Raw genomic sequence first — 55,086 nt, forward strand, 5'->3', positions numbered from 1 at the left:
GGGTCTCACCGTCAAAGTTCGTTGGTTCGCTGTCCTTGTATACGCCGGGCGCGGTGATCTTCACGCCGCCCGCCATAAAGCTGCCCTGATCCTCGATCGTGACAGGATGCGTCATGGCAAGAGCAGAGCCGAAACCGGAACTCAGTCCGAGGATGACGGCTGCCGTTAAAATCTTCGTTTTCCACATCATGATGAAATCTCTCCTTTGCCGTTGGTGTCTTCCCTCGATACTTTTGCGAATCGTTGCGGGACGGCTGTCCAATGTGAGTGTGCGATCCGCGTCGTGATAGACGCCCATCTTCGTAGCGATGATCACTTTGTCGCGCAGCCCTTTGAGCGCTGCACCGACAAGCTCTTCGTTGTAGGAGATGCTGCCATCGGCAAACGAGCCGAGATAGCATTCTGCCGTGTCGAAGAAATCATAGCCGTATTCGTTCGCAGCGTTCGTACAGCCTCGTCACGTTCTACGGGTATTCCCATCGCATGACTGAAACCCATGCAGCCAAGACCGATCGGACACACAAAAATACCGCTGTTTCCAAGTTCTTTCTTTTCTATGTATGAGACACTCCTTTCTGTAGGGGCAATTCTGTAATGGTCATGTTGCGCTCCTTGTTTCACGCCGCTCTTTGTTGTACAATGCTATCATAACAGGCGGTAGTAACTACCGCACAAGTTTTTTTTGAAATTTTTTGGAGGACGATCATGTATACAATGAAGGACGCCTGTGAAGCGACCAGTATGAACTATGAAACGTTGAAATTCTACTGCAATCAGGGACTTTTGCCGAACGTCAAGCGGGATCGAAACAATCACCGTATATTTGACGATCATGATGTTGCATGGCTGAAAAGCCTCACTTGTCTCAAGAACTGCGGCATGAGCCTTGCCGAAATGAAAGCATACCTCGCGCTTTGTCTCGGTGGCATCCCCACCATCCCGGAGCGCAAGATTATGCTTGAGGGGAAGCGTAAGGAATTGCTTGAAAAAATGAAGGCTCTGCAGGAAGCCGTCGATTACATCGACTGGAAGCAAGGATTCTATGACGATGTGCTCGCGGGACGCACGCCTTACATCAGCAATTTCCTGCCGAATGAAGCGGATGCAGAATCAACGAAAGAGATAAATTCGCAGAGCCTTATTCCATAATGAAACTGCTGAATTTATTAGAGTTACCCTAATCTCGAAACATCTACACGCTCACTTCCGACCCATCCCGAAACACCACCGTCATATCCTTATCCGCACGCACGGTCACGCACTCTACCATACTCGCCCACAGTTGGCTGTCGAACTCTGCCACAGGCGCACTCTGTTCCTTGATGCACTTGATGAACAATGCCAATCGCTCGGACTGTGCCTCCTTGGCAGAGATAGCTTCCGTCACCTCGTCAAACCGAGCCTTTGCGGCATCGTACCTCACCACAAGTCCCTCGTAGTGCTGCAGATACTCCTCTTGATTCTGTGCAATGCGGGCGTTCTCTCGGATGCATTTTTCCGTCATCTCAACCAATACCGCCAGTTCCTGCTGCAGCTTGGCTTTCTCCTCCGCAAGTGCCGTCGTGTCGCAAAGTGTCTGCCTAACGAGCCGTGCATTTGTGATAATCTCATTCCGCTCCGTCACCAGCCGATTGAATGCCTTGACGAAGGCTGCCTTGATTTCATCCTCCGTCACATGCGACGTTTGGCATTTCTGCCCGTCATACTTGTTGTTGCAACGGTAGATGACGCGTCTGTACTTGTCTGTTGAGTGCCAGACTTTAGTGCCAAAATAGCCGCCGCACTCGCCGCATCGGATTTTTCCCGAGAAAATGCTCACGCCGCTGTATCTCCCGCCTTCCCGTGTGCGTCGCTCCCTCTCCCGCTGCACCATCTCGAACACGGCAGGGTCGATGATCGCAGGATGGCTCTGTTCCACGAAGTAGCTTGGCACTTGCCCGCAGTTCTTGACGGCTTTCTTGGTGAGGAAGTCCGGCGTGAAGGTCTTTTGAATCCTCGCACAGCCCGTGTATTTCTCGTTGGCGAGGACTCCCCGAATGGTCTTAGCGTTCCATTTCTCCTTGCCCGTGACCGTCAAGATATGCCGTGCGGCCAGTTCCTTGGCAATTCGGCAAGCCGTCATCCCCTCAAGGAAAAGCCGGAAGATGAGCCGCACGATCTTGGCCTGCTCCTCGTTGATGGCAAGATTTCCATCCTCGCCCTTGTCGTAGCCGAGAAAGCGCGAGTAGCCGACGGAGAACTTGCCGTCTGCGAACCTCTTCCGCAAGCCCCATGTGACGTTCTCGGAAATGCTCCTCGCTTATGCCCCTGTTGATCCTGCCAATCGTTCAACTTCTTCCTGGGACAACTGTGTTGCTTCAGCAATCTGGGAAAATGTGAGTTTCCCCAAAGCAATTAAAGCCATCGCCGTCTGACGAGCCGATTCGACACGTCCTTCAAGACGTCCCTCTTCCAATTTTCTCTCACCGAATTTTTCTATCAGCTCGCACATGGTATGTACCCCCTCTGTGTCCAGTTTTAGTTTACCACTTCAAACCATCAAGGGCTGTCAAACGGTTTGTCACCACATCATGCCTTATCGGAAACTGCCCATCCCTGTGCAATCGTCGAGATTCCTGCCTTCCGTGCTCGTCAAAAAATAGGCGTCGCTGACGAGCACGCGGCGGATGCGGCAGCGCTTGAGGCCTTCCTGCGTCTTTTCCCAGCAGCCGCTCAAGGAATGTATGACATACGTCTTGCCATCGACCGAGCCGAGCGTGAGCATCACATGGCCGGGGCGAAAGAGAAGGCTCGCGGGCGGTGCGGCGAGAAGCGCTTCGGTTCGCTCCTCGGGCGTAAGATCGTCGAGCGGCGTGAAAAAGATGTGCGGCGCGGCATCTTCCGTGCCGCGCCGACGCCCCCCGAATGCCGCAGCCTTTCCCCGCGCACCGTGCGCCGCATTCTGTGCATCGCCCACATGGGCACTCGCCCGCAGAAACGCCTCCTCCTGCTCATCGGCGTCGCGCGGCAGCTCGATGCCGACCGTGCGGTAGACGTCGGCGACGAACGAGGAGCAGTCGACGCTCTCATCCTGCCCGCCCCAGCCATAGACGTCGCCGAGGCACGCAAAAGCCGCGCGGCGCAGATTGTTCGCCGTATAGGGCAGGCTGCCGCGATGGAGCGCGGCGGCTTCCATGTCGCCAGCGTCCTCCACAGCAAGGCTCGCTCTCTCGCTGTACGGAAGCGCCAAAAGCACCTCTTGGAGACTGCCGTCCGCCGCACGCTGCGGCAGACGCGCGAGATGCGCCCCGCCCTGCGCTGCGAGCGGAATGCGGCTGCCGAGCTGATAGAGCTGCCCGCCTGCCTCCTCGGGCGCTTCGTAGCGATTTTGCGTCACGACGAGGAAATCTTCGGGCTGCACATAGGCGAGCCAGTTCTCGCGCCGCGTGAAAGCGACCGCCGACTTCGCCAACCAGCCGCGATAATAGCGCATGGAAACGAAGAGGAACTTGCCGTCTGCGCTCTCGCTCCAAACGGCAAGCGGCTCGGCGGGATCGACGGCAGTCGCCTGCAGGATGTCGTAATGCACATCGTCGGGCGCGTCGAGCCAAGCCTCCTCGGTCGGTAAACAGCGCAAGTCGGCGCGGCGCACGCAGATTCCATAGCGCAGAGGATTGCGGAGCGGCAGCTTGTCCGACGCGCAGTTTTCCTGCACCGCCCGATACGCTGCGTCCGAAAGCGGCTCTGTCGGTGCGTACCAGTCTTCACGCTCAGGCGCGGCTTCTTCCATCCAGTGTCGGAGCTGCCGCCTCGATACGGCACGCGGCAATTCCGCCAGAGAAACGAGACTCGGCTGATTCGCGTGCAGCTCCTCATTGAGACGCGCCACGTCCTCTGCCGTGCCGAGGAGGCGATCACCTGCCGCATCGCACCAGAAGCCGGCGTCATCGTAGGGAGCGCCGAGCGCCACGCCGTAGTCGGGCGATGCATCTTCCTCCGTCTGCGCCCGCACATCGTCCGCCAGCTCCGCCTTCAATACAGGCTGAGCGGAAACTGCCGCCGCATCTGTCACGGACAACACCGCCGCGGCAGACGTTCCCGCTTCCGCAGCCGTCAAATCCGTCCCGCCGAGAAACACGCCGACCGCAGCCAAAAAGCACGCAGCATGCTTCCCGATATTTCTCGAAACTTTCATTTTCGCACACATACCTCTCAACGCTCCAAAATCACGGCACCCGCTGCCTTTTCCTCGCGAAAGGAACGCGCCGCCCCCCAAAGCTGGCGGAAGGAAAGCAGTACGGCGGCCGCATCTGCCGCAGGAACGGCGAGCCATGCACCGTCAAGGCCGAAAAAGCGCGGCAGGAGCAGCAGGAACGCCACGATGCCGACGAGATTGCGCACAAAGGACAGGATTGCCGACATCCTGCCGTCCGACAACGCCGTGAAAAAGGTCGAGGAGAAAAGGTTGAAACCGCAGAGCAAAAAACTCCACGAGAACAGTCCGAAGCCGCCGAGAGCCAGCGCATAGGCACGTCCTCCATCCGGCAGAAACAGCGTCATCAGCGGTACGGCGAATATATTTGCCGCCGCAAAGGACAGAATCCCGAAGAGAAAGATAATGCCAAGCGACAGCCGCAGAAGGCGCAGAAGCTCGACATATCCTTTCGCGCCGAATTGGTAAGAAAATACAGGTGCGACGCCATTGGCAAACCCCATGAGTATTGCCGTCAATAGCATTTCCGCATAGAGAATGACACTGATCGCCGCGACGCCGTCCGCCCCCGCATAGGAGAATGTCACGAGGTTAAAGAGATACGTCGTAATGCCGACGGAAAGCTGCGTGACCATCTCGGAAGAGCCGTTGTAAAGTGCCTGGAAAAGCGGACGCACGGCGAAGGAAAACCGCTCGAACGCGAGCGTGCGGCTGTAGCGCGAAAAGTAAACGAGACCCAAGAGCGCCGCGACGACATCCGACAGCCCCGTAGCAAGCCCCGCGCCGAAGAGACCCATGCCGAAATGCGCGAGAAACACATAGTCGAGTCCCGCATTGACAAGTCCCGCTGTCAATGATACGAGAAATCCCTGCACTGGGCGACCATCCGCGATATAAAAAGCGTTGAATATGATCATCAAAACGACAAATGGCGCGAAGAACATATTCGCCGAGAGATAGGCGCGGCAGTCGGCATAAAGCTCGGGGGAAGCGCCGAGAAGCGCCAAAATAGACTCCATGAAAAGGAACACCGTGCCTGCGAGCAATATGCCGAGCGCTGCACCAACAACGACGAGCAGCGTGAAGCGGCTTCTCGCCAATGCCGCATCGCCCTCGCCCAGCGTCTTGGCAACGAGCGCCGAGCCGCCCGAAGAAAGCATGATGGAAAGCCCAAATACGAGATTCAACGCAGGATAGACGATATTCGATGCAGCGAGCGCGAGGCTTCCCGCATAGCGCCCGATGAAGATGCCGTCCGTCACCGTATAGATAGAAATGACGAGCATCATGCCGACGGCGGGCGCAGCGAAGCGCAAAAGTCCGCCGAGACTGAAATGCTTTGCCAATGTGTTCATGAAATTCTCCTTTTGCAGCTTGACCAGAAGAGCCAATCAGTCTGCGCACTTCGGGCTTGACTTCTTGGACTTTCATTGTAAGCTTAACGCACAAACGTCCACTTCGTGGACATGGTGCGCACGCCCTTACATGAAAGAGCCAATCAGTCTGCGCCCTTCGGGCTTGACTTCTTGGACTTTCATTGTAATCTATATAGTAGGGGTGTTGTCAAGTTTTGGGCAAGAATGAAGCGCCTTAGCCCCCTGACCAAGTTCGCATGAAACAAGACTGCACAAGGAAGCACGGCTTTTCTCCATGCTTCCTCAAAAGGAGACGATTACCATGTTCAGAGAAATGCGCCGCAAGAATCAACAGATGAGCGATGAAGAAGCCCGCGACATCCTCGCGGCAGCGACCTCGGGCGTGCTCGCGCTCGCGGGCGAAAACGGCTATCCCTACGCCGTGCCCATGAGCTTCGCCTACGACGAGGAAAAGGACTGCCTGCTCTTTCACACGGCACGCGTCGGTCACAAGATGACGGCGATTGAGCGATGCGACAAGGCGTCGTTCTGCATCATTGCCGAGGACAAGGTCGTGCCGCACCGCTTCCTGACGCAATACCGCAGCGTCATCGCCTTCGGCAAACTGCGCGTCCTCAAGAGCGACGAAGAAAAACGAGAAACGGCGGAATTTCTCGGCGAGGCCTACTATCCCGGCCATCCCGAAGCCTGTGATGAAGAGATAAAAAAGCATTGGCCAGCCTTCAACATGGTCGAGCTGAAGATCGAACACCTGACGGGCAAGAAGGGGAGGGATCTCGTATAGAAAAAAGAAGGACGGCCCTGCACCATCCTCGGGATGATGCAAGGCCGTCCTTTTCTCATCATATCATCATATAAGCGCCGCATCAAAGGGCTTTCGCAGGCGCGGCGGCCACGGGCGACGCCTCGAACTCCTCCATCTTCAGCGACGTATAGCCGCCTTCGATGACTTCCGCATCGTAGCCTTCCTGCATGAGAATGCGCGCCGCATTATAAGCGCGCTGCCCGACCTTGCAGAGCACTGCCCAGCGCACCGTGCGGTCAAGCTCGGAGAAGCGCTCGCGCAGCTCATCGAGCGGAATCTGCGCGTCAGATGCGGCGGGCGCACTCTGCAGCTCGATCGCCGTGCGCACGTCGAGCACGCGCACGCCCGCTTCCCTCGCCGCCTTGAGACGGTCTGCGGGCAAGAAGCGCACGAGACCCGCCAGATCGTTTTCCGCCATGTATCCCGCCATGTTCACAGGATCCTTCGCCGCGCCGAAGGGCGGCGCGTAGGAAAGCTCCAAGCTCGTGAGGAAATCCACGTCCGCTCCCATGGCGATCGCCGTCGCCAGCACATCGATGCGCGCCTTCACGCCGCCCGCACCGATGATTTGCGCGCCGAGGATCTTGCCGACAGACCCGCGCACGCGGTAGATGAGCTTCAGCGTCATCGTCTGCGCGCCCGGATAATAGCCGACATGTGCGAGCGGATGAAGCTTTACCGCGCGGTAATCCTCGCCATAGGAGAGCCCCTCGCGCATCAATGTGCGCTCGTTCTTGCCGACGGATGCCGCCGTCAGGCCGAACACCTTGAGAATCGACGTGCCGACGAAACCGTCATAGACACGACGCCTGCCCGCCATATTATCGGCGGCGAGACGGCCCTGCCGATTAGCCGGCCCTGCAAGGGGCAGCGCGCCCGCCTGTTTCGTCTGACGGTCGAGCGTCAGCACGGCGTCGCCCACGGCATAGACGTCGGGCACGTTCGTCTCCATGCGCTCGTTCACGAGGATGTGTCCGCGCTCGCCGAGCGCGATGCCGCTCGCCTTCAAGAATCCCGTGTCGGGGCTCACGCCGATGGCGAGTACGACGAAATCCGCCGCCAGCTCGCGCCCGCCCGCAAGGCGCACGAGGATGCCTTGCGCCTCCTCCTTGAACTCCTTCACACCGTCGCCGAGAATCAATCCGACGCCGTTGTCGTTCATCTCCTTTTCCGCAATCTTCGCCATGTCCGTATCAAACGGCGCGAGCACATGCGGCGCCGCCTCGACGAGCGTGACGGCAAGGCCGCGCGCACGAAGATTTTCCGCCATTTCGACGCCGATGAAGCCGCCGCCCACGACGACGGCGCGCCCCGTCGCTGCATACTGATCCGCCAGACGGCGCAGAGCCTCGGCATCGGGCACGTTGCGAAGAGCGAGGACGCGCGGGCTCTCGATGCCCGGAATCGGCGGACGCAAGGGCTTCGCACCGGGCGACAGAAGGAGTGCGTCGTATGGTTCTTCGTATTCCTCTCCTCCCGCCGTTTTCACATGAACGCGGCGATTCTCTGTATCGACATGCGTGACCTCGCTCTTCGTGCGCACGTCGATGGCGAAGCGCTCGCGAAACAGTTCGGGCGTCATGAGCAGCAGGCTCTCGCTCTCCTTGATCTCATCGCCCACATAGTATGGCAGGCCGCAGTTCGCGAAGGAGATGTGCTCGCCACGCTCAAAGAGCACGATCTTCGCATCTTTGTCCAAGCGCCTGAGCCGCGCCGCCGCCGTCGCCCCGCCCGCCACGCCGCCGACGATCACATAGCGCTTTGCCTTTTCCTTTTCCTTTTTCATTTCCATACGGATATGCCTCCTTCTGTGTCGCCGCGCTTCGCTTGTCGAAAGAGCGAAATCAGCCCATATCGTGATAATTCTTCTCCTTGCAGAAAAGCCCTTCGAGCAGCTGCTCCACTGCCCGGCTCTTGAGGCGATAGACGACTTCCAGCCCGTTGCGCTCGCCCTCGATGATGCCGACGGCGCGCATCTTCGCGAGATGCTGCGAAATCGTCGACTGCGGCGCTTCGAGGCACTGCTGCATGTGCGCCACATTGCAGCCGCCGCTCTGCCAAAGCCCGCGCGCGATGCAGAGGCGCACGGGATGAGAGAGCGCCTTGAGCATCTCGGCCGCGCGTGCAAGCTCTTGATCTTCTGCCATAGAATCAACTCCAAAATCGTTATATTCATATATTACGATATAGCGATTTATATGTCAAGAAAAACTCCCCCCTCATCGAGCGATTTCAGCAAATACGAAAAATCCGTCCGTCCAGCAAGCAACGCATTTAATCGAGTTGTCAACATACCGGCTACTCCCAGTCGATATCATCATGCGATACGGTTTTTCCACACATATATTCCTGCATAGCGATGTGATGCGCCTCCCTGTCGTCCTCTGACGCAAAATCCTCCATCTCTTTCGGCAAGAATCGCCTCACGACCTCCAGAAGAATCGGCAATTCGCGGTCCGGAATGAACTCTATCATCTCCACAATCTGAGCTTTTACCGTCATAGCAGGAAACCTCCCTTGTAGACATCGCCTCGCGGCGCAATTTTTTCAATCAAGAGTGTATCCTTTGCAGGATATGAAAATACGATTCGCCAACCTCCAACGCGCAGCCGATAGAGTTCGTCACTCCCCTTGAGTCGTTTCACATCGCCTTGCGGCAGACCTTCAATTGCCTGTTTGATGCGCTGTTTCGTCGGCCTGTCCATCGTCTCAATGCTCTTTACCGCAAGTTTTGCATATTGTATCTTCATGGATAGATTCCTCTTCTCAGCAAAGCCGCAAACATCAAGTCGCAAGATCCTTTCCGCTAAGGAAATTATAGCAAAAAGAGATGGCGGATGCCATCTCTTTTTGCTGTATTCACCGACCCTTGCCGTGATCCTTCAAGGCGCGCTCGATGTCGCGCTTGGCGGCCTTTGCCGCGAGGTCGCGGCGTTTGTCATAATTGTGCTTGCCGCTTGCAAGTGCGAGTTCGAGCTTCGCCCTGCCCTTCGAGAAGTAGAGCTTCAGCGGCACGAGCGTGAAGCCCTTCTCGCGCGTCTTGGAGAAGAGTTTGACGATCTCCGCCTTGTGCATGAGGAGCTTTCGCTTCCTGAGCGGCTCGTGGTTGAAGATGTTGCCCTGCTCGTAGGGGCTGATGTGCATGTTCTCCACGAAAATCTCGCCGTTCTTGATCGAGGCGAAGCTGTCCTTGAGGTTCACTCTTCCCGCACGCAGGGATTTGACCTCCGTGCCCTGCAGCACGAGTCCCGTCTCAAAGGTTTCGTGTATGAAATAGTCGTGACGCGCCTTGCGGTTTTCCGCGACGATCTTCACGCCGTCGTTCTTGCGTCCCATCGCTTCCCCCCTGCTTCCTTATGCGGCAATCGCCGCTTCCTGCAGCATCCCTGCATCAATCGCTGTTCGCCGTCGCGCGCTGCGTCTTGTTGTGCGGGCGGCGCTTCTTTTCCGGCTTGGGCGCAGACTTCTTGCCCTTCTTGCGCAAGTCCTTCGGCGGCTTCATCCAGAACGCCTTGGGGCGGCTGCTGCTCGACTCGTCGGCGAGAGCGCCCTGCCTTTCCGCCTGGAATCTTTCCGGCCGCTTCGCGCCGCGCCCTTTGTCGTGCGGCTTCGCACCCTTATGTCCCTTGCCGTGCGGCTTGCGTTCACCCGGTTCCGCAGGGGCGGATGTCTTCTCCGGACGCTTGTCGCCCTTCACATCGGCGATGATCTCATCCGTACGCTTTTCTTTCGCCGCCTTCCGACCTCTGCCCTTTTTCGAGCGTGCATCCTTCTTCGCGCCCTTTTCTTTCAAAAATTCGCCGCGCTTTACGCCGCCTTCCTCGGGCTTCTTCTTCGCAGCGACAAAAACGCCGTTGTCCTCCAAGATGAAGTCGAGGTTGCGCTCGGCAATATTGGCACGCACGAGCACGACGCGCACAGGCTCGCCGAGGCGGTAGGAGACGTGCGTCGCGCCGCCGACGAGCGCGTAGAGGTCTTCGCGGTACTCGTAGTAGTCGTTGACCATGCTCGATACGTGCACGAGTCCTTCGACGCCGTTTTCCAGCTCGCAGAAGATGCCGAACGCCGTGACGCCGCTGATGACGGCGTCGAAAGCGTCGCCGACAAACTGCGCCATGTACTCGATCTTCTTCATGTCCTGCGTCTCGCGCTCCGCCTCGATGGCGATGCGCTCACGCGCCGAGGTGTGCTCGGCGATCTCGGGCAAGAGGCTCCTCAGGCGCTCCTGCCGCTCGGCCGCGATCGTGCCCGTCGCAAACGTTTCGCGCAGCAGACGATGCACGATGAGGTCGGGATAGCGGCGGATCGGCGACGTGAAGTGCGTGTAGTGACGCGCGGCGAGTCCGTAGTGACCGAGCGGCGCATCGGCATAACGCGCCTGCTGCATCGAACGCAGCGAGACGGCGCTGACGATGCGCTCCTCAGGCCTTCCCTTGACCTTTTCCAAGACCTGCTGCACGTCCTTCGGCGCTACCTCGCCCGCCTCGTTCGGCACGAGGTGCAGCGAGAACGTCGCCAGAAGGTTGTTCAGGCGCTCGATCTTCTCGTCCGACGGCTGCTCGTGCACGCGGTAAAGGAACGGCTGCTCCTTCTTCTCCATGTGCTCCGCGACGGTCTCGTTCGCCGCGAGCATGCACTGCTCGATCATCGACTCCGCGAGCGACCCCGTGCGCTTGATAAGCGCGACGGGCTTGCCGCTCTCGTCGAGCTTCACCTTGATCTCGGGCACGTCGAAGCCGATGGAACCGCGCTCATGCCGCGCCTTTTCCATCGCATCATGCACCTCGCGAAGAGGTGTGAGAAGCGGCAGGAGGTCGGCGTTCTCCGTGCGCACCGCCTCCGCTCCCTCGGCGAAGATCTCGTTGACGAGCGTATAGGTCAGGCGGCGATAGACGTGAATGACGACGGGCAGGATCTCGTAGCTCTTGACGAGTCCGTCCGCGCCGATCTCCATCTCGCACGCCATCGCCAGGCGGTCTTCGCCCGCGTTCAGGCTGCATATACCGTTCGACAGCTTCTTCGGCAGCATGGGAATCACGCGGTCGACGAGGTAGACGCTCGTGCCGCGTGCACGCGCCTCGCGGTCGAGCGGCGAATTCTCGCGCACATACCAGCTGACGTCGGCGATGTAGACGCCGAGGAAGAAGCTGCCGTCCGCACGCCGTTCGGCGTAAACGCCGTCGTCCAAGTCCTTCGCGTCCTCGCCGTCGATCGTCACGATGCGAAAACCGCGGCGGTCGCGCCTGCCGCTGAATTCTTCTGGCGAGACGGCGTCCTCGATCGCTGCCGCCTCTGCCGCCACATCGGCGGGAAACTCCTCCGAAAGCCCGTATTGGCTCATGACGGAGAGCACGTCGACGCCCGGCTCGCCCGCGCGGCCGAGGATTTCCTCCACCTCGCCCTCGGCGTTCCTCCTGCCCGCCGGCCACTTCGTGATGCGCACGACGACCTTCATGCCCGCCTTTGCGCCATGCACGGCGCCCTTAGGGATAAAGATGTCTTGCCCGATCTTCTTGTCATCGGGCGTCACGAAGCCGAAGTGACGGCTCTCCTCGAACGTGCCGACAATCTGCTCGTTGGCTCGCTCGACGATGCGGATGATCTCGCCCTCGCGCGAGCGTCCGGCAATCTCCGACGGCGAAATCCTCGCGACGACGCGGTCACCGTTCATCGCACCGCCGAGACTCACGCCCGGCACGAAGATGTCGCTGTCCGTCTCCTTCTCGCGCACCTCGGGGATGATGAAGCCGAACCCCTTCACCGACATCGAGAGCCTGCCGACGACGAGATTCATGCGCTCGGGCACGCCGAAGCGTTCGTGGCGCGTCTTGATGACAGCCGCAGTCTTCTCCAGCTCTTCCAAAGCCGTCCAGAAGAGCGCGAGTTCTTCTTGCGCGAGATTCATGGCGGCGGCGAGATCGTCCGCCGTCAGCGGCTTGTACGCCGCCGTGCGCATGTAGTTTACGATGCGCTCCTGCAATTCATTTTGTTCCATTCATTTCTCCTACCAGCGCCATCTTCGCCGTCGCTTCCGCAAGCACGGTGCCATCAGCGAGCGAAAGTTTGGCGCGCATGTTCACGAACCCCTTGCGGCGGCTCTCCTCCCATCCCTCGATCAAAAGCTCCTCGCCGACGGGCGCAGGATTTCGATAGCGCACGGCCAGACGCGCCGTCACAGCCCGCTCGCCGAGTCCGTCGTAGAGATAGCCGCCCATCGCCTCATCGAGCAGCGTCGTGACGATGCCGCCGTGCACGATGCCGCTGTATCCCTGGTACTCGGGCGCAAGCGTCTTGCGCGCCCGGAATTTCCCGTCCGCCAGCTGAAACTCCAGATGAAGCCCGATGGGATTCTTCGGTCCGCAGGCAAAGCAGTAGTCCTCACCCTGCCCGATCTTTTCGTATGGCATAAATCGTTTCCTTCCCCATTCTCTCAAACGCTCCCCATCTCGCGCAAAAACGATGCCGTGCGCCGGAAGACCGCCCGTCGCTCAGCGTCGAGCATCACGAGATGACCCGAGCGCACGAGCCAAAGAACTTCCTTATGGGCCGCCCCCACATGGTCATAGATATAGCGGAGGCTTCTCCTGTGCGCCGTGCGGTCGTGCAGCGAGTGCACGAGGAGGAGCGGTGCGTGTACCTTTGGCAGCAGCGCCTTGACATGCTCGATGAAGCCGACGAGTTCGTGGATGGCGACGAGCGGCATCCTGTCATACGTCACATTGCAGAACTCGGGCACGTCGCGCAGAGACTTGCGCAGTTTCGGATGAAACCTGCCGATGCACGCGCTGCGCGGCGGCAGGTGCTTCATGCCGCGCCCCTCGTCAATGAAGATCGGTGCTGCGAGCGTCACGACGCCCGTGACGCGCTTTTGCGCCGCGAGACGGAGCGCCAGCAAAGCCCCCATCGAATGTCCGACGACAGAAATGCGCGGCACGAGCCCTGAAAGAATCGCATAGCCGTCGAGAGCCGAATCGTACCAGTCCTCAGCGTCCGTATGTGCCAAATCCTCGGGACTCGTGCCGTGCCCGGCGAGGCGCGGGCAAAGCACCGTATGACCTGCACGATGAAGGGCTTCGGCGAGAAGCCGCATCTCGGGCGGCATGCCCGTGAAGCCGTGCAGGAGCAGCACGCCGTGCGGGCCGCCCGACAAAAGGAAAGGCTCCGCTCCCTCGATGATCATCGCTGCACCCCTCCCTCGACGGCCGAAGGGAAAAGCCCCACAAGCCGCGCCCCTCCAATAGAAAGAAACGCCCGGCCTTTTGCCGAGCGTCCGCCGCAAACAGCTGCCAAGAAAGCGCAGAACCCCTCTGCGCTCTATGGCCGCCCTACATCGTCATCTTGGCAATCACGAGCGTAATCGCACCGAAAAGCACCGCCAGAACGACCGTCACACGCGCCAAAAGCGCATCCATGCCGCGCGCCTTCGCGCTGAACACGGTATCGCCGCCGCCTCCATCGAAGCCGCCCATGCCCGCAGACTTAGGCTCCTGCCCCAAGACGGCAACAATCAGGAGTATGGCGACAAGCGCATCAAGCACCATCAATAACGTAAGCAAAAGTGAACCTCCTCCAGATTAGAGAGTCTCTCCTCTCCTCCTTATTATACTATTCTATCATGAAAGCCCGAGAAGTCAAGAAAAAGGCGCGGCCATCAAGCGCCGCGCCTTTTTCTTATGAAGCCTCAAGAGGTCAAGCCGAAAGTGCAGACCGATTGGCTTTCTCATGCAAACTACATGCGATGATTCAAGTTTTTCCGCTCCATATTCGCAATCCCTGTTAAAATCTCAATATTTTTCCTTCTCCAGTCATCGCATTCATCAAAAAAGCACACATCCTTTCGCTTCTTAAAAATACGGAATGCCTGCGCCTCCGAATTGTCGTAAATATGGCAAATGTCACTCACCGCTACGACCGCAGGAACAAGAGCCATAGCACGATCATAGCGCGTATAGATTTTCTCTTCTGGAACATCGTGCCCTCCTGAAGCTACGCGCATCTTCACACGGTATACATTGATTCGTGGATCTGCAGTCAAAACATAATAGCAACGAATAAAATAGCCCGCATCCCTTGCCCGCTCAAGCAAATACAGATTGCGTGATGTGGAGAGCACTGTTTCGAAGCAAAAATCGCGCAGCTTGCTTAGACATTCTTCGCGCTGATGTTCTGCGATCTGCGCAGCCTTGATGTCGCTGCATTTAAGATTCTTCTTGATTTCATCGGCATTGATATAGTCCATAATGGGACGCAGAACCTCTGTAAACGTACTCTTGCCCGATCCATTAGGGCCGGCGAAAAGGACAATTTCAGGTTTCTTCCGCGTGCTGCTCACCATAACGCCCCTTCCGCGCACGCTCCGCCACGGGGACGCGCGTGCCATCACTTCTCAGTTCATAGATTTTCTGCGTCTTGCGATCATAGACGATGCTTGGCACCCCCATAGCCTTGTTCTTCTCAAGCGCAATACGCACCGCCGCATCAACACGTCGCACGACCATTTCATCCGTGATTGCATCTGTTGCCATCATGCCGCCTCCTTCAAAAATCTTCCCCTAACTGCCACTATATCACATTTCCCTTTCCGTTTTCAACGAAAAGGGACTGTTGCACAGCAATGCATGTGCGACAGCCCCTCCCATCAATATTTTCTTTCCTGTATCGCCATCGGGGCGATTTCTGCCGGATAGACACTGTCCTTGACGAAGACCGTGCGCTCGACCTTCTCGCCGGCTAAGACCTTCTTCGCCATCTCCATCAAGAGGGGACCCTGCAGCGGGTTGCCTTCGACGGTGCAGTTGCTCTTGCCGTCGATCATCGCCTGGAAGATCGCACGCGTGCCGTCGCACGAGACAATCACGATGTCCTGTCCGGGCTTCAATCCTGCCGCCTCGATCGCCTCGATCGCACCGAGCGCCATATCGTCGTTCTGCGCGAAGAGAATGTCGATCTTGTCCTTGTAGTTCTTGAGCATCTCCGTCATGACCTGCTTGCCGCCGTCCTTCTGGAACGTCGAGTTCTGTGCGACGAGAATCTCATAAGCGTCCTTGTTCGGCGATGCCGTCATCTCATCGCGAAAGCCCGTGTCGCGTCGCTCGACAACGGACGAACCTGCAGGGCCTTTGATCTCGGCAATGTTGAACTTCGCACCGCCGTCGCGCGGCTTCTTGCCCTGCGCCTGCATGTAGCCGTCGAGCCAGCGGAACGCCTCGCGCCCTTCGCGCACGGAATCCGTGCCGATGCGCATGACGTAGAGGCTATCGTCGTTCGTCTGCAGGTCGCGATCGACGATGATCACGGGAATCTTCGCCGCCTTCGCTTCCTTCAGCACCTCATCCCAACCCGTCGCCACGATGGGCGAGAAGGCGATGATGTCGACCTTCTGCGCGATGAACGAGCGGATCGCCCGAATCTGATTCTCCTGCTTGAGTTCCGCGTTGGAGAACTGCAGTTCGATGCCCGCATCCTCCGCCGCCTGCTTGATCGACGCCGTATGCGCGGCGCGCCATGTGGACTGGGCGCCGATCTGCGAGTAGCCCATCGTGATCTTGCGGTTTCCGGAACCCGGTTCTGCGCTGCCGACCTTGCTCGCGTCCTGCCCATTCGTCGTACACCCCGCAGCTGCAATCGCCACGAATGCAGCAAGCAGCAAGGCAAAGATTTTCCTCATATCGCTCTCTCCTTTTCGCACTCCTTGATACAGGCATAAACCTCCACTATCCAAGGCATAACTTAATACTATCTTAAATCTAGCATCGAACACCGTTTTTGTCAATCCATACAATGATAATTTCAGTTGACTTATAGACCTTTAGGCCTTAAAATTCAGCTATGAGCAATGTTTTTTTCAGAGATAAAGGATGTGTTCCATGCTACTGCACGAAATCTTGCAAAACGGGCGCGGCGAAGACATCGCCGTCATCGACCGCGGTCGCCGCATCACTTACGACGAACTGCGCGAAGCCCTGAGAGCCTCGCGTGACCGCTTCTACGCCGCCGGAATCCGTGCGCACGACCACGTCGCGCTCTTTTCCCATAACCGCGTCGAACTCCTCATCGCCTACCTCGCTGTGAACTCGCTCGGCGCTGTCGCCGTCCCGCTCAACTACCAGCTCAGCGTGCGCGAAGTCGCCTACATCATCAAGGACGCGGGCGTGCGTCACCTCGTGACGGAAAAGGAGCTTCCCCTCGAATCCCACCTCGGACAGCAGGGATACGGCGGTGAGCTTCATCAGCTGCCCCTCCTCGACGTCATGAAGCCCGCAAGCGCCATGCCCGCGCCGAAGCTTTCGAACATCTTCTCAGAGGAAAATCCCTGCGTCATCATCTACACCTCGGGCACGACAGGCGCCCCCAAGGGCGCCGTACTCAGTCATCGAAACCAGTGCACGAACGCGCATCAGGTCATGGAGCATCACGCCATCACGCCGAACGACAAGGTTCTCTGCGTGCTGCCGATGTACCACTGCTTCGCCTGGACGTGCTCCGTCCTTGCGACGCTCACAGCCGGCGGCACGATCGTCATCGTCAACGGCTTCATGCCCAAGGAGACGATCCGCGCCATCCGCGACGAGAAGGTCACTATCATGTACGCCGTGCCTTCCGTCTGCGCCATCCTCACGCGTCAGGCAGATGCGGAAGACCTCAAGAGCCTTCGCCTGACGGGCATCGGCGGCACGGCGCTGCCGCAGGAAATCGCTGCGGCCTACCGCGAAAAGTTCGGCCTCACGATCTACGAGGTCTATGGACTCTCCGAGGCCTCTCCCGTCGTCACGATGGACTCGCCGCGTCACTACCGCCCCGGCTCTATCGGCGTGCCCATGAAGGGGCTTGAGGTCATCATCGCCAACACCGACGGCACGGAACTCGCACGAGGCATGGCGGGCGAGCTGCTCGTCAAAGGGCCAACCGTCATGAAGGGCTACTGGCATCAGGACGAGGCGACGGCTCGTGCACTCAAGGACGGCTGGCTGCATACGGGCGACATCGCGCGCATGGACGAGGACGGCTTCGTCTACATCGTCGACCGCATCAAGGACATGATCATCAGCATGGGCGAGAACGTCTACCCGCGCGAGATTGAAGAGCTCGTCTACTCCTTCCCCGGCATCGAGGACGCCGCCGTCATCGCCATTCCCGATCCTCTGCGCGGGCAGGCGGGCGCCTGCTACTACACGGTCAAGAAGAACGAAGAGGTCGACATGCGCACCTTGAAGAAGTTCTTGCAGAAGAATCTCGCCGTCTACAAGGTGCCGCGCGAGTTCTGCCAAATTCCCGAAATGCCGCGCACCTCGACCGGAAAGATTGCCAAGCGCGAGATCGCACGCCTCTATCGCGAGGATAAGTGAGGCCCACACAAAAAGAAAATGCCGCGCAGGGCGGCAAGCGAGGAAGGGGCGGGGCTTTCCCGTCCCTTCTTTCTATTTACGGTTCTGCACAAACAAAAAAAGGCGCCGCAGGGCGCGGCGCAAATGAAGAGATGAGGTCTTGGATGGGACGTCCTCCCCACGGGTACCAAGAGCGGCTTGATCCGCGCCGTGTGCATCGTGCTTCTCCTGTAAGGGAGACGCGGGCTACTGAAAGCCATCGATTTGTACGAATGTACTGCACGCTGTGCGAGGTCAGTTCCAATCCTCGGCTCCACCCGATTGTTGTCCCCTATGGCGGAGGACATCCCTTGGGCTTCCGTCGTATCCCGCTTTTCCGGAAGTCCGACGGAGCTTCTGTTCTTGTTTTTAATTATACTCTAGGACAATGGTTTAGTCAAGGGATAAAGCCAACGATTTCTAATTTTTTTCAATCCGACGACCCTCGAACTGGAAAACCCTGTTCCCTCTGTATTTTAATGGAATATCTGCTAGAAAGAAGTGTACTTATGAAAACGACAAAACGCCGTCGCATAAGCCTGACTATTTTTCTAGGCATAATGTCGGCTATGGCGCCGCTGGCGACCGACATGTACCTGCCTGCTCTGCCCGAGCTTTCAGCAGAATTTTCCGCCTCAACCTCGGCGACGCAGCTGACTTTGACGATGACGCTGCTCGGCATGGCCATCGGGCAGATCTTCCTCGGGCCTTTGAGCGATATGTACGGGCGCAAACGGCCGCTCTTTGCGGGCATGGTCGCCTTCGCTCTCGTCTCGGCGGGCTGCTTCTACGCAAGCTCCATCGAACCTTTTCTCGCACTGCGCTTTCTGCAGGGATTTGCGGGCGCGAGCGGCATCGTCATCGCGCGTGCCATCGCGCGTGACGTAGCCGAGGGTGTCGAGCTCACGCGCTTCTTGTCCATCCTCATGCTCGTGAACGGACTCGCGCCGATCCTCGCTCCCGTCGCCGGCGGACAGCTCCTCGTCTTCTCCTCGTGGCGCATCGTCTTCGCCGTGCTCGCCGCTATCGGCGTCCTCCTCGCCGTCTGGACGCTCAAGACGCGTGAGACGCTGGCCGAAGGGAAGCGCCAAAAGAGCATGACGGCGAGTTTCCATGCCTTTCCCACTCTCCTTCGCGACCGCTACTTTCTTGGGCACTGCCTCGTGCAGTGCTTCGTCTTCGGCGCGTTCTTCTCCTACATCGCCGGCTCTTCCTTCGTCTTTCAGAACATCTACGGCGTCTCGGCGCAAGGCTACAGCCTGATCTTCGGCGGCATCGGCACGGGACTCTTCCTCGCAGGGCTTCTGCCCGCACGCCTCGCCGGACGCATCAAGGACATCTCCATGCTCAAGGCCTCACTCCTCGTGCCTCTCGTCTCCAGTGCGCTCCTCCTTGCCTCCCTCCTTGCGGGATTCGTCCCGCTCGCGCTCACCATCGTCCTGCTCTTCATCACCGTCGTGCCGCTCTCCGTCATGGGAACGGCGAGCTTCTCGCTCGCGCTCTCACGCCAGGGCAGGAACGCGGGTGCAGCGTCGGCTCTCATCGGCTTCTTCTCCATGGTGCTCGGCGGCGTCATGATGCCCCTCGTCGGCATCGCAGGAGACCATACGGCGATTCCCATGGCAGTTCTCATGCTCACTGGCTACGCGCTCGGCGCAATCGTCTTCTACAGCAATGTCAAAAACGGCTGAAGGCGCCTTCGTGCTTCCTTCAAATTTCCGCTGGGTGTACATCTTCGTCGTCGAGCGTTCCTTCGAGATCGTGATCCGTCATGGCGCAGACGGCGGCATCGGACCAGACGTTCTCCGCCGTCTCGATCATGTCGATGATCGTGTAGATGGGGAGAATCACGCCCATAAGCCCCAAGGGCGCACCGAGCGAGGACATCAAGGAGAGCGTCAGGAAGTAGCAGCCCATGGGCACGCCCGCATTACCGACGGCGGCGAGGACGGCGACGAAGAGCCACGTGACCATCGTGCCGAGCGTAATCTCAAAGCCCGCATTCTGCATGACGAAGAGCGAGGTCACGAGGATGAAGGCCGCGCAGCCGTTCATGTTGATCGTCGTGCAGATCGGCAGGACGAAGCGCGAGACAGTCGGATTCACCTTGAGATTCTTTTCCGCCGAAGCCAACGTCACGGGCAAAGTGCCCGCCGAGCTCTTCGTGAAGAGCGCCACAGCGACGGCCGGCGCCATCTTGCGGAAGACATGGAGCGGATTGAGGCCGCGCACGAGGAGGAAGAGCGGCAGGATGATGAAAAACTGGATGAGATTGCCGCCGAGGACGACAGCCGTGTACTTGCCGAGCGCACCGACGATGACACCAGCTTCGATCTGTGCCGATAGCTGCGCGGCAAATGCGAGGATGCCGACGGGCAGAACGTAGAGCAGTGCACGGATCAGTGTGAAGAGAAGCTCCTGTGCGCCATGGAGCGCCTTCAACAGCACGGCACGATTTTCCGTCTTTGGCATGAAGGCGAGCGCCAGCCCGACAGATGCCGCAATCAACATGACCGAGAGCACGTTGCCCGAGAGGAACGGCTGCAGCAAATTGTTCGGAATGACCGAAAGGATGTGGTCATAGTAGGAAAGCGTCCCAAGCTTCTGCGGCACATCGGCCGTACCTGCTCCGATGATCTCAGCGGGCAAGTTGCCCGGCGCTATCCACACATAGAGTGCAAGTCCGACAGTCGCCGCCGAAATGGTCGTCAACAGTGTATAAGTGACAGCATGGGCAAAGATGCGTCCCGTATCCTTCTTCGCGCCAAGCGCCGCAAGCGTCGTGATGACAGCGAGAGCGATGGTCGGCACGGCGATGAACTGAAAGAGGCGCGTGAACACCGTCGCAACGAAATCAAACAGTTCGTTCAAAGGCCCGACGTTCAGCCAGCCAAGCCCGGCGCCGACAATGAGCGCGAGAAACCACAGGATGAACTGCTTGCCCTGTCCGTTTTGGCGGCTCTTTGCGATCGCCGCCTGCGCCGTCTCCTCGACGGCCGCATGATTCTTTTCTTCCGACATGATACCCCTTCTTTCTGCATGGCAGGAAGCCTCCCGCCACGTCGACGAACCAATCACCGCTTCCTCAGAAGCAAGCGGTTGATAATTCATATAAAATCAGTATGGTTTATATTATACGAATCTCCGCCTGCACTGTCAAGGGGCACGACAAGAAATCTTACAAAATCCTCGAAAGCGCAGAAAAGACGGGCTATCATACGAAGCTTTTTCCGCTCCGTATGACAGCCCGTCTTTTCAAATGTATATTCTCGTACACTGCGTCTCATACCCCGTCCATACACACAGTGACAAGCCCCTCCGCCCCTCACCTCACATAATGCACTCGCTCCGCTTCAAACCTGTCTGCGTGCAGCTTTCTCTCGTTCGGATAGCCGAGGGCGAATAGGGAGAACGCCTTGAGGTTCGCGGGCATTTCGAGGATTTCTTCCACCTTTTTCATGTTCTCCTCGTAGGGAGCAATGCCGAACCAGACGCCGCCGAGGCCGAGATACGTCGCTTCGAGCCAGATGTTCTGCTGCGCCGCCGCCATGTCGATGTGCGAGAAGCGAGGCACGGTCAAGCCTTCCGTACGGTAGGCGAGCGCTAAGAGGAGCGGCGCTCCTGCCGCGCAGCCCGTATAGGGCGTGACCTTGGCGAGCGCGGCGATCTTTTCGCGGTTCTCGACGACGAAGAACTCCCACGGCCGCTGATTGCAGGCGGACGGCGCCTGCATCCCGGCACGCAGGATGCGCTCGACCTTCTCCGGCTCGACCGGCCTCTCCTGATACTTCCTTATGCTGCGGCGCTGAAACACGACATCATTCTCCATCGAAAAGCACTCCTTCCAACCGTTTCTCGATCTCCTCCTGCGCGAGCATGTCGACGAGCGTCAGCACACCTGCCCGCTCTCGCCAAACCGCTTCTTCATACCGTTCAATTCGCATCTCAACGCTGGCATGTCGTCAGAGACAATCTCCCAGATAAGCCGCAGATTCACGCCTTCGTAGTCATGAACGATGCGATTCCGCAAGCCATAGATCTGAGCCCATGCCACCTGCGGATTGTCCTTCTTGAAATCCTCACCCAGCTTCTTGGTCAATTCCCCGATTTGGCCGAGATTGAACACGCACGCCTCGACGAGCATATCATTGGCACGAAAATCCTCATAGGAGACGCCCTTACAATATTCGCACACCTTGTCAGCATAGCGAATCATCTTATCAAGAATGATCTTATCGCGCATAAATCTCGATCCCCGTCTGCTTAATTTCCTCGGCAATCCGAGACTTCGGCTCGATATGAGCGACATCGAACACATCCATATCCTTATCATCCAAAGCTTCGCGCAACTCCTCCACGAAGCCCATGAATTTCAGTCCGCGCAAATCGCTGTCCACCAATAAATCCACATCGCTTTTTTGCGTTGCCGTCCCCTTGCCGTAAGAACCAAAAAGAATCGCCTGACGAATCCGATGGCTAGTAAAAATTGGCTGCAATCGCCGTTTTATTTCGTCGAACGTAAAAATCCCCTCCGGCATATCAATCCCTCCGATTCTCGTATCGCGGGAAAAGCGCTCCTTCCAACCGTTTCTCGATCTCCTCCTGCGCGAGCATGTCGACGAGCGTCAGCGAGGAAATCTCGTTGAGGCTGCCGAGGAGCGCCTGCAGATGCTCGCGCTTGACCTTCCTCCCACTGCGCTCGAAGCGCTCCAAGAGCGCGAGCACGGCGAAGCGCGTCTCCCTGCGGCTCATGAGGCTGCTTGAAGCGAGGAGCACGAGCTGCGAGGCGAACGCTTCTTGCGCGAGCACGGGCAGAAGCTCGAACGGATCGCGGCGGCGCTCATCGAAGACCATGTGCCCCGCCCACCACAGGCGGGCGATCGGATTCACGAAGAGCGAGCGACGTCGCCCCTGCGCGAAGAAGAAATCGCTTCGAAGCACGGCGGCCTTTCCCTCGCCGAAATCCTTTTCCTTGCGGTAATGGATGTAGCGCCAGAAGAGCGTGTGCGAAAGCCCCGCCCAGAAGCGCTCATCCGCCGCCGTATAGGGCGCGAGCGTGCGCCATGCGCCGTAAATGCGCCGCACGTTCTCCACGTCCGTCGAGGCAAAGTCGCCCTCTGTCAGAAGCTCGACGGGCGAAAGTGCGGCAAGCTCCGTCTTTTCGAGATAGCCGTGCGCCGAAAGATGCGCGAGCATCGCCGCATTGTCCGCGCTCTGATACATCGCGGCATATTCTTCGACATGCGTCTTCATATCGTCGATGCCCGCCTGCGTCATGAAGCTCAGTTCCATGCGCCCACCTCCTCGCGCTGCGCCAGATCCTCCAACTCCTGCACGGCGCGGTTCAGCGGATCGCGCAGGAGGCGCTGGGCGACGGCGAGAGGCTCTGCGTCCTTCGCCGCGACATCAAGCTTCTCTTCTTCCAAGAGGTGCACGAGCACCCTCTGCCAGCGCGTCCTCGGCTCTTCCCCCGCACGCAGGCCGCTCTGCAGCTTTTCGAGCGCCGCAGTGAGAGCCGGCTGGACGACGCACGAGAGGAACGTCGCGCTGTAGACTCCCTTCGCGTAGCGGCGATAAGCGTCGTACATGCCTTGCGGCAGGCGGGTGACGATGTAATCCGAGCCGCAGTCGACGCGAAGCGCCGCCTCGCCCGCCTCGCGTCCCAAAGGCTCGACGCGCACGATGGAAGGAAGCGTCTCGCGTTCGTCATGCGCCTGCAGCAGGAATTCCGTCGTCTGATCGACGGCGAGGATATGTCCGCGTGCGAAGGAAAAGACCTGCCCTTCGTAGGCTTCATGAAAATCATCGCTCGCGTATCCCTCGATCGCCGCCTTCGCGACGACGAACGGCGTGACCTGCAGAGAGACGCGCACCTCGTCCGCCGCCAGCGTCAAATGAAACGGCGCATCGTTGAACTCGAAGAGGCGGCGATACGACGTGACGGGCGACTCGACGTGCAGCGCATAGCCAGCAAGCCCTGCACGCACGAGGTTCCTGAGCGAAGTACAGCGAAGCACGGCGCGAAACTCAAGGCGCAGTTCTCCTCCCGACGCCTTCAGCTCGGCGATACCGTCGAACGACGACTTGCGGTAGCTGTCATTCGTCTTCGCCAGCAGCGGATACGGCGCCAGATGCCCCCGGATCTTCAACGTACTTCACCTCCATCAGGCAGTAGTCACGATAATCCATCGTATAGTCGACAAAGAGTTTCGCGCCCTTCGCGACACTCTGCAGCTCGATGACGTTCTTCTCGAACTTCACCAATTTCGCCCTGGCTCTGCCCGAAAGCGAGGCCGCAAGCAGCTTGACGGGAACATCCGTCTGCTCGCCTGCGAGAAAAAGCTCCAGGCGCACGCGCTCGACCTTTCGCGGCGCGATGAGGCTCAGGCGATAGCGTCCCTTCTCGCGCTCGACGCAAAAAGAGCGCATGTGAAGCGGCGAGAGGCGCGATGCCGCCGCCTTCTTCTTGCGGATCTTCTCGACACCGCTTTGAAGCTCCTCTTTGCGCCCGCCCTTTCGTGCAGCAAGGGCGCGACGCACGGCCGCGTCTTCCAAGTCAGGCAGGAAATCGCCCGCGCCGAAGGCGTCGACGCCGCGCTCCTCCTCCGCCATCAGCCGCTCGCGTACCTTTTCCTTCAGGTAGCGCTTGAGCCCCAGATACATCTCCTTCGCCTGCTTCTCCTCTGCCGCGTCCTGCACGACGCCCGGCTCCCACGCGTCGTGCGACGGCACCTCGATGCGGCGGAACGCCTGTCCCATCGCATTCTCCTTGATGAGGAAGATGCCCGTAAAGTCGATGCCGCTCGGAAACCCCTTCTGATCGAAGAGCTTCATGCCGATGTGACGCGACATGAGGATGCGTCGGTTCAGCCCCTCGCCGCGCGTCAAAAAGAGCGTTGCCGCGCCGTCGGGAAAGCCGTACTTCGCACCGTATTCTGCGGCACGAAGCTCGATCCTCTGCGTCGCCTCATCCTCGCCTAGAAGCATGCGCGCGTAGCGCTGGATCATGCGGTTCTCCTCATAGTATTCCTTGTGATGCGGACTGCCAGCCGTCTTTTCAACGGGAAGTGAATCCGCGTAAAGGCCGAGGCTCGTCTTCGTGATGCGGTGATCGCCGATCTCCACCTCCAGGTTGCCCAGCCATATCGCGAGAAGGAAATTGTCGAGAACGGCGCGGATCATCTCCTGCTCCAAGCCCTCGATGGGCACGAGTCCCATGATGAAGATGTCCGTGCCGCTCGTGCGCCGCCGAAAAGCGGGATCGAGCGTGAAGATGTCCAAGAGCGCCTTCTTGTTCTCGTCGCTGTAATAGACCGTGCCCGTCGTCCAGCGATCCTTCTCGTCCCTGTAAGAGACGAGCTTCGCGACGCCCGTATACGATTCCACGCCGTCTTTGTCCAACGAGGCGAAGAACGCCGTGCGAAGCTCCGAGCAGCTATAGACGACCGCCTTGCCGATGCCGAAGCTGCCGCCCGCGTTCTCCTCCTTCTGCACGGAAAAACCCTGCTCCTTGACGAGTCCGCTCCAAAGCGAACCCTTCTCGCCTGCAAGCGCCCCTTCAAGCCCGCGCGTGCGAAAATCGCTGATGCGAAGGACAGCGATGCGCTCCGCCTTGAGGACATCCGCCGCACGCTCGAACGCCTCGCGGCACTTCTTGTCGTCCCGATTGCTGAGGAAGCAGCGCTCCAGGATATTCTGAAAATCCTCGCGCCCCGGAAACCTCTCGCGCGGGATGTCAAACGATTGAAAGGAAACGAGGACGGCGCCCTCAGCGTCATCTCTTCGCGCGTCGAGCGAGTTCTGGATCGTCTCGCGCACGAGGTAGTGCACCGTGCGTATGCCGAAAGAAACGCGCGCGAGGTCGTTGTAGCCGACAAGCTCGCCGCTGTCGTTCACCGGCGCACGCCAGCTGCCCTTCTTCCTGTCCATGAAAGGAAACAATTTTTCCACCTCATTCCTGTACGTTTCCTAGTATAGCAAAGAGACCGCCCAGTGACAATGCGTGAGGTGCAGCCAAAAATTAACAAAAGCTAAATATTGCAAAAATTTACCTGCGCCCTCTTGCATATACGAGCCAATATGCTATAATAAAGGTGCGGCAGGTGGACTAAGCGTCATCCCGCCTTTAGTGCCGTACCTTACTAACCACCAGAAGGAATCATCGCGTATGGTTCCTCCTGGTGGCAATATAATCGAATCCCGCCAGGGGTTCAGGCTGCAAGGCCAACAAGAAAAGAACAGGCAGCGAGCCTAGGCTCGCTGCCTGTTTTCTTTCGCTTTCTTTCCTTTTCCAGTATTCTCAATTTCTGGTATTTTCCCGCAACTTTTTTGCACCTGTGCGGGAATTGTGCTATAATGAGGCTCGTGCGGCAGACCGCACGGCTTCATACATTTCATCATTTCTCAGATGCGGCATATCTTCTCACAACGTGCCGCACAAAACGAAAGGAGTCTTTTCCATGCCAACAGCAGCAAAATCGAGCGGCGCAAGAAAGACCGCCGTCCCAAAGAAAAGCAGTACCCCCTCGCGCACGCGCAGGGCTTCGAACGTCGCCTACATCTTCTTCAACTGCGACGCCGAAAAATCCCACGACTCGATGAATATCTTCTACAACCACGAGATCTACCGCGACACACAGGCCTCGCGCAAGGCTCTTTGGCAGAAGGTCAAGGAGGAGCAGGATGCCTCGCGCATCGAAATCGCCGAAGACGATCTGACGAGCGTGCGCACGGCAATTCTTGAGAACGACCCCGCCGAAGCGAGCCGCTACATCCGCTTCGGCGCGATCGAGACCTTCGTCTGCCACTGATTCGTCCGCGATTCCCATACGGCCAAACGAGAAAAGCCCAAGAGCCGTCCCTAACGGTCGTCCTTGGGCTTTTCTTTTTCAGGAATGTCAAGCTCCTCGGCTTTCGTCTGCGTCGTCGGCACGCCCTCGGGCGTGAGGCTCGGCGCATAGCGCCAGCTCTCCTTGATCCTCTTTTCCAGACGCTCTTCGAGAAGTCGGCGCTCCCTCTCGTCGGTGATTTCCGGCTCGAACTGCCACGCTTGGACGCCCGTCACGCGGCCTTCCGGCGAGATGTCCGCAAAGAACTGCACATGCCCTCGGTACGCAGTCTCCTTCTCGGTCAGGCCGCGCTTCGTCTCCTCACGCAGCACGGCGGGCTTGTTCGGCTTACGCATCGCAGGATAGTCGCGCTTCTTCGGCGGCTTCGCTTTTTGACCCTCGACTGGTCTTTTCTTTGCCTCACTCGGCGACTTCAGCGCTTCTTGTGAAGGCGGCTTCCAAGACTCGGGAACGCTCTCCTCTTCCGTCGCCAACGTCTCATTCTCCACCCGCGGCTTCTCCTCCGCCAGTAGCTTCTCCTCCGCAGAAGGCGAAACTTTCGCGGCAGCCTCATCCGAGTCCGGCACATCGAGCCAGGTGATTTCCTGCGCCGTGTCCCAAAACGACTCCTCATGCGGCAAAAGAAGCCCCGCGATGCCAAACGCGAACATATGCAGAAAAACGGCAAGAAGCACGACAGTCCCCCAGCGTTGGCGTACGATCACAATCATCCCTCCCCACACGTTTCGTCCTTTCATTATAGCACACGAACACCAATCACACGGCAAAAACTATTGCACTTTATTCAGTATTCGCGGACGAGATTCTTCCCTTTTGGAGCAAAATATAGTATCATGAAGATGAGTGGATATTTCTCCTTTATATTTTAGGATAAAAAACTCAAAATTATTCGTCGAATATAAAACGATGCTCGAAACACTGCATCAAGTAAGATGATAGGCGGGTAAAATGATTCATATACCTATAAAAAAACTAAAAAACGGCATGATCACGGCGCAGAGCATATACAATCCGCTCGGCGCCAGCTACCTGACGAAGGGCATGGAACTCAGTCCGACATACATCGAGCGTCTGGAGAAAGCGGGATTTGACGGCGTGACCGTCACCTCCCTGGATCCCAAGCTCAAGCTCGCGCCGCCCGATGATATCGTGCAGGAAAAAACGCGCATCTCCGCCATACAAAACGTGGCGACGGCTTTCCATAGCGTCGAGGAGAACGGCACCTTCGACCCGGCGCCGCTGCAGGGCATTTCGGAGAACATCCTGCAGGACATCATCGCACAGCAGAAGAACCTCGTGCAGCTCACGGACATCCGCCTGCACGACACTTATACCTTCGCCCATTCGGTCAACGTGGCCATCCTCTCGTCTCTCCTCGGCGTGCTTCTGAAGCTTTCCAGGGAGGAGCAACTAAAGCTCACGCTCGGCGGTCTCCTGCATGACATCGGCAAGATCACCGTACCCTATGAGATTCTCACGAAGGCCGGCCATCTCACAGACGACGAGTGGAGCGTGATGCAGGGACATCCGGAAGCCGGCAGGCAGCGTCTGAAGAAGATGTTTCCCAACGACACGCTGCTCTCCACCATCGCCCTGCAGCACCACGAGCACATCGACGGCTCGGGCTATCCCAACCATCTGAAAGGCGAGCAGATCCACCGCTACGGACGCATCGTCGCCATCGCCGACGTCTACGACGCCCTGACGAGCGTGCGCCCGTACAAGAGAGCCTATACGCCATCCGTCGCACATCGCCTCATGGCTACATGTTCGCCCGGGCATTTCGATCTCGATCTCTTGAAGCTTTTCTTCGACAACGTCGCGATTTACCCCGTCGGCACGATCCTCAAGACACAGGATGGCTACGCCATCGTGAAGAAGGTCGAATTCGGCTATACGCTGACGCCCGTCGTCTGCGTCTTTGCCAACCGTGAGGGCAAACTTCTCAATGCCCCCAGCGACCTCGATCTGAAAGAAGCGCCAAAAGGGATGCTTGATGGTGTGATTTCCGACAGCGAGCTGTACCATTTCATCCACAACATCAACGTCGATCCGGCCATCTTCCTCCAAGAAAACACAGAGAAAGAAGACGCGTCACAAGAAAATACTGAATGAACTACGGCGCATTTCAAGGTGTTCCGCCACTGAAACCGGGGTGTTTTCTCCATGATACGCTTGAAATCGAATCAGCTCAAAACCGGCATGGTGACGGCGCAAAGCATCTTCAATGAGAAGGGTGCCGCCTTTCTCGTACGTGGCACGCCGCTGACTGATCGCTACATCTATCGGCTTCGTCAGCTCAGCGTGCCCGAACTTCACGTCACATCGCTTTCTTCTAATTTTCAGCTGCAACCGCCCCCTGACATCATCAAGGAGCACACGCGCGTGCAGGCCGTCGAAAACGTCGCGGAGACCTTCCGCCAGGCGGAAAAGTATGGCCAGTTCAACATGAGCCTCATGGAGCGATGTGCCGATCTCCTCGTATGCGACATCATGTCGAAAAAGAAGAATCTCGTGCAAATCACAGACATTCGTCTGCACGACTCCTACACGTTTTCCCATTCAGTCAACGTCGCCGTCCTCGCGACGATGCTCGGCAATCTCTGCGGCTACTCCAAGAGCAAGCTGCAGGTCATCACGCTCGGAGGACTCCTACACGACATCGGCAAGCTCGCCGTGCCCACATCCATCCTCAACAAGTCTGGCGCCCTGACGGCGGACGAATTCAAGATCATCCGTCGGCATCCAAGTGAAGGGCGCAGACTCCTCAAGGAATTGAAGTCGCCGCTCGCCTCGATCCTCGCCATCATTGCAGTCCAGCACCACGAGCACCTTGACGGCTCAGGCTATCCCTACCATGTGCGCGGCAAGTCCATCCATCCGTACAGCCGCATCACCGCCATCGCCGACGTCTACGACGCGCTGACGAGCGTGCGTCCTTACAAGAGGGCATACAAGCCGAACGTCGTCTATCAGATGATGATGAAGAACTCCCCCGGTCACTTTGACATGGATCGCCTGCGCCTCTTCTTCGACAATGTCGCCATTTACCCCGTTGGTACAGTCATGAAAACACAGCTCGGCTACGCCATCGTCAAGAAGGTCGTCTTCGGCCACACGCTCGCCCCCATCGTCATCGTCTTTGCAGACAAGAACGGTAAGCTTCTCCCAAAACCCTTCGGCGTAAACCTCGCCCACTGCCGCCGCGATGCCATACATTACGTCATGGACGACGTGGAACTCTTGAACTTCATCCGTCATACAGGCATCGACCCCGCCGTATTCCTTGACGACGATCTTCGCGCGATGAAGGACTATCCGCGCATGGGGAAGCATGAAATCTGAGTTGATAAAGGCATACAAAAAGACCCTGCCGCCCGGCAGGGTCTTTTTGTATGCTCTTATGCCTCGCGCAATTCTGCGCGGGCAAGCTTGTACTCCGTCTTGTCGAGAACTGCATGAAGCTCCTCGTCGGAGATCATGCGCTCCATCTTGAGGACAGCGATGTTCTTTCCGAGATCGACCTCGGCGACCGCGCCGTCGATGCCGTTGAGCATACGCTCGACGGCGTTCTTGCAGTTGTCACAGTGCATGCCCTCGATATGCAGCACCTTCTCGCCGATGACGTCGTGATAGAGCTTCTTCTTCGGGCCGCCCTCGATGCTGCCACCCCCGCCGCAGCACGCACCGCCGCCGCCGAAGTGGCGCACCATGCCGCGCACAGCGAAGAAAAGCGCCGCCAAGAGAACCGCTCCCAAAATATACGTTGCCATGATTTCTCCTTCTTTCCTTACCAAAGGGCATTGCCCTTATATACCATGCTATCGCTCTATTTTACCCGCGCTTTATCGACTTGTCAATAGTGATTCTTAGTGTTGGCAATATGCTTTGAGACGAAAACAGCCTCCCCGTCGGGGAGGCTGTAAATCTTGAGAATCACTGAAACTTTCCGTTCAAATTCACGGCAGAGGCACGTTGAAGGCATTCTTGCCCGCGAAGACGGCGTTCTTGCCCAGCTCTTCCTCGATGCGCAGAAGCTGGTTGTACTTCGCGACGCGCTCGCTGCGGTTCGGTGCGCCCGTCTTGATCTGCCCGGCGTTCAGCGCGACGACGAGGTCGGCGATCGTCGTATCTTCCGTCTCGCCCGAGCGATGCGATACGACGGCCTTGAAGCCCGCGTTGTGCGCCATGGCAACGGCGGCGAGCGTCTCGCTCAGCGTGCCGATCTGATTGACCTTGATGAGAATGGCGTTCGCGGCCTTCATGTCGATGCCCTTCTTGAGGCGCTTCGTATTCGTCACAAAGAGATCGTCGCCGACGATCTGCAGGCGGTCGCCAAGCTCCTTCGTGATGAGCTGCCAGCCCTCCCAATCCTCTTCATCAAGCGGATCCTCGAGAGAGATGATCGGATACTTATCGACGAGCTTCTTCCAATGCTCGACGAGCTCTGCCGTCGTGAAGACCTGACCGGACTTGGGCTGCTTGTACTCGCCCTTCTTCGATCCCTTCCATTCGCTAGCGGCCGCGTCCATCGCGAGCACGAAATCCTTGCCGGGCTTGTGGCCTGCCTTCTCAATGGCACGCATGATGTAGTCGATCGCCTCGTCGTCCGACTTGAGGTTCGGTGCGAAGCCGCCCTCGTCGCCGACGCCCGTCGCATGGCCGTCCGCCTTCAAGAGGCTCTGCAGTGCATGGAAGACTTCCGACGACCACTGGATGCACGTGCGGAAATCGGGAGCGCCGACCGGCATGATCATGAATTCCTGCACGTCGATGCTGTTCGCCGCATGGGCGCCGCCGTTCAGGATGTTCATCATCGGCACGGGCAAAAGGCCGCCCTGGCTGCCGCCCAAGAAGCGATAGAGCGGCGTTTCCTCGCTCGCAGCGGCCGCCTTCGCCGCCGCCATGGAAACGGCGAGGATGGCGTTCGCGCCGAGCTTCGACTTGTCTTCCGTGCCGTCCGCTTCGAGCATCGTGCGGTCGACGAGAGCCGTATCCGCAGCGTCGACGCCGACGACCGCCTTGGCGAGCGTCGTGTTGACGTTCTCGACCGCCTTCAGGACGCCCTTGCCGAGGTAGCGAGCCTTGTCACCGTCACGCAGTTCAAGCGCTTCAAACTGGCCCGTCGATGCGCCCGACGGCGACGCCGCACGGCCGAAGCTGCCGTCCTCCAGAACGACATCGACTTCCACCGTCGGATTGCTGCGCGAGTCAACGATTTCGCGTGCATGGATGCATTTGATCTTGCTGTTCCTCATCGTATCCACTCCTTGTAAATCTAATGAAACACTATACTCTTAGCTTATCACGAAAGCGGCAGATGTCAAGCCTTTTGCTGAAAGCAATTCGCATTTGTCGCCGCTTTCATGAAAAAAAGCGCACGGGCTTCGTCCTGCCCGCACGCTTTTTCCACTTGCCGAAGCCGTACAGGCATGAACGGCCTGTATTCATATCAGCTTAAGCAAGCTCCAGCATCAACGCCATCTTGAAATTCTTCACGGCACGCACATAATGTCTGCCGTTCTTCGCAAACTTGAAGTTCTCACCCGCGTGAACCGTGTATTCCTTGCCCTCGTAACCGATGACGGCCTCGCCTTCGAGCGCGAAGACGAGAGCCTCGCCCGGCGCCGCGTGCTCGTCAAGCCCCGTGCCCGCGCCGAAGCTCATGAGCACGAACTTGAGGTTCGGGCTCTGCACGAGATCCATGTTGACGATCTTACCCTCCTGGCACGGCAGAAGCTCCGCCAGCTGAAATACCTTCTTATCCTCGATTGCCTTGTTCATGGTTTTTCCCTCCTGCAAACTGATCTCAAGATAAACGGCACCGCGCTCCGTCTTTACGCCCACGGGCGTACCGACGGGCACGACGAAGAAATCTCCTGCGGCGAGCGGCGTATTCCCGCTTTCCTCGACCGCTTCCATCGCGCCCGAAGCGACGTACCAGAGGCGGCGACGCTCGTAGCTCTCCGCGCTGATGTCTGTCGCCTCTGCGAGCGAGAACCAGACGACGTTGTTGCCGCCTGCCGCGCTGATGGCTTCCGACACCGTGCAGCCCGGGATGGGCGCCATTTCCTCGGCGGGGCGAAATACCCTGCCTGCCTGACCTTTCATGGCTGTCATCTCCTCTCTTTTTTCCTAGTATAGCACAGGGAAATCTTCACAGCGGGAACATTTGTTACAGATTTTGAGAAATTTTCTTATTTCTCAAAAGCAGCCTCCGCAAGATCTCTTGCGCGAGGAAACCCGTGGCAGATCCCGTGAAAACGGCCAGAGCAAAGAGCATGGGCGCATAGTAAAAGACGTCGAGCGTGCCGAGCCAGAAAGCGGCGGCAAGGAGCTGACCCACGTTGTGCGAGAGTGCGCCCGCGACGCCGAGCAGCGCGAGCGGCACGCGCGGGACTGCCCGCAGCAAGAGGACGCCGACCGAGAGCGCCAGAAGCCCGCCCGCAAGGCTGAACGACAGCGCGGGCAGGCTGCCCGCGAAGACCGATCCGAGCACGATGCGCAGGACAAGCAGCAAGAGCGCTTCCCTCGCGCGAAAGAGACGGAGCGCGGCGACGGTCACGATGTTCGCGAAACCGAGCTTGAAGCCCGGCACCGCTGCGACAAGCGGCAGGCGAAGCTCGACGAAGAAGAGCATCAACGAGAGTGCGAGGCAGATGGAAAGAAGCGTCAGCCGCGCCGCCCCCTGCTGCGCCAGACCCGCTTCCTGCGCTCCCTCTGCGCATATACGCGCCCGCGCCTCGGACGCACCCTGCCGAGCGCCGCGCTCCTGCCGCGCGCCCCTCACCTCGCCACCGCGTCGGGCACATCGGCCTCGCCCGCTGCCTTGCCCGCGCTGCCCGATTTCGCCCAGCGAATCTCCAAGCGATGCGGCAGACAGATGATCGGTGCGCCGTCCCCCTTCAATTCGCCTGTATGCACGCAGATCTGATCGGGACAGTCGGCGCTCTCGATGCGGATCGTGCCGCCGCCCGTCGCGATGACGTTCTCGTGCTCGCCATAGGGCACGCGAATATGGCGCTCTTCTTGCAGTTCCTCCTGCGTGAAGCGATAGATCACCGCACCGTCCTGCACGACCTCGACCGCGCCCGACTCCGATGCGTCTTCGCCGCGAGAAGCGGCTGCGAAGAGCCACGCGCCCGCCGCACCGAGCAGGAGCACGGCGAAAAGAGCGAAGAGCCGCGCCTTCTTTTCCCCGTTCATCGAATGACCTCCGCTTCTCCCGTCAGCCCCTCGCCCGCCGAGAAGCGGTCAAGAAGCCCCTCTGTGATCCACACATGACCATCCATGCCGACGAGCACCATCTCAAAATCCTGCCGCTCGCGCCAGAAAGCGGCGGCGCGTTCTGCGCCCATGACGAAGAGCGCCGTCGAAAGCGCGTCCGCCCTGCCGCCCGATTTCGCGATGACAGTGGCAGAAGCAAGGCCGCTCGCCGCAGGTGCGCCCGTAGCTGGATCAAGGATGTGCCAATAGCGGTTTCCTGCCTCATCCGTGAAGAAGCGCTGGTCGATCGCCGAGGTCACGACGGCGGCATCCGCGACCTCGACCGTGCCGAGAAGTGCTCCACCGAAAGGATTCCGAAGCCCCACGCGCCACGGTGTGCCGTCCTCGCGCATGCCGACCGCCTCGATGTTGCCGCCGAGATCGAGGAGCGCCGAGCGCACGCCGCGCGACTTGAGCTCCGCCGCGACAAGCTCGCCCGCATAGCCCTTCGCCACCGCGCCGAGTTCGACGCTGCTGCCCTTTTCGAGCCGCGCCGTACCCGCCGCCTCGTCGAGCTTGAGCTTTCCCGCTCCCGTCAAGGCACGCGCCGCCTCGATTTCCTCTGCCGTCGGCACGCGATGCACGCCGCCCGAAAATCCCCAGAGCTTGAGGAGCGGCAGAAGCGTCACGTCGAGTGCGCCCTTCGTCTCCTCGCGCACCGCCTCGGAGAGGCGCAGAAGCCGCATCGTCTCGGGCGCGAGCGCGACGGCCTCGCCCGCGCCGCTGTTCAAGCGCGCGACGTCGCTTCCCTCGCTCGTCGCGCTCCAAAGCGCATCGAGCCCTTGAAGCCGCTCCTTCGCCTCCCGCGCCGCCTCGGGTGCGCCTTCGCCATAGACCTTGACCGTCATCTTCGTATCCATCGCGAAGAACTCCTCACTCGCTTCCTCTGCGGTGCGGGAAGCGTCGTCGGAAGCCGCGCTCTTCATCTGCGCGGGCAAGCATCCCGCCGAAAGAGAAGCGGCAAAAAAAACGAGCAAAAGGCACAGGGCAAGATGCCCTGCGCCTTGAGCTACTAAATTCTGCAAGCGAATCATAGCTACTTCTTCGCTTCATCGAGCGCCTTCGTCGAGGCCTCGATGAACTGCTCGTAGGAGATCGTCGCACCCGAGATGGCATCGACCTTGCCCGGCTGCTGACGCTCGACGAGCTGTGCGCCGTAAGTCGCATTCGCCTTGACGGCATTCTGCGCCTTCTTGTAGTTCTGCGCATCGCTGACCTGGCCGTTCTTCTTGCCGTAGTCCTCGCCCTTCATCGTGCCGTCCTTGTCGATGCCAAAGTACGTCGCGCTCACGATCTTATGATCCTTGATCGTGATGGCGATCTTACCGTGACCGTACTCAGAGTTCTCGCTGCTCTCGCCGTTGTACGTGCCGTCCTTCGCCTGCGAGAGGTCGATGTCGGCAATCTTCTTGACGGCGACGCCCTGCGCCCCGCCGTCTTTCGGCTCGTCCTTCGCCGCATCGTCACCGCAGCCCGCGAAGAGAGCCGTCGCGAAGGCGACGCCCAAGACCAGCGTCAGAGAATTCCTGCCCAAATTCATTGTTTCGCCCCTTCCTTCAGCTTTGCCGCCGCCTGCTCCTCGGCGCTCTTTTCCACCATGCGCCCATGCTCGATGATGACGCAGCGCTCCGCTGCCGCGCCAACCTCGGCGGAGTGCGTGACCGTGAGGATCGTATGACCTTCCGCGTGCAGTTCGCGGAAGATCTTCATGACGAGATTCTGATTGACCTCGTCGAGGTTGCCCGTCGGCTCGTCCGCGAGGATGAGCACGGGGTAGTTGATGAGAGCGCGCGCAATGCAGACGCGCTGCTGCTCGCCGCCCGAAAGCTGGCTCGGCAGATGGTCGGCGCGGTCAGCAAGCCCTACGCGGTCGAGCGCTTCGAGCGCTTCCTTCTTGTCGGGGATGCTGTGATAGTACTGCGCCGCCATGATGTTCTCGATCGCCGTCAAGTACGGGATCATGTGAAACTGCTGGAAGACGATGCCGATCTTGTCGCGGCGCAGGAGCGTCAGCTCGTGGTCGGAGACTTTCGTGATGTCGATGCCGTCCAGAAGCACCGTGCCGCTCGTCGCGTGATCCATGCAGCCGATGATATTCATGAGCGTCGTCTTGCCCGAGCCGGAAGGCCCCATGACGGCGAGCCAATCGCCCTTTTCCACCTTGAGGTTGACGTTGTCGAGCGCCTTGACCTTGCCGCCGTAGGCCATCGTCACGTCTTTCAATTCCAATAGACTCATAAAACCCTCCTACTCTCCCCGCAAGACGATGGCGGGGTCAACGCTCGTCGCGATGCGCACGGGAATGAGGCTCGCGACGCCCGTCACGATGACGGACAAGACGACGGCGAGCACGGCGATGCCCGGAGCAAAGGCGATGCCGCGCGAAAAGACGTTGATGCTGACGCTCTGTGCGAAGAGGTAGCCGAAGCCGCTGCCTAAAAGGCCGCCGACAAGGCCGAGCACGCAGCCCTCGCCGAGAAACTCCATGACGATGTTCGCATTCGACGCGCCGAGCGCCTTCTTCAGACCGATCTCGCGGCGGCGCTCCGTAACGACCGCCGTCATCGTCGTCGTCACGCAGATGAGCGTCAAAATGAGGACGATGATCGTCACGAGAAGTATCAGAACTTCGAGCTTCTTCAAGACGTTGAACTCCGAGTGCGCGATCTGCTGCACCTCCTGCGGCTCGATGCCGATATTCGCGGTGCGAATGGCGTCCTCAACGGACTTCAAGCTGTCGCCGTCGGCGACGACGCTGAGCTGTGCGAGTCCGACGGCGCCGGGCTTCTCGACAATCTTTTGCAGCTCGTCGAGATTCAGGAAAGCGAACTGCTCTTCCTTGCCGCCCGTCGAGACGATGCCCGAGACGGTGAAGGAGAGCATGGCCTTGCCCTCGCCCGCGCTGACCGATACGGTCTGGCCAATCAGCTTGTCCGTATCGCGTGCGATCTTCGAGGCCATCTCTGCGCCCAGGAGGATCTCGCGCTCGCCCGCCTTCGGGTACTCGCCCTTGACCATCCAATAGGGGCTGACCTTCTTGATTTCCTCGAAGTCCGTGCCGCCCGTCAGGACAGGCTGCTTGTTGACCTCAAGGCGCTCGTAGAGAAATGGTGCGAGACCGACGACGTCGCGTCCCGCCAGCGCCTCACGCGCCTTCTGCAAGGCGGCGGAGTCGAAGGTCTTCGCCTCGCCCGCCGGCAAGAGCAGCACGTTCGCGCCGTAGGCGCGGAACTCGCGCCCGAGCTGCGCGGGCACTTCGCGGTAGACCGTGATCATGCCCGAGATGATCGCCGCGCCGACCGCGACCGCCAGGAGCGCGACGAACATGCGCGACTTCTGGCGGAAGAGCGCCCGCACGATCATGCGCAGAAACATTTCCAGTATCTTTATTCTTCCTGCCATATCAAATCACCTGCCATGAAGGACGCTTGCGGGCTGCAAGGAGAGAAGCATGCGGATGGCGGGCAGACTGCCGATGAGGAGCATCAGAGCCATGAGTCCGCCCACGATGGGAATGACGACGAGGTTGTTCGCAATGCTCGATCCGAAGACCGTCTGCCCGATCGCCTGTGCGAGTGCCAGGCCGCCGAAGTAGCCGAAGAAGCCGCCCAAGGCGCCTGCGATGAAGATCTCGGCGAGCACCATGAGGACGACGGAGAGGTCGGTCGCGCCAAGCGCTTTCATGAGGCCGAACTCGCGGCTTCGCTCCATGATGTTCGCGCTGACGAGGTTCGACACGCCGAGCGCCGCCGACAGAAGCGAAAGCCCTGTGATGAGCAGCATGAGCATCTGCGTCTTTTCGAGAATCTTGCCCTCGGACTCGGCGATCTGCCGCACGGGCTGCGCCGAAGAGCCGGGAATCGCCTCCTCGATCTGGAAGGCGATGGAGCTGACGTAGGCCGTGCAGTACCAGATCTCGCGCTCTTTCTGCGAAAGGCGCTCGGGGTTCTCCGCCGCCTTTCGCGCAAGGTCGTTCTCGGGCGTCGTGACGGCGGAAACCTCGATCTTGTCGATCTTTCCGGCTGCGCCCAGAAGCTCCTGCGCGAGCGCGAGGTTCACGGTCAGAGCGTCATCCTCTGCGCCGCCGCCCGTGACGATGCCCGTGATCTTCAGCGTCCTTTCCGCGCCGTCCTTCGTGCGATAGGAAACCGTATCACCGGGCTTCAGCCCCAGAGCGTCCGCGAGCTTCACGCCCGCCAGCGCCTCGTCGGGGCTTTCCGTCGGCCACGCGCCGTCGATCTTCCACCACGACTTCATTTCCTTCTCGCCCGTCTGCATCTTCTCGCCCGTCGGCAGTTCAAGCTCGTGGTCGAACCACGTGCCCATGAGCGGCACATTCTTGCCGTCCGCGAGAGCGACTTCGCCCGAAAGTTCGGGCGCGAAAGCGACGATGTTGTTCGTCCAGAAGATCGTCTTGATCTTCGCCGCATCCGCCTCGTTCAAATATTCTTTGCGTCCGCCCTCAAGGCCATAGACGTCCTGCAGCACGGAAGCCGTCTTCGGCGTGACCGTGATGTTCGCGCCGTAAGCCTTTAGCTCCTGATTGACCTTCTCGCCGATGTCGAACATGACGTTGAGCATGGCGGCAGCCAGCGATACGCCGAGAGCCGCCGTCAGCGCAATGAGGAAGAAGCGCTTCCTCTGGCGAATCAGCGCGCCCTTTACCATCTGCCAAAACATTGTATCCCTCCTTCACGCATCAGCGGAACACGTCGCGCGCCTTGTCCAAGGCGTCCTGCGGCACGCGCAGCTTGCCATCCGCCACGCTGTATTCGATGGGAATCGGATTGCAGCCGCCCTTCGTGCCGATCGTCGCCTTGTTCATCATGACGTCGCACAGGCGGCAGATGACCTGCCCGTCCTTCTCGTAGTAGCCCGTCGGACCGCAGATCTCGCAGGCGTCAAGCCCGACGCCGTAGGAATTGCCGCCCTTCAAAATCACGATGTAGCGCACCATCTGACCGCTCGCCGTCTGATAGACGAAGCGATGCAGATGTCCGTCGTTGACCACCGAGAGATCCACGTCGACGAAGCCGTCAACCGCCGTCACAGGGACAGCAGGCACGAGTTCTTCCTTGCGGTTCGCATAGCTCGCGCCGAAGCTCGACAAGAAGACCATGCCCGCGAGGAACAGTACCGTCGCCGTGCCCCAGCGCCTCTTGTGCATCGCCTGCATGATCATGCGGCGGTACTGGGCGGGATTCGTGCCGGCAGGGCGCGCTGGCTTCTTCTGGGAGAAGAGCGTCAGCGGCACGAAGAGCAGCGCGAAGAAGATGATGAAGATGAGCCACGACGAGTGGTCGATGATCGGCGCCATGATGGAAAGCAGCGCCGCGCTGTCGAGGATGTGCCGCGCCATCAGCACCTGCACGAGGAAAATCCCCTGCTGGATGAACATGGCACCCGCCTGAATGACGAATACGAAAAGAAGCCGCCTCGGGTTGAGCGCCGCCGCCGCCTTGTAGGCGACGAAGGAGCTGACGACGCCGAAGAACAGCCCTGCGGCAAAGCCCGCGAGCTTCACGGCGACCGTCTGCGTCATGTAGTCGCCCGCCGCCGAGATGATCGTGCCGACGGGGATGAGCCAAAGCTCCATGCCGTGATAGAAGAAGAGCAAGACGCCGATGACGCAGGCGGAAACCTGCAGCGGGCGTGAAAGCCCCTCCTTCTGTCCCGCACCGCGTGCGAGCATGGCGACAAGCACGACCTCGGCGATCATGGCGAAGGCGATTGCGCCGGCTTCGGCGACCTCGCGGCTCACGGCGTTTCGCGTGCCGACGCGAGCTGCCACGATGGCGACGGAAAGCCAGAAGCCCCAATGAATCGCAGTGTTATAATTGCGGCGATACTTTTCGAGCGGCAGCCGCCGCAGGATGGCGAAAAGGATGCCGAGCGGCACAGCAAGCGTCAGCACCTGCTCCATCGCCGGCACAAACTGTTGCAGGAACATCTGCAGCATATTCTGCACCTCACTTTATCTATAGGAATATGAAAGCAAAGCCCACCGCCACCCATTGGATGGTGGTGGGCTTATGCCCTTTAGGAGAGACTTGCTTCGTGGGCGGTCAACGTCTGCCAATCGCACTGCGCCTTCGGCTTGCGCTCTTGGGACGTTTTCGCATACGAGCCGTTGCCCAATCAGCTTCACCCTTTCAGGGTTCGCTTCTTGGACGGCTCAGCATTACCAACGACGCGGGACGTAGTTGAAGACCCAATCCATCGTCACAGGCTCATCCCAGAAGCGGCCCTTGACGCCCGTCTCATCATCGACGTGCAGACCGTAGTTCTGGCGATACGGGCTTTCGATGGAGAAGTGCATGTCGTAGGTGCCGGCACCCAGGAGCTTGACGTTTGCGCCGTAGTGCGGACCATCGTCTGCGTTCATCGGCATGAAGACGCCCTCGACGCTCTGGCCCGTCTCACGCTTCGTGAACTTGTAGTGAACCGTCAGATACGGAATCCACTCGCCGACGCCGAAGCCCGTGTCGTTGCCTTCCGTCGCATGGATATCCGTCTCAATGTGCATGTCCGCCTTGTCCGGCGAAAGCATCATGCCTGCAGGCAGCATCTCAATCGGCTGGAAATAGACGAGCGCTACCTTGAAGTGGTTCGCCTCGTTCTCGATCTCGTCGCCGATCGGGTACTCCGTGAAGCCCGCCGCCGACGCAGAGCCGCCGAGCGTGAAGAGCGATGCCGCTACCGCGCAGACCGCCAGAGCCGACTTGAGTTTCTTGAGCTTGAACATTTTCATAAAACACACTCCTCCGAAAAATGATGTAATGAAATTCCTCCTGGACGCCCTTACATAATACGTCCTGTATAGATGCGGCAATCCGCTGCATCTGCAAACGGAGCACTTTGCTCCGCCATTGCCAATAACTCTTGAAGAGGCGATCACGCCGCTTTCGGCTTGCGTCTCTTCGCGTAAATGACCATTCCCACGCCAAGAAGCAGCACGAGAAGCTGTGCGCCGAGCGTCTCCGCCGTTGGGAAGATGCCCAGAAGATCGACCGTAGGCCAGCCTTCGAAGCGCGTGATGCCGATGACGCCGCCCTCCTGCAGCTCCTCGATGCCACCGCCGACGAAGGTGACGGCCAACAGGAACATCAGGATGCTCGTAAACAGGAAGAACGGACGCAGGGGAATCTTCAAGATGCCATGCTGCATGCCGTAGAAGATCAAGGCCAGCGTCACGCAGCCCGCGCCGAAGCCCGCCCAAATCATCGTGACGTCGGCAGCCGCGTTGTTGAAGAGCGCTTGATAGAAGAGGATGACCTCTGCGCCCTCGCGGTAGACGGCGAGGAACGCCGCCATGCCCAATGCCCTGGCCGTGCCATGCGTGATGGATTCCTTGACGAGTCCGTCGATGTACTGCTTCCAGTTGTCCTTGTTCGCCTTGCCGCCGAGCCATGCGCTCGTCAAAAGCAGGACGACGACAGCAAAGAGCGCGGTCGCACCTTCGAGCACCTCGCGGCTCATGCCGCCCGTCGTGTTGTTCAGCAACGTGTTAAACAGATACGCCGAGATGAAACTCGCGACGACCGCCGCAATTGAGAAGTTGTAGACGGTGCCGAGATGCTTCTCATCCTGCGCGCGCTTCAGATAGGCGATGATCGCGACGAGCACGAGGATCGCTTCCAAGCCCTCGCGAAGGAGGATCAGATAAGCGGGCAGAAACGCTGCCCAGCCCGAACTGCCGTGCGCATTTTCGAGCGCCTTGACGTTGTCGTTGACCATCGACTTGAGCTTTTCGGCTTCCTGCTTGACCGTGTCTACACTCTCGCCGTTTTTCATGCTCTTCTTGACTTTGTAGAACTGATACTCAGTCAGGCTCGTCTCCTTGGCGGAGACAGAACTGCGCATGACGCTCTCCAAACCCTCTTTTTCATAAATGCCGTAGTAAGATGTATTGACGAGGTCGCGTGCACCCTCGTAGTCGCCCGTCTCGTAGACAGAAACGGCCTGGTCGACCATCTGAGCAATACGATCAGCGACCTCCTGCCACTTCGGTGCTGCATCTGCGCGCGGCACGGCGAGAAGCACGAGTGCCATGCAAAGGAATAAGATTTTTTTCAAGACTCTCACCTTCTTTTTGGAAGTTCCGATATGATTTTTATGTGCCGCCCCCTTACGTCGACGGCGCTTGTCCCCTCGCATGAAGCTCTCGGAGGAACATCTCCTTGTTCACGCGAATGCGCTTGTTCTCATCATCCTCGTAGGCATGACTGCCCGAACCGTCGAACGGGAAGCGCAGGAGGCGCATCGTCTTCATCGGCTGTCCATTCGTATCGAGCGCCGGCTCGAATTTGAAGTTGCGAATGGCATTCAAGACGAGCTGATCGACGACGCGGCGTCCCGAAGTCTGCGTGAAGCGATAACCCGTGATACGCCCCTGCGCGTCGATGCTCACGAGGATGCCGACCGTGCCGCGAAAGTCCGTGCCGCGCGTATCAGGCGTATTGCCCGCCGTAATGAGCACGCCAACCGCCTGTGAGGGCGGTGCAGGTGGCAGAGCCTTGCCGTCCTCGCCGCTCTTTTTCGCCTCGTCCTCCTGCTTCTGCAACTCTGCCACCGCCTCGTCCAACTCGGCGGCTTCCGTCGGCGACGTCTCCGTCGGAATGACATCCTCAGGCGGCGTCTCCACAGGCGGTGTCTCAGGCTTCGGCGGTTCGGGCGGTTCCGGCTTCGGCGGATCAGGCTTCTTCTCTTCCATTTCGCCCGAAGAGCCTTCCTCGGGAAGGTCTACGACCTCCATCTCCTGCACCGCCAAGGGATCGCCCTCGAAGTCGAGCAGGGGCAATGCCAGAGCCAGTCCCAGCCAGACGAAGAAGTGCAGGAAGATCGCCGCGACGACCGTCGTGCGCCAGTAGCTCTTGAACCGCATCTCACTGCCTCCCCGCTGTCTCCGTCGCGATGGAGACGTGCTTCGCGCCCGAGCGCTTGAGGAGATCTAAGACGCGCACGACGGCTTCATAGTCGGCCTTCTTGTCGCCGCGCAGTACGAACACCGTATCGGGATCGCTCGCCAAGGAAGCCTTCATCTTGTCCGCAAGATCTTCATTCGGCAGTTCATCCTTGTCATAGAGCACATCGCCCTTATCCGTCACCGTGATCGGCACGATGTTCGGGCGCGTCTCCATCTTGCCCGCAGCCGCCTGCGGCAGAGCGACCTGCACCGTGTTCGTCTGCACCATGTAGATCGTGCTGATCATGAAGAACACGAGCAAAAAGAGCATGATGTCGATCATCGGGATGATCATGACGAGCGGTTCTTTCGTAATACGAAAATCACGCCGCATGGCCATCCTCCCCCGTCTTCTTCAACGCGTTCCGCACAGCGGCGGCCGCCTTGTCGAGCGTGGCGAGCATCTCATCGAGCTTCTGCACGAAGTACGTATGCACGATCAGCGAAAAAATCGCCACGCAAAGCCCCGTCGCCGTCGCGATCAGCGCCTCGCCGATGCCGCCCGTGATGGCAAGCGGCTCGCCCGCACGCACGCTGAAGATGCTGAACGACTCGATCATACCCGAAATCGTACCGAGAAGCCCCAGGAGCGGCGCCATCGTCACGATCATCGACAAGTAGTTGAGCCTTTCCCTCAGGCGCATCGCCATATCGGCGTACGCCGTGTCGAGCGCGAGCGTCAAGTCATCGCCCGCCGCCGCCGCACGCACGCCGATCTCAGCGATGTACGCGGGCGCCGTGTTCTCCGTCTGGCAAAGCTCCGCTGCCTGCTTCAAATCGTGCTCCTTCAGGAAAGTCGGAAGCTTCGCGACGAAATCGCTCGCGCCCCTGCCCGCCTGACGGTAGAAGCGGAAACGCTCAATGGCGATGACCGCAACAACGATCGAACACACCAAGAGGACGTACATGACAGGGCCGCCCTTTTGAAATAATTCCCAAGTATTCTCCACAAGAACATCTCCTTCAAGGATTTTCTATCTAAAATACCGCTGATAGCGGTTATTCCTATCACGTCTGTGAGTATAGCACATACCTCGTTAAAGTTCAATATGAAAATGAAATTTGTTCATATTTGAAAAAAGATTCACTTTTTAGCGAGCGATTGCCTTGCAGCAGGTACATACCATCCGCAAGGAATGCGGCATCAACATCTGAATGCGCTGCAAAAGCAAAAACACCGCAAGCATTGCTTGCGGTGTTTTTACTGCGCCTAAGCGCGTATAGTTTCACGAATCGAAGCCACTCTTACTCGGCTGGAATGATGAACGAAAGCGAGCTGAAGATCTTCTCCGTCACGATCGGATCGTCCGTCGGGAAGCCGACTTCGACGCCAATGACGTTGAGGCCGTTGTTCGCCACATGCACAGTGATGTAGCCGTTCGCATCCGCGTTCGTTTCCGTCGTGAGGTCGCCGAGCACATCAGCGATGACGGGCGCATTCGCATACGGCTGGCCGTCCTTGTAGATGCGCAGACGCAGCGCATCGCCACGGCGAAGCGTCAGAGGATTGACTGCGGGAACGATCTGGATCGGCACATTGTAGAGCCCGCCCGGCTTCACAGCCGCGTTCCAGTAATGCACGTTGTACTTGCGCGCGTACGTCACTGCCTTGAGATTTTCAACGCTCGCGTAGTCGCGCGTCGGAATGACCTGGCCGTCCGTCGTCTTGGCGAAGTAGCCATAGTCGAAGAACGTCGCCGTCACGCCGAGGTCGTCGCCTGGCACGATCGTCACATGGTTGCCCGCGTCGACGCGCTCGACCGTCGTCGGCTCGAAGTTCACATCGTAGGCGTCGATGCGCTGCACGCACGCGGGATCGTAAGCGTTGTCCAACGGCCCTTCGCCGAGCACGAGCGCCTTCTGATCGAGACGGTTCGCAAAGAACACGCCATGCGCGTCCGTCGGTGCCGCATACATGCCAAGACCCACAAATGCGCCGAGCGCCGCTGCCAAAAGCTTCTTCTTCATTCTTCATCCTCCCATCGAGAACAATTCACTCTGCGGAACACATTTGTTCCATGCCTTTACATTATAGTACAAATGATATGAATTTGCAAGAAAGCGTCCCACGAAAAGTCGTTTTTACCCTTTCGCACAGAACAACCGCAGCCGTTCCTCTTCCTCTTTCTGCAGCTCCTTCGCGAAAGCGACGAACCCCTGCAAATCCTCCGTGTTAAGATAGTTCATATAGCGCTTCCTTTCTTCGACGGGGATGACGATCGGAGCTTCCTTTTCCTGCAGACAGCTGTAGACGATGAGCGCACGCCCCACGCGGCCGTTGCCGTCGGAAAATGGGTGGACGCGCTCGAAACGGATGTGCTGGCGGCAGATGGCAGCGATCTTGTCCTCGGCGGACTTCGCCGCCGCCAGCTGCGCCGCGAGGTCGAGCAGCCAGTTCTGCAGATCCGTCGGCACGAGATAGGGCGGCGTCGGGACGAAATCCGCTCCGACGACGAGATTTGGAATCTCTTTGAAGCGTCCAGCGACGCCCTCGATTGCGTCCTTGCAAAGCACGGCATGGACTTCCTTGATGAAGTCGAGCGAAAGGGCGCGTTCCTTTGCCAAGCTCTGCTGCAGAAAGTCCATGAAGCGCTTGTAGTTCAAGACTTCGTGCATCTCCCGAAGATCCATGGCACGTGGGATGTAGCCATCGAGCAGCAGGCTCTTTGTATCGCCCTGCGACAAGGTGTTTCCCTCGATCGCCGTAGAATGATGCGCCATGCGCACCATCAAGTCGTCCCAATAATCCAGACTCAAAGCGGCAATATCGATCATGACCATCTCTCCTCTGCACGAATTTCTCTTCCATGGCATTATACCACAGCGCCGCCCCTTCATGAAGAACAACGCAAAAACCGCCGTACCTGCAAAAAAGGCAGCCGCTCCCTGACGAACGGCTGCCTTGCTGCTTCTCTCAACGTGTACAGCTTCTCCCAAGCCATGAGGCTTCTTTCAGATCACATACTCCTCGCAAAGCGCACGATAGCGCTCCTCGCCCTTCTCCGTCAGCAGGTAGTAACCGCCCGAGCGGCGCACGATGCCGGCTTCCTTCAATCTCTCGCTGACGCGCCGCATCTCCCTTTCACTCCAGCGCAGGTGCTCGGCGATGTCGCGCACAGCGTTTTCCTCGCTATAAAGGTTCTCGGCAGTATGCGTGCCGAGGTGGATGATCAAAAGTTCCTCCTTGAGCCGCGCCTTGCGCCGCATGCGCTTCAAGCGCCGCGTGATGACGCCCTTCGGATAGACGAAGACGGCGACGACGTAGATGAGCATGTTGACGAGAGCGCACATGCCCGCCATCGAAGCGTTGAAGTGAAGCGCAAGGCCGTAGCCGATAGCGCTGCCGAGAACGCCAAAGAAGACGGCGAGAAAGAGCGCGTGATGCAAGCGCTTCGTGAAGAGAAGCGCCGCCGCCGCGGGTGCGATGAAGAACGAGATGACGAGGATCGAGCCGACGGCGTCGAATGCCGCGACCGTCGTCAGGGAGATCAGCGTCATGAGCGCGTAGAAGATCGCGCCCGTCGCCATGCCGATGAGACGCGCGTTCTCCTCGTCGAAGGTCGAGAGCTTGAGTTCCTTGTAAAAGAGCGTGATGAACGCCGCATTGACGAGGAAGATCGCGCCCATCTTGACGGCGGAGGACGCGACCTCGTGCCCGAAAAGAGTCATCGTATCGAGTCCCGCATAGACGACCTCGCCCATCAGCACCATGTCGGTGTCGAGGTGCACGTTGCCCGCATACTTGCTGATGAGGATGACGGCGAGAGAGAAGAGCACAGGAAAGACGATGCCGATCGCGTCGTCGCTTTTCGTCGTCTTCGTCTTTCCCAGAAGCTCGACGAGGAGCACGGTCACAACGCCCATGAGCGCCGCGCCGAAGAGCAGCCACGGCGACGAGAGGTCGTGCACGAGGAAGAACGCGAGGACGATGCCGAGGAGCACCGTGTGACTGATCGCATCCGCCATCATCGAGAGATTGCGCAGGAGCAGGAACACGCCGGGCAGGGCGCACGCCGCCGCCGTCAGGGCGAGCACGACGAAAGAATCGGTCATGCCTCTTCCCTCCTTCCGCGCTTTCTGAACGCACCCCGCTTGCCGAAGAACATGGACAAAAAGGCGATGGCAGAGGCCGCGAGGATGATGCTCGGCCCCGTCGACATTCCCTGCTCCAACGTGCTCACATAGGTGCCTGCGAGAGCTGCGACGACGCCGAAGACAGCGCTCAGGAAAAGAACGTGTGCAAAATCGTCCGACCACTGGCTCGCCGCAACGCACGGGATGATGAGGAACGAGCTGATGAGAATCGCACCGACCGCCTTGATGCCGATGCCGATGACAGCGATCGTCAAAAAGGGCAGCAGGACTTGCAAAAGACGCACGGGAAGTCCCACGGCACGCGCATACTCAGCGTCAAAGACGAAGACTTTCAGCTCCTTGTAGAACGCGAAGAGTAGCGCCGCGCAGAGCGCAGCGACGAAGGCGATGAGCTTCACGTCAGCTTCAAGCATGTACGCCGCCTGCCCGAAAATGTACGTCTCAAGCCCCGCCTGCGACGCGCCGCGATAAGCTTCGTTCCCCTGAATGAAGCTCTTCAAGACCATGCCGAGGCCGAAGAAGCCCGAGAGGAATACGGCGAGGTTGGCATTGAGTCCGACGCGCGTGTTCTCGTGCGCCGCCTGAATGGCGAAAAAGGTGACGGCGGCCGCCGCCATTGCGCCGACGAGCAGCACGGCAGGACTCCGCGTCGAAAACGCCATGAAGGCGAGGACGACGCCTGGAAACGTCGCATGTCCGATAGCGTCGCCGATGAGGCTCTGCCCCTTGTAGACGCTCAGAGCGCCGACAGGCGCCGCGACAGCCGCGAGAAGCGCCGTACCGAGGGCGATGATCTGGAATGCGTAATTCATCAGAATGTCCATCGTCAACGCTCCTTCGGACGGAAGGCGAGTGCGAGCGCCGCTTCCTTGTCCATATCCTTCAAGTAGCCGCTCGCCTTGATCGTGCGGTTCAGAACGACGAGGTAGTCGAAATACATGTCGAGCGTCGAAAGATCGTGATGCACGGCGATCACCGTTTTCCTTGCCTTCTGCAGCGCGACGAACTTGTCCATGACGATGCGCTCCGTCGTCTCGTCCACGCCCGCGAGCGGCTCGTCCATGATGTAGAGATCGCTTTCCTGCGCGAGTGCGCGCGCGATGAAGACGCGCTGCTTCTGTCCGCCCGAAAGCTCCGAAATCTGGCGCTCGGCGAGCTTTTCCAACTGCATCTCGGCGAGCGCCGCCCTCGCCCTCTCGCGATCCTCCCTGCCCGGGCGGCGCATGAGTCCAATATGCACATAGCGTCCCATGAGCACGACGTCGAACACCGTCGTCGGAAAATCCCAGTTGACCGCGCCGCGCTGCGGCACATAGGCGATGCGCTCACGCACCTCGTCGATCATCTTGCCCCAAAGGCGCACATAGCCCGCAACGGGCTTTTCAAGACCGAGGACTCCCTTCAGAAGCGTCGACTTTCCCGCGCCGTTCGGCCCGACGATCGCACATCGCACACCCGTCGGCACATCGAGATCGATATCCCAGAGCACCGCGCTCTCGCGGTACGCCATCGTCACATCCTCCACATGAAGCAGCATCTTTTCTCCCATGTTCCGCCTTCTTTCCCTAGAATATGCCCGCGAACGCGTCCGTCCAAATGCGCCGCGCCAAGGCTGCAAAGCAAAAAAGGGCGGTCGCCCGCCCTTCTTCCCTCTTTTTCTTACTTCAGATGACTGACGATCAAATCGACGTCGAACCGATACATGTCGATGAACGTATCTCCCTTCTGCCCTGCGGGTGCGAGCGAATCGGAAAACAGTTCATTCCCCTCGCCGCCGACGATCTCAACATCGAAGCCCTTCGACCGCACGATTTCCTGCAGCTTCTTCATGCGCTCGGGATTCGTCGTGCTCTCGGCGAAGACCGCCTTGACCTTGTGCTCGACGATGAAGTCTGCGGTCTTTTCAATGTCGGCATTCGCCACCTCGGAATTCGTGCTCACGCCCTGCGGCGCGACGACCGTCATGCCGTAGCTTTTGGAGAAATAGTTGAAAGCATCGTGCGGCGTGACGAGGTTGCGCTTGCCCTCAGGAATGGACGCGATCTTCTCCTTGACCTCGGCGTCGAGCGCATCGAGCTTGGCGAGGTAGGCAGCCGAGTTCGCCCGAATCTCCTTCTCATGCTCGGGCACGAGCTTGGAGAGACTGTCCGCCGCCTTCTCCGTCGCCTTCTTGTAGAGCGCAATGCTGAACCAGAAGTGCGGGTCAACGACGCTCTCGCCGTCCTCTTCCATGCGCAGTACAGCATCCGCAGGGAAGTCCGCCGTCACCGCCGTGCCGCGCTTTTCAAGGATTTCGACCATCTTGCCCTCGAAATGCAGTCCGTGGTAAAGCACGAGATCGGCATCCTTGAGCTTTTTGAGATCCGCCGGCTGAGCGACGTAAAGATGCGGGTCTTCTCCCGCCGGAATGACGAGGTCAATATCGACGTAGTCGCCCGCCAGCTCCTTCGTCATGTCGGCGAGAAACGACGTCGTGACCGTGACCTTCTTCTTGCCCGAGGGCGCATCCCCCGCCGCGCCGCCGCAGCCCGCCGTCAGGATCGCCGCCGCGAGGCACAGAGCCAACAGAAACAGCCCCTTGCCGTTCCCACGGAGCATCCTCTTCAAAAAATTCATACTGCACCTTCTTTCGTGATTTTCTTAGCATGTAGTATAGCACGTTCCCCGAAGGTTGTAAATGAGATAGAGTATCATTATTTTATTTATATATGAAAGTTTTTGTGATAAGGTTCATCTATGAACGTGCCGTATCACATGCCTATTGACAATTCAGAAAAAGCAGCTAATATAGAGGATATACCTTATTAAATCAGAGATATTTTCCACGATAAAGGAGAGATTCATCATGAGTGAAAATTGCAGCAGCGGCTGCAGCAGCTGTTCCTCGGCGGGCGGCTGCGGCGGCGCACAGCAGGAGCCGCAGAGCCTTCTTACACCGCCGAACGAGCACAGCAGCGTCAAGCGCGTCATCGCCGTCATGAGCGGCAAGGGCGGCGTCGGCAAATCCCTCGTCACCTCGCTTCTCGCGACCGCCATGGCGCGGCGCGGCCATCGCGTCGGCGTGCTCGATGCTGACATCACGGGGCCTTCGATCCCGAAGGTCTTCGGCGTCAAGGGCGAAGTAGAGAAGGCGAACGCCGATTCTGCAGGCATCCGACCCTTGAAGAGCGCGGGCGGCATCGACATCATGTCGATCAACCTGCTCTTGAAGGAAGAGTCCGACCCCGTTGTCTGGCGCGGCCCCATCGTTGCGGGCGTCGTGCAGCAGTTCTGGCAGGACGTCGTCTGGGAGAATGAGGACTATCTCTTCGTCGACATGCCGCCGGGAACGGGAGACGTTCCTCTGACCGTGCTGCAGTCCCTGCCCGTCGACGGCATCATCGTCGTGACCTCGCCGCAGGAGCTCGTCTCCATGATCGTCGAAAAGGCGGTCAAGATGGCCGGACTGATGAACGCCCCCATCCTCGGTATCATCGAGAACATGGCATACTTCAAGTGCCCGAACTGCTCGGCCGAGCACAAGATCTTCGGCGACAGCCACATCGAGGAGATCGCCCGCGACTACTACCTGCCGCTTCTCGCACGCCTGCCGATCGAGCCGAAGCTCGCCGCGCTCTGCGACGCCGGCAAGATTGAGTCGTACGAAGGCGACTGGGTCGACGCTGCGGCGCTGCTCTTAGAAGAGCTTCCCGAGCATGACGCAGCCGAGGTCGATGACTTCAAAGAATCGTAAACTCTCTTCTTACAATGAGCCCTTCCATAAACGGCTATCACAAACAAATAGATGAGAACGCCGCCCGACCGCAACACTCTTCACCTAGCGAAGGCTGTTGCAGTCGGGCGGCTCATTTTTTTACTATTTCCTTGTACAAACCTGCACATTAATTCCTTCACTCTTGTACCGCTCCAGCAGCTCTGAGGCAATTTTATCGTCCGTCAAAAGCACGTCAATTTTTTCAGTCGCCAAGAAACTCGAAGATGAAACGCGCGCAAATTTCGAAGAGTCAATCATGGCTATAATATGATTGCAATTCTCCAGCATACGGCGCTTGAGTTCAACTTCATAGATATTGAAGTCCGTCAAGCCTTCCTTTTCCGAAAAGCCATTGGCTGAAACAAAGGCAATGTCGACATGGAAATGACGCAAAATATCCGCACCGATTGTCCCTTCAATAAAGCCGGAATTTTTGCGCACAATGCCGCCGATGATAATCGTATCGATATTCGGTGTATCTTTCAAAGCGAGCATCGTATAAACGCCGTTCGTCACAACGAGAAGTTTGCTAAAGCGCGTCAGCTTCTTTGCCAGAGTCAATGCAGTGGAACTCGCATCAAGCAGGATGCACTGATTATCCTTAATGTATTCCAACGCAGCTTCCGCAATCGCACCTTTCTCTTCTGCATGCTGCATTTCACGCATTTGGAAACTAAACGCCTCCGGACGCAGCAGAGCAGTTGCTTCGACAGTTTGCAGCTGCGGCTGCAATTTTTTTGGTAAGGAGGACGCCCCTCCATGGATCTTCTGTAACACCCCTTGCTTCGCCATCAGATTGAGATCGTTGCGGATGGTGGCTGGTGAAGCATCAAGAGCCGCACATAACTCCATCGTCTTTACCGTACCATTCTCGTGGAGAATTTGTTGTATCTTCTCTCTTCGTTCAATCGCAAACATAAGTCACCCTTCCGCGGGAAACTATCAACTTTTCCCCGCACTCCAGTCAATTTGTCAACATGCTTCCTAGCGTACTGTTTATATTGTATATCGGAAGAACCAGAAAAACAACAGGAAACAATAAAGTAGTGTTCATACTGCTCGCGCCTCGCATATCTTCATACGACTTGTCTTCTCTTCATCTTCATTCAATAAGGCGGCAGAATCAATACAAACGAGTAAAAGTCTGATAAAAATCAGAAAAATTTCCTCGAAGGATTTTTCCCGAAAACGTCGAAGGCCAAAAGACGAAGTTTCAACTCAACGTAAATCAATGGAGATGATCTTTAATGAAAAACATGACCGTGGCAAACAAGATCCTGTTCTCTTTCAGCATCTTGCTCATTGCCTTCATCGCCTTCGGCGTCTTCGCCTACCATTCGGTCGGCGAACTCGACGATCTCAATACGGGGATCAACCAGCGCACGACCCTCGTCGCCACTTCGAACAGGGTCGCGCAGGCCATGCAGAAGACGCGCCTCTACGTCTTCTATCAGGTAGTATCGGTCGACCCGGCGAAGAAGCATGATTTCGCCCAAAAGGTTCAGGATTCGCGTCAAGAGGTGGAAGATGCGTTCAATGCTCTGCGCGAGGCAAAGAAAAACACGGATTTTGGCTCGCCCGACATCACGAAGCAGGCGCTCTCCGAACTCGATGCAGAGCAGGGGCTTTGGGAGAACTACAAGCGCCTGAGTCAGGCGGGCGACGCCATGAAAGATTCGAACAACCGTGAAGAGGCTGAAGCCGCCATCCTCTCGCCCGAAATCGTCGAGGCATTCGACACCGCCGTCGCTGGCATCAACCAGGATGCTCAGAACTGCATCAGAGACGCCGCGACGCAGAAGGAACTCAGCCAGGCGAAAGAAGCGCGGATCGCCGTCATCACCGTCGTCGCTCTGCTCCTCGTCATCGCCCTGACGCTCGCCGTCCTCTACTGGCTGCGCCGCGAAATCAACAACGCCGTGCAAGGATTCCTGCAGGCCGTGCGCCGCGCCGCAGGCGGCGACCTCAGCGTTCATGCGCCCGTGGAGAATCAGGACGAATTTGGTGAGATGGCGACAGCGTTCAACGGCATGATTGACAACATGCGCTCGATGACGAAGAAGATCCAAGACACCGCCGCTTTCGTCTCCGACACATCCGAGCAGCTCACGGCGAACGCCAACCAGTCTGCTGAGGCCACGCAGAGCGTCGCTCAGTCCATCACGGAGGTAGCCGAGTCCGCTGCCGTCCAGATGGATTCTCTCGGCGAAACGAAGCATGAGATTGACGCCCTGTCCGACGGCATCAGCCAAGCCGTCAGCCGCATCGCCACGATCCGCAAGAACATCGAGGACACCGTCGAGCGCGCCAACGAAGGTAATGACCTCGTGAAATCGACCGTCGAGCAGATGAACACAATTTCTGAGACGGTCGACCAATCGGCGCAGATTGTCGAAAAGCTCGGTCAGCGCTCGCAGGAAATCGGCGAGATCATCTCGACGATTTCGGGCATTGCCGAGCAGACGAATCTCCTCGCTCTGAATGCCGCCATCGAGGCTGCGCGCGCCGGCGAGAACGGACGCGGCTTTGCCGTCGTCGCCGAGGAAGTCCGAAAGCTCGCCGAAGAATCCCAGCAGGCAGCACAGCAGATCGGCGACCTCATCAGTTCCATCCAGACCGAGACGGAGCAAGCAGTCAGCGCCATGAAGGACGGCCGCGAACAGGCTGAGAAGGGGCTGGAGAATGTCTCTTCGACAGGCCAGGGCTTCTCGCGCATCCTAGAGCTCATCCGCATCTGCAGCGACGACAGCGCACAGATCACCGACACAATGCAGATCCTCGACGGACGCATCCACACGATCGTGAACCTCAGCGAGAACGTGAACAATTCCGCGAAACGTGCGAGCGACGCCTCGCAGAATGTATCTGCCGCCACCGAAGAGCAGGCCGCGGGCATGGAAGAAATCGCCGCAAGCTCGCGTGGCCTTGCAGACTCCGCGAAGAATCTGAAGGAAGAATCCGTCAAATTCAAGGTGTGAGGCATCCCGTAGTCTGAAGAATATATCTAAGGAAAACGGCATCACCATACGTTACGGTGATGCCGTTTTCTCATTTGCAAATCCTACTCCTGAATCGTATCCAGATATGCGGCGATTTCCTCGACGACCTTGTCCATTCCAATACCCGTAATGAAGGCCAAGCCTTGGAATCGCCTGATGCCCCGCAATACAGAGTCGGAAATCGTCGTCGTCGGCACTACGGCATGCGGTTGGAACGTATCCAATTTCGCCGGTACATCCAAAGCGTTACATTCCACCACATCCACATCATAGCCCTTGTCATTGAGCATCTGGCGCATTTTTTCTGCTGCTACTGTAGATGTCGCAATGCCTGAACCACAGATCGTCAAAATTCTGTACTTCATGTTTTTCCCCTTTCTTTTCCCCCTAAATCAAGCGTTGATTTTTTTCGACATCCGCTCGGTCAATTCCTCTTTCGTCTTTGCCTGCAAAACGCTATCGACAAAGGCAACATCTTGCAAAGTCTCAATCAAGCGTGAAAGGAGCGCCAGCTGAAACTCACTGTTTTTCATCGCCAGCATAACGATCATTTCCACATCCACGGATTGCGCCGCATCGCCCATGTTTTGGAATTTTATCGGTTTTTCCAAAACAGCGACGGCAATGATCGGTTTGATGACATGGTCAACATCTGTATGCGGCAAGGCGATCCCCGTACGTTCAAATGGCAGTCCCGTCGGATATGTCTTTTCCCTGTCTAAGACGGCATCGACGAAGCTGTCTTTTACATAACCAGCCGCACAAAGCGCATCTCCCATTTCACGGATGGCGGCTTCCGTCGAGGCGGCCGTCAATCCCAATCGATTCACCTGCGGATCAAATGCAAACAGCATACCTACCCCTCATTTCCTTTGATCGCTCAGATTCATCTCGGTACAAAGCGCCACCAATCGCTTGATCTCTGGATGGCTCGGAATATCCTCATAAAGAATCCGATAAAGCCCCGCCAGCAGCGGCAGCTCCTCCAGCTTGATCTTTTCTTCTTTTGCAAGTGCTTGCACCAATTCCCAACCAAAACGGATTGCAGGATAGCCTTCTACCGTGATATCCTTTTCTCGCATCTCCTTCACAGCGTCCGTAGCAGATTTTCCACCACCCAAGACTTCACCCAACGTGCGATTACGCCCTGCTTCACCAGTAAGCTCCAAATCACCTATGCCCGGCAAACCTAGAACCGGTCCCCATGTTCCCCCCAAGGCTTGGGAAAGGAGACCCATTTCTTGAACAGCATAGGTGAACAATGCGCCCTTTGTATTCTTATGCAGAAATCCGCCTTTTTGCTTTGGAAATCCTTCTGCCATGCCAAGCCCCACACAATAGGCATTCTTCATCGCTGCACAGGTCTCTGTACCAATGACGTCCGTTGTCACATCAATGTTGTAAACATCCGTTTGAGCCACC

59 protein-coding genes and 3 pseudogenes (1 of these 62 only partly in view) are annotated in these 55,086 nt (G+C 58.4%); 9 read left to right on the forward strand and 53 right to left on the reverse strand.

What is annotated here, in order from left to right; genetic code table 11:
* Together QZ177_RS07570 and QZ177_RS10465 are read right to left on the reverse strand one after the other, a co-directional pair.
* Positions 1-190, reverse strand: a pseudogene (locus QZ177_RS07570) (alpha/beta hydrolase); the annotation flags it as partial.
* Positions 191-250: 60 nt separating this feature from the next.
* Positions 251-385: pseudogene (locus QZ177_RS10465) on the reverse strand (aldo/keto reductase); the annotation flags it as partial.
* A gap of 320 nt (positions 386-705) precedes the next feature.
* Between QZ177_RS10465 and QZ177_RS07575 the strand changes: the two are divergent.
* A complete protein-coding gene (locus QZ177_RS07575; protein ID WP_294176508.1) occupies positions 706-1,149 on the forward strand; it encodes a MerR family transcriptional regulator in 444 nt (147 codons plus the stop codon).
* A 43-nt stretch (positions 1,150-1,192) separates the two neighbouring features.
* Here the strand turns inward: QZ177_RS07575 and QZ177_RS07580 are convergent, their stop codons facing one another.
* The 4 genes and pseudogenes from QZ177_RS07580 to QZ177_RS07595 form a co-directional block, all read right to left on the reverse strand.
* Entirely contained in the window at positions 1,193-2,266 is a 1,074-nt protein-coding gene (locus QZ177_RS07580; protein ID WP_265070891.1) for a recombinase family protein, read from the reverse strand.
* 33 nt (positions 2,267-2,299) lie between these two features.
* Positions 2,300-2,518: pseudogene (locus QZ177_RS07585) on the reverse strand (nuclease); the annotation flags it as partial.
* 57 nt (positions 2,519-2,575) lie between these two features.
* Positions 2,576-4,132 (reverse strand): SH3 domain-containing protein, encoded by a 1,557-nt coding sequence (locus QZ177_RS07590; protein ID WP_294176510.1) that lies wholly within the window; start codon positions 4,130-4,132, stop codon positions 2,576-2,578.
* A 59-nt stretch (positions 4,133-4,191) separates the two neighbouring features.
* Positions 4,192-5,547 (reverse strand): MATE family efflux transporter, encoded by a 1,356-nt coding sequence (locus tag QZ177_RS07595; protein ID WP_294176513.1) that lies wholly within the window; start codon positions 5,545-5,547, stop codon positions 4,192-4,194.
* 322 nt (positions 5,548-5,869) lie between these two features.
* Between QZ177_RS07595 and QZ177_RS07600 the strand changes: the two genes are divergently transcribed.
* Positions 5,870-6,352, forward strand: coding sequence for a pyridoxamine 5'-phosphate oxidase family protein (locus tag QZ177_RS07600; protein WP_294176515.1), 483 nt, complete (start codon positions 5,870-5,872; stop codon positions 6,350-6,352).
* Positions 6,353-6,434: 82 nt separating this feature from the next.
* Here QZ177_RS07600 and QZ177_RS07605 read toward each other — a convergent pair whose 3' ends face one another.
* The 12 genes from QZ177_RS07605 to QZ177_RS07660 form a co-directional block, all read right to left on the reverse strand.
* Entirely contained in the window at positions 6,435-8,165 is a 1,731-nt protein-coding gene (locus tag QZ177_RS07605) for an FAD-dependent oxidoreductase (RefSeq protein ID WP_294176517.1), read from the reverse strand.
* 52 nt (positions 8,166-8,217) lie between these two features.
* A complete protein-coding gene (locus QZ177_RS07610; protein WP_265070886.1) occupies positions 8,218-8,520 on the reverse strand; it encodes a metalloregulator ArsR/SmtB family transcription factor in 303 nt (100 codons plus the stop codon).
* Positions 8,521-8,671: 151 nt separating this feature from the next.
* Positions 8,672-8,875 (reverse strand): hypothetical protein, encoded by a 204-nt coding sequence (locus QZ177_RS07615; RefSeq protein ID WP_006193793.1) that lies wholly within the window; start codon positions 8,873-8,875, stop codon positions 8,672-8,674.
* Entirely contained in the window at positions 8,872-9,123 is a 252-nt protein-coding gene (locus QZ177_RS07620) for a type II toxin-antitoxin system RelE/ParE family toxin (RefSeq protein WP_294176522.1), read from the reverse strand. The genes QZ177_RS07615 and QZ177_RS07620 overlap by 4 nt, the downstream gene beginning before the upstream one ends.
* 109 nt (positions 9,124-9,232) lie before the next feature.
* Positions 9,233-9,709, reverse strand: a complete 477-nt coding sequence (gene smpB, locus QZ177_RS07625; RefSeq protein ID WP_006193795.1) for an SsrA-binding protein SmpB — start codon at positions 9,707-9,709, stop codon at positions 9,233-9,235.
* A 55-nt stretch (positions 9,710-9,764) separates the two neighbouring features.
* Positions 9,765-12,368 (reverse strand): ribonuclease R, encoded by a 2,604-nt coding sequence (rnr, locus tag QZ177_RS07630; protein WP_294176525.1) that lies wholly within the window; start codon positions 12,366-12,368, stop codon positions 9,765-9,767.
* On the reverse strand, positions 12,355-12,780 hold the full coding sequence (locus tag QZ177_RS07635) for a PaaI family thioesterase (RefSeq protein WP_294176527.1): 426 nt from the start codon (positions 12,778-12,780) through the stop codon (positions 12,355-12,357). Before QZ177_RS07635 ends, rnr begins: the two co-directional genes overlap by 14 nt.
* Positions 12,781-12,803: 23 nt before the next feature.
* A complete protein-coding gene (locus QZ177_RS07640; RefSeq protein ID WP_294176529.1) occupies positions 12,804-13,553 on the reverse strand; it encodes an alpha/beta fold hydrolase in 750 nt (249 codons plus the stop codon).
* Between the two features lie 145 nt (positions 13,554-13,698).
* Positions 13,699-13,914 carry a preprotein translocase subunit SecG gene (gene secG, locus QZ177_RS07645; protein ID WP_006193800.1) on the reverse strand — a complete coding sequence of 72 codons (216 nt, stop codon included), beginning with the start codon at positions 13,912-13,914 and terminating at the stop codon, positions 13,699-13,701.
* A 188-nt stretch (positions 13,915-14,102) separates the two neighbouring features.
* Positions 14,103-14,708 carry a zeta toxin family protein gene (locus QZ177_RS07650; protein WP_009646960.1) on the reverse strand — a complete coding sequence of 202 codons (606 nt, stop codon included), beginning with the start codon at positions 14,706-14,708 and terminating at the stop codon, positions 14,103-14,105.
* Entirely contained in the window at positions 14,680-14,898 is a 219-nt protein-coding gene (locus QZ177_RS07655; RefSeq protein ID WP_232208285.1) for a hypothetical protein, read from the reverse strand. The genes QZ177_RS07650 and QZ177_RS07655 overlap by 29 nt, the downstream gene beginning before the upstream one ends.
* Before the next feature lie 113 nt (positions 14,899-15,011).
* Positions 15,012-16,040, reverse strand: a complete 1,029-nt coding sequence (locus tag QZ177_RS07660) for an ABC transporter substrate-binding protein (protein ID WP_264917537.1) — start codon at positions 16,038-16,040, stop codon at positions 15,012-15,014.
* A 199-nt stretch (positions 16,041-16,239) separates the two neighbouring features.
* Between QZ177_RS07660 and QZ177_RS07665 the strand changes: the two genes are divergently transcribed.
* Together QZ177_RS07665 and QZ177_RS07670 are read left to right on the forward strand one after the other, a co-directional pair.
* Positions 16,240-17,718, forward strand: coding sequence for an AMP-binding protein (locus tag QZ177_RS07665; protein ID WP_294176538.1), 1,479 nt, complete (start codon positions 16,240-16,242; stop codon positions 17,716-17,718).
* Between the two features lie 527 nt (positions 17,719-18,245).
* Positions 18,246-19,427 carry a multidrug effflux MFS transporter gene (locus tag QZ177_RS07670; protein ID WP_294176539.1) on the forward strand — a complete coding sequence of 394 codons (1,182 nt, stop codon included), beginning with the start codon at positions 18,246-18,248 and terminating at the stop codon, positions 19,425-19,427.
* A gap of 19 nt (positions 19,428-19,446) precedes the next feature.
* Here QZ177_RS07670 and QZ177_RS07675 read toward each other — a convergent pair whose 3' ends face one another.
* The 7 genes from QZ177_RS07675 to QZ177_RS07705 form a co-directional block, all read right to left on the reverse strand.
* The gene (locus tag QZ177_RS07675; RefSeq protein WP_294176540.1) at positions 19,447-20,757 is read right to left on the reverse strand and encodes a dicarboxylate/amino acid:cation symporter; all 1,311 of its coding nucleotides are present in this window, start codon (positions 20,755-20,757) and stop codon (positions 19,447-19,449) included.
* A 304-nt stretch (positions 20,758-21,061) separates the two neighbouring features.
* A complete protein-coding gene (locus QZ177_RS07680) occupies positions 21,062-21,565 on the reverse strand; it encodes a nitroreductase family protein (RefSeq protein WP_294176541.1) in 504 nt (167 codons plus the stop codon).
* Positions 21,566-21,625: 60 nt separating this feature from the next.
* Positions 21,626-21,979, reverse strand: a complete 354-nt coding sequence (locus QZ177_RS07685) for a HepT-like ribonuclease domain-containing protein (protein ID WP_294176542.1) — start codon at positions 21,977-21,979, stop codon at positions 21,626-21,628.
* Entirely contained in the window at positions 21,969-22,274 is a 306-nt protein-coding gene (locus QZ177_RS07690; protein WP_294176543.1) for a nucleotidyltransferase domain-containing protein, read from the reverse strand. Before QZ177_RS07690 ends, QZ177_RS07685 begins: the two co-directional genes overlap by 11 nt.
* Position 22,275: 1 nt before the next feature.
* Positions 22,276-23,028 (reverse strand): DUF6339 family protein, encoded by a 753-nt coding sequence (locus QZ177_RS07695; RefSeq protein WP_294176544.1) that lies wholly within the window; start codon positions 23,026-23,028, stop codon positions 22,276-22,278.
* Positions 23,019-23,885, reverse strand: a complete 867-nt coding sequence (locus QZ177_RS07700; RefSeq protein WP_294176545.1) for a hypothetical protein — start codon at positions 23,883-23,885, stop codon at positions 23,019-23,021. The genes QZ177_RS07695 and QZ177_RS07700 overlap by 10 nt, the downstream gene beginning before the upstream one ends.
* Positions 23,833-25,677 (reverse strand): hypothetical protein, encoded by a 1,845-nt coding sequence (locus QZ177_RS07705; RefSeq protein WP_294176546.1) that lies wholly within the window; start codon positions 25,675-25,677, stop codon positions 23,833-23,835. The genes QZ177_RS07700 and QZ177_RS07705 overlap by 53 nt, the downstream gene beginning before the upstream one ends.
* A gap of 518 nt (positions 25,678-26,195) precedes the next feature.
* Between QZ177_RS07705 and QZ177_RS07710 the strand changes: the two genes are divergently transcribed.
* On the forward strand, positions 26,196-26,546 hold the full coding sequence (locus QZ177_RS07710; RefSeq protein WP_265070871.1) for a hypothetical protein: 351 nt from the start codon (positions 26,196-26,198) through the stop codon (positions 26,544-26,546).
* 50 nt (positions 26,547-26,596) lie between these two features.
* On the opposite strand, the gene QZ177_RS07715 is transcribed toward QZ177_RS07710, so the two are convergent.
* The gene (locus QZ177_RS07715; protein ID WP_294176547.1) at positions 26,597-27,295 is read right to left on the reverse strand and encodes a hypothetical protein; all 699 of its coding nucleotides are present in this window, start codon (positions 27,293-27,295) and stop codon (positions 26,597-26,599) included.
* A gap of 238 nt (positions 27,296-27,533) precedes the next feature.
* On the opposite strand from QZ177_RS07715, the gene QZ177_RS07720 reads away from it, so the two are divergent.
* Together QZ177_RS07720 and QZ177_RS07725 are read left to right on the forward strand one after the other, a co-directional pair.
* A complete protein-coding gene (locus QZ177_RS07720) occupies positions 27,534-28,700 on the forward strand; it encodes an HD-GYP domain-containing protein (RefSeq protein ID WP_265070869.1) in 1,167 nt (388 codons plus the stop codon).
* Positions 28,701-28,751: 51 nt separating this feature from the next.
* Positions 28,752-29,930 carry an HD-GYP domain-containing protein gene (locus QZ177_RS07725; RefSeq protein ID WP_009646983.1) on the forward strand — a complete coding sequence of 393 codons (1,179 nt, stop codon included), beginning with the start codon at positions 28,752-28,754 and terminating at the stop codon, positions 29,928-29,930.
* 56 nt (positions 29,931-29,986) lie between these two features.
* Here QZ177_RS07725 and QZ177_RS07730 read toward each other — a convergent pair whose 3' ends face one another.
* From QZ177_RS07730 to QZ177_RS07840, 23 genes are all read right to left on the reverse strand, one after another.
* Positions 29,987-30,358: a heavy-metal-associated domain-containing protein gene (locus QZ177_RS07730; protein WP_037370615.1), complete on the reverse strand. Its 372-nt coding sequence runs from the start codon at positions 30,356-30,358 to the stop codon at positions 29,987-29,989.
* Positions 30,359-30,544: 186 nt separating this feature from the next.
* Positions 30,545-31,843, reverse strand: a complete 1,299-nt coding sequence (gene eno, locus QZ177_RS07735) for a phosphopyruvate hydratase (protein WP_009646950.1) — start codon at positions 31,841-31,843, stop codon at positions 30,545-30,547.
* 199 nt (positions 31,844-32,042) lie between these two features.
* Entirely contained in the window at positions 32,043-32,696 is a 654-nt protein-coding gene (locus QZ177_RS07740) for a cupin domain-containing protein (protein ID WP_009646951.1), read from the reverse strand.
* Positions 32,697-32,760: 64 nt separating this feature from the next.
* A complete protein-coding gene (locus QZ177_RS07745; protein WP_294176548.1) occupies positions 32,761-33,375 on the reverse strand; it encodes a Gx transporter family protein in 615 nt (204 codons plus the stop codon).
* Entirely contained in the window at positions 33,372-33,791 is a 420-nt protein-coding gene (locus QZ177_RS07750) for a NusG domain II-containing protein (RefSeq protein WP_265070866.1), read from the reverse strand. Before QZ177_RS07750 ends, QZ177_RS07745 begins: the two co-directional genes overlap by 4 nt.
* Complete coding sequence (locus QZ177_RS07755) at positions 33,788-34,789, reverse strand: FAD:protein FMN transferase (RefSeq protein ID WP_294176551.1); 1,002 nt, start codon at positions 34,787-34,789, stop codon at positions 33,788-33,790. The genes QZ177_RS07750 and QZ177_RS07755 overlap by 4 nt, the downstream gene beginning before the upstream one ends.
* A 98-nt stretch (positions 34,790-34,887) precedes the next feature.
* On the reverse strand, positions 34,888-35,391 hold the full coding sequence (locus tag QZ177_RS07760; protein ID WP_294176553.1) for an FMN-binding protein: 504 nt from the start codon (positions 35,389-35,391) through the stop codon (positions 34,888-34,890).
* Positions 35,388-36,089: an ABC transporter ATP-binding protein gene (locus tag QZ177_RS07765; protein ID WP_006193832.1), complete on the reverse strand. Its 702-nt coding sequence runs from the start codon at positions 36,087-36,089 to the stop codon at positions 35,388-35,390. Before QZ177_RS07765 ends, QZ177_RS07760 begins: the two co-directional genes overlap by 4 nt.
* Positions 36,090-36,098: 9 nt before the next feature.
* Complete coding sequence (locus tag QZ177_RS07770) at positions 36,099-37,253, reverse strand: FtsX-like permease family protein (protein ID WP_006193833.1); 1,155 nt, start codon at positions 37,251-37,253, stop codon at positions 36,099-36,101.
* 6 nt (positions 37,254-37,259) lie between these two features.
* The gene (locus QZ177_RS07775; RefSeq protein WP_294176559.1) at positions 37,260-38,531 is read right to left on the reverse strand and encodes an ABC transporter permease; all 1,272 of its coding nucleotides are present in this window, start codon (positions 38,529-38,531) and stop codon (positions 37,260-37,262) included.
* Between the two features lie 19 nt (positions 38,532-38,550).
* The gene (locus tag QZ177_RS07780; RefSeq protein WP_009647020.1) at positions 38,551-39,810 is read right to left on the reverse strand and encodes a DUF2318 domain-containing protein; all 1,260 of its coding nucleotides are present in this window, start codon (positions 39,808-39,810) and stop codon (positions 38,551-38,553) included.
* 222 nt (positions 39,811-40,032) lie between these two features.
* The gene (locus QZ177_RS07785) at positions 40,033-40,602 is read right to left on the reverse strand and encodes an iron transporter (protein WP_264917582.1); all 570 of its coding nucleotides are present in this window, start codon (positions 40,600-40,602) and stop codon (positions 40,033-40,035) included.
* A gap of 143 nt (positions 40,603-40,745) precedes the next feature.
* Positions 40,746-41,927 (reverse strand): FTR1 family protein, encoded by a 1,182-nt coding sequence (locus QZ177_RS07790; protein ID WP_265070860.1) that lies wholly within the window; start codon positions 41,925-41,927, stop codon positions 40,746-40,748.
* A gap of 52 nt (positions 41,928-41,979) precedes the next feature.
* The gene (locus QZ177_RS07795; protein WP_294176561.1) at positions 41,980-42,735 is read right to left on the reverse strand and encodes a TonB family protein; all 756 of its coding nucleotides are present in this window, start codon (positions 42,733-42,735) and stop codon (positions 41,980-41,982) included.
* Between the two features lies 1 nt (position 42,736).
* Positions 42,737-43,150 (reverse strand): biopolymer transporter ExbD, encoded by a 414-nt coding sequence (locus tag QZ177_RS07800; protein WP_009646938.1) that lies wholly within the window; start codon positions 43,148-43,150, stop codon positions 42,737-42,739.
* Positions 43,140-43,766 (reverse strand): MotA/TolQ/ExbB proton channel family protein, encoded by a 627-nt coding sequence (locus QZ177_RS07805; protein ID WP_294176566.1) that lies wholly within the window; start codon positions 43,764-43,766, stop codon positions 43,140-43,142. The genes QZ177_RS07800 and QZ177_RS07805 overlap by 11 nt, the downstream gene beginning before the upstream one ends.
* 94 nt (positions 43,767-43,860) lie before the next feature.
* Positions 43,861-44,046 carry a hypothetical protein gene (locus tag QZ177_RS07810; protein ID WP_156810582.1) on the reverse strand — a complete coding sequence of 62 codons (186 nt, stop codon included), beginning with the start codon at positions 44,044-44,046 and terminating at the stop codon, positions 43,861-43,863.
* Between the two features lie 15 nt (positions 44,047-44,061).
* Entirely contained in the window at positions 44,062-44,784 is a 723-nt protein-coding gene (locus QZ177_RS07815) for a DUF4198 domain-containing protein (RefSeq protein ID WP_265070857.1), read from the reverse strand.
* A gap of 114 nt (positions 44,785-44,898) precedes the next feature.
* A complete protein-coding gene (locus tag QZ177_RS07820; protein WP_294176572.1) occupies positions 44,899-45,591 on the reverse strand; it encodes a Fic family protein in 693 nt (230 codons plus the stop codon).
* A gap of 177 nt (positions 45,592-45,768) precedes the next feature.
* Positions 45,769-46,869 (reverse strand): metal ABC transporter permease, encoded by a 1,101-nt coding sequence (locus tag QZ177_RS07825; protein WP_294176574.1) that lies wholly within the window; start codon positions 46,867-46,869, stop codon positions 45,769-45,771.
* Positions 46,866-47,735, reverse strand: a complete 870-nt coding sequence (locus tag QZ177_RS07830) for a metal ABC transporter permease (protein ID WP_006193844.1) — start codon at positions 47,733-47,735, stop codon at positions 46,866-46,868. The genes QZ177_RS07825 and QZ177_RS07830 overlap by 4 nt, the downstream gene beginning before the upstream one ends.
* 2 nt (positions 47,736-47,737) lie before the next feature.
* The gene (locus QZ177_RS07835) at positions 47,738-48,460 is read right to left on the reverse strand and encodes an ABC transporter ATP-binding protein (RefSeq protein ID WP_294176575.1); all 723 of its coding nucleotides are present in this window, start codon (positions 48,458-48,460) and stop codon (positions 47,738-47,740) included.
* Positions 48,461-48,570: 110 nt separating this feature from the next.
* Entirely contained in the window at positions 48,571-49,527 is a 957-nt protein-coding gene (locus QZ177_RS07840; RefSeq protein WP_294176576.1) for a zinc ABC transporter substrate-binding protein, read from the reverse strand.
* 229 nt (positions 49,528-49,756) lie between these two features.
* On the opposite strand from QZ177_RS07840, the gene QZ177_RS07845 reads away from it, so the two are divergent.
* Positions 49,757-50,644 carry an Mrp/NBP35 family ATP-binding protein gene (locus QZ177_RS07845; protein WP_294176577.1) on the forward strand — a complete coding sequence of 296 codons (888 nt, stop codon included), beginning with the start codon at positions 49,757-49,759 and terminating at the stop codon, positions 50,642-50,644.
* A gap of 123 nt (positions 50,645-50,767) precedes the next feature.
* Here the strand turns inward: QZ177_RS07845 and QZ177_RS07850 are convergent, their stop codons facing one another.
* Positions 50,768-51,583 carry a DeoR/GlpR family DNA-binding transcription regulator gene (locus tag QZ177_RS07850; RefSeq protein WP_294176578.1) on the reverse strand — a complete coding sequence of 272 codons (816 nt, stop codon included), beginning with the start codon at positions 51,581-51,583 and terminating at the stop codon, positions 50,768-50,770.
* A 329-nt stretch (positions 51,584-51,912) separates the two neighbouring features.
* Here QZ177_RS07850 and QZ177_RS07855 point away from each other — a divergent pair, with 329 nt between their 5' ends.
* Positions 51,913-53,643, forward strand: a complete 1,731-nt coding sequence (locus QZ177_RS07855) for a methyl-accepting chemotaxis protein (RefSeq protein WP_294176579.1) — start codon at positions 51,913-51,915, stop codon at positions 53,641-53,643.
* Positions 53,644-53,726: 83 nt separating this feature from the next.
* On the opposite strand, the gene QZ177_RS07860 is transcribed toward QZ177_RS07855, so the two are convergent.
* The 3 genes in view from QZ177_RS07860 to QZ177_RS07870 are tightly spaced (at most 27 nt apart) and all read right to left on the reverse strand, a layout consistent with a single transcriptional unit that may run on beyond the window.
* The gene (locus QZ177_RS07860) at positions 53,727-54,029 is read right to left on the reverse strand and encodes a PTS sugar transporter subunit IIB (protein ID WP_294176581.1); all 303 of its coding nucleotides are present in this window, start codon (positions 54,027-54,029) and stop codon (positions 53,727-53,729) included.
* A gap of 27 nt (positions 54,030-54,056) precedes the next feature.
* Positions 54,057-54,518 carry a PTS sugar transporter subunit IIA gene (locus tag QZ177_RS07865; RefSeq protein WP_294176583.1) on the reverse strand — a complete coding sequence of 154 codons (462 nt, stop codon included), beginning with the start codon at positions 54,516-54,518 and terminating at the stop codon, positions 54,057-54,059.
* 9 nt (positions 54,519-54,527) lie between these two features.
* Positions 54,528-55,086 carry the 3' portion of an NAD(P)-binding domain-containing protein gene (locus QZ177_RS07870; RefSeq protein ID WP_294176584.1) on the reverse strand. It continues 521 nt past the right edge of the window, so the window shows 559 of its 1,080 coding nt (coding positions 522-1,080); the start codon falls outside the window, past its right edge — the gene reads right to left on this strand; it ends in the stop codon at positions 54,528-54,530.

It is taken from the genome of uncultured Selenomonas sp., from assembly GCA_905372355.1.
Lineage (GTDB): Bacteria > Bacillota > Negativicutes > Selenomonadales > Selenomonadaceae > Selenomonas.

What these genes read in the sequence shown, in the direction of transcription:
- QZ177_RS07575 (WP_294176508.1), top strand. Translation starts at nt 706, where the DNA reads ATGTATACAATGAAGGACGCCTGTGAAGCGACCAGTATGAACTATGAA.
- QZ177_RS07595 (WP_294176513.1), bottom strand. Translation starts at nt 5,547, where the DNA reads ATGAACACATTGGCAAAGCATTTCAGTCTCGGCGGACTTTTGCGCTTC.
- QZ177_RS07600 (WP_294176515.1), top strand. Translation starts at nt 5,870, where the DNA reads ATGTTCAGAGAAATGCGCCGCAAGAATCAACAGATGAGCGATGAAGAA.
- QZ177_RS07605 (WP_294176517.1), bottom strand. Translation starts at nt 8,165, where the DNA reads ATGGAAATGAAAAAGGAAAAGGAAAAGGCAAAGCGCTATGTGATCGTC.
- QZ177_RS07610 (WP_265070886.1), bottom strand. Translation starts at nt 8,520, where the DNA reads ATGGCAGAAGATCAAGAGCTTGCACGCGCGGCCGAGATGCTCAAGGCG.
- QZ177_RS07615 (WP_006193793.1), bottom strand. Translation starts at nt 8,875, where the DNA reads ATGACGGTAAAAGCTCAGATTGTGGAGATGATAGAGTTCATTCCGGAC.
- QZ177_RS07620 (WP_294176522.1), bottom strand. Translation starts at nt 9,123, where the DNA reads ATGAAGATACAATATGCAAAACTTGCGGTAAAGAGCATTGAGACGATG.
- smpB (WP_006193795.1), bottom strand. Translation starts at nt 9,709, where the DNA reads ATGGGACGCAAGAACGACGGCGTGAAGATCGTCGCGGAAAACCGCAAG.
- rnr (WP_294176525.1), bottom strand. Translation starts at nt 12,368, where the DNA reads ATGGAACAAAATGAATTGCAGGAGCGCATCGTAAACTACATGCGCACG.
- QZ177_RS07635 (WP_294176527.1), bottom strand. Translation starts at nt 12,780, where the DNA reads ATGCCATACGAAAAGATCGGGCAGGGTGAGGACTACTGCTTTGCCTGC.
- QZ177_RS07640 (WP_294176529.1), bottom strand. Translation starts at nt 13,553, where the DNA reads ATGATCATCGAGGGAGCGGAGCCTTTCCTTTTGTCGGGCGGCCCGCAC.
- secG (WP_006193800.1), bottom strand. Translation starts at nt 13,914, where the DNA reads ATGGTGCTTGATGCGCTTGTCGCCATACTCCTGATTGTTGCCGTCTTG.
- QZ177_RS07650 (WP_009646960.1), bottom strand. Translation starts at nt 14,708, where the DNA reads ATGGTGAGCAGCACGCGGAAGAAACCTGAAATTGTCCTTTTCGCCGGC.
- QZ177_RS07655 (WP_232208285.1), bottom strand. Translation starts at nt 14,898, where the DNA reads ATGGCAACAGATGCAATCACGGATGAAATGGTCGTGCGACGTGTTGAT.
- QZ177_RS07660 (WP_264917537.1), bottom strand. Translation starts at nt 16,040, where the DNA reads ATGAGGAAAATCTTTGCCTTGCTGCTTGCTGCATTCGTGGCGATTGCA.
- QZ177_RS07665 (WP_294176538.1), top strand. Translation starts at nt 16,240, where the DNA reads ATGCTACTGCACGAAATCTTGCAAAACGGGCGCGGCGAAGACATCGCC.
- QZ177_RS07670 (WP_294176539.1), top strand. Translation starts at nt 18,246, where the DNA reads ATGAAAACGACAAAACGCCGTCGCATAAGCCTGACTATTTTTCTAGGC.
- QZ177_RS07675 (WP_294176540.1), bottom strand. Translation starts at nt 20,757, where the DNA reads ATGTCGGAAGAAAAGAATCATGCGGCCGTCGAGGAGACGGCGCAGGCG.
- QZ177_RS07680 (WP_294176541.1), bottom strand. Translation starts at nt 21,565, where the DNA reads ATGGAGAATGATGTCGTGTTTCAGCGCCGCAGCATAAGGAAGTATCAG.
- QZ177_RS07685 (WP_294176542.1), bottom strand. Translation starts at nt 21,979, where the DNA reads ATGCGCGATAAGATCATTCTTGATAAGATGATTCGCTATGCTGACAAG.
- QZ177_RS07690 (WP_294176543.1), bottom strand. Translation starts at nt 22,274, where the DNA reads ATGCCGGAGGGGATTTTTACGTTCGACGAAATAAAACGGCGATTGCAG.
- QZ177_RS07695 (WP_294176544.1), bottom strand. Translation starts at nt 23,028, where the DNA reads ATGGAACTGAGCTTCATGACGCAGGCGGGCATCGACGATATGAAGACG.
- QZ177_RS07710 (WP_265070871.1), top strand. Translation starts at nt 26,196, where the DNA reads ATGCCAACAGCAGCAAAATCGAGCGGCGCAAGAAAGACCGCCGTCCCA.
- QZ177_RS07715 (WP_294176547.1), bottom strand. Translation starts at nt 27,295, where the DNA reads ATGATTGTGATCGTACGCCAACGCTGGGGGACTGTCGTGCTTCTTGCC.
- QZ177_RS07720 (WP_265070869.1), top strand. Translation starts at nt 27,534, where the DNA reads ATGATTCATATACCTATAAAAAAACTAAAAAACGGCATGATCACGGCG.
- QZ177_RS07725 (WP_009646983.1), top strand. Translation starts at nt 28,752, where the DNA reads ATGATACGCTTGAAATCGAATCAGCTCAAAACCGGCATGGTGACGGCG.
- QZ177_RS07730 (WP_037370615.1), bottom strand. Translation starts at nt 30,358, where the DNA reads ATGGCAACGTATATTTTGGGAGCGGTTCTCTTGGCGGCGCTTTTCTTC.
- eno (WP_009646950.1), bottom strand. Translation starts at nt 31,843, where the DNA reads ATGAGGAACAGCAAGATCAAATGCATCCATGCACGCGAAATCGTTGAC.
- QZ177_RS07740 (WP_009646951.1), bottom strand. Translation starts at nt 32,696, where the DNA reads ATGAAAGGTCAGGCAGGCAGGGTATTTCGCCCCGCCGAGGAAATGGCG.
- QZ177_RS07750 (WP_265070866.1), bottom strand. Translation starts at nt 33,791, where the DNA reads ATGAACGGGGAAAAGAAGGCGCGGCTCTTCGCTCTTTTCGCCGTGCTC.
- QZ177_RS07760 (WP_294176553.1), bottom strand. Translation starts at nt 35,391, where the DNA reads ATGAATTTGGGCAGGAATTCTCTGACGCTGGTCTTGGGCGTCGCCTTC.
- QZ177_RS07765 (WP_006193832.1), bottom strand. Translation starts at nt 36,089, where the DNA reads ATGAGTCTATTGGAATTGAAAGACGTGACGATGGCCTACGGCGGCAAG.
- QZ177_RS07770 (WP_006193833.1), bottom strand. Translation starts at nt 37,253, where the DNA reads ATGGCAGGAAGAATAAAGATACTGGAAATGTTTCTGCGCATGATCGTG.
- QZ177_RS07775 (WP_294176559.1), bottom strand. Translation starts at nt 38,531, where the DNA reads ATGTTTTGGCAGATGGTAAAGGGCGCGCTGATTCGCCAGAGGAAGCGC.
- QZ177_RS07780 (WP_009647020.1), bottom strand. Translation starts at nt 39,810, where the DNA reads ATGCTGCAGATGTTCCTGCAACAGTTTGTGCCGGCGATGGAGCAGGTG.
- QZ177_RS07785 (WP_264917582.1), bottom strand. Translation starts at nt 40,602, where the DNA reads ATGAAAATGTTCAAGCTCAAGAAACTCAAGTCGGCTCTGGCGGTCTGC.
- QZ177_RS07795 (WP_294176561.1), bottom strand. Translation starts at nt 42,735, where the DNA reads ATGCGGTTCAAGAGCTACTGGCGCACGACGGTCGTCGCGGCGATCTTC.
- QZ177_RS07800 (WP_009646938.1), bottom strand. Translation starts at nt 43,150, where the DNA reads ATGCGGCGTGATTTTCGTATTACGAAAGAACCGCTCGTCATGATCATC.
- QZ177_RS07815 (WP_265070857.1), bottom strand. Translation starts at nt 44,784, where the DNA reads ATGAAGAAGAAGCTTTTGGCAGCGGCGCTCGGCGCATTTGTGGGTCTT.
- QZ177_RS07820 (WP_294176572.1), bottom strand. Translation starts at nt 45,591, where the DNA reads ATGATCGATATTGCCGCTTTGAGTCTGGATTATTGGGACGACTTGATG.
- QZ177_RS07825 (WP_294176574.1), bottom strand. Translation starts at nt 46,869, where the DNA reads ATGACCGATTCTTTCGTCGTGCTCGCCCTGACGGCGGCGGCGTGCGCC.
- QZ177_RS07830 (WP_006193844.1), bottom strand. Translation starts at nt 47,735, where the DNA reads ATGGACATTCTGATGAATTACGCATTCCAGATCATCGCCCTCGGTACG.
- QZ177_RS07835 (WP_294176575.1), bottom strand. Translation starts at nt 48,460, where the DNA reads ATGGGAGAAAAGATGCTGCTTCATGTGGAGGATGTGACGATGGCGTAC.
- QZ177_RS07840 (WP_294176576.1), bottom strand. Translation starts at nt 49,527, where the DNA reads ATGAATTTTTTGAAGAGGATGCTCCGTGGGAACGGCAAGGGGCTGTTT.
- QZ177_RS07845 (WP_294176577.1), top strand. Translation starts at nt 49,757, where the DNA reads ATGAGTGAAAATTGCAGCAGCGGCTGCAGCAGCTGTTCCTCGGCGGGC.
- QZ177_RS07850 (WP_294176578.1), bottom strand. Translation starts at nt 51,583, where the DNA reads ATGTTTGCGATTGAACGAAGAGAGAAGATACAACAAATTCTCCACGAG.
- QZ177_RS07855 (WP_294176579.1), top strand. Translation starts at nt 51,913, where the DNA reads ATGAAAAACATGACCGTGGCAAACAAGATCCTGTTCTCTTTCAGCATC.
- QZ177_RS07860 (WP_294176581.1), bottom strand. Translation starts at nt 54,029, where the DNA reads ATGAAGTACAGAATTTTGACGATCTGTGGTTCAGGCATTGCGACATCT.
- QZ177_RS07865 (WP_294176583.1), bottom strand. Translation starts at nt 54,518, where the DNA reads ATGCTGTTTGCATTTGATCCGCAGGTGAATCGATTGGGATTGACGGCC.